Genomic DNA, 57,671 nt, shown 5'->3' on the forward strand with positions numbered 1-57,671 from the left:
GATTCTCTGCGTATTCAGTCTCTCGTTATTGAAAAGATGTTGGTGAAGTACAAAGACATGAGCATGGGGTCTGGCTATCAGTTTGAGCCGGAAGGATTGGATGAGACGAATGCCGCACTCTATCCATATGAAGAGTCGAGTCATACACATGACGAAGCGTAAGCCATAATAAGACGTGTTTCCCTTGGCAGGCCGATAGCGCCAGGGGAGATGGATACAAACTCATACTGCTCGCGTTGTAGTGTTTGTTTCTTCCTGAATTTGTCGATAGTAAGGGGGTTATATTCGTGCTAAAAACGCTTTTCCATGAATAACAAATCCCAGATCTCGCCATCAAAAGAACGCTCTCCTGATTCACGCGACGTCACTTCAAACCCAAGAGATTCATAACAATTCTTCGCGACAGTATTACGCTCAAAGACCGCCAACGACAAGACTTGAGCATGATACTGAGTTTGAGACAGTTCGATGAGTTGCGTGAGCATGACTTTCGAAAGACCTTTCCCTCGAAAATCATTGGAAACAAAAACACGACAAATTCGAAATTGGGATTGAGACTCTTTAAACAGCTCAACATAACCAGCCTGCTTCCCGTCACAAACGAGCATAAACGGCAAGACTTCAGGTTTCGCGCAATGGAGGCTAATCTGTTGGTGATCTAGAGGGAAATTGAAATTTGGCCCACCCCATTGATAGTTCAGTTGCTCTGAATCAATCCAACGGATGAGTGCCTCGTAATCTTCCTTTTCAAATGCTCTCAGTTCCATCTTCGTCTCTGCCATTGTTTATTATTTGATGAGCCCTAAGATCTCTTTAAACTCTGGTGCTCGGCAATCTTCTACCATTTCATACAAACACATTTCTACGCCTGTTAGGCCAACGCCATTCGCAGTCAGTTTTGCGAGCGCGAGCGCTTTGTTGGCTGGCGTTCGAGAAGAAACGCAATCCGTCACCAGTTCCACTTTGTAACCCATTTGACGCAGCGACACCGCGGTTTGATACACACAAATGTGCGCTTCGATACCACAAACCAACCAAGTATCGACTTTGGCGTTTTCTACCGCGAGTTTGAATGTCGGTTCTTTGCAACCATCAAAGGTATGCTTTGCAATCGCCAAGTGCTCTTTCGCTAACACTTCACGAATCGGTTCTACCGTCGGGCCTAATCGGTCTGGGTTTTGCTCAAGCCAAACAATAGGAAGCTTGAGAGCCTTTGCGCCCTTGACTAACTTAGTCGTACTTTCAATCAGCGCTTCGCTTTCGTGCATTAGCGTTGCCAGTTTACCCTGCACGTCGACAACAATTAGACCCGTGGTATTCTTCGATAACATTCTCATCTCCTATGAGCGACAAGAGCATCACTCTGCTCAAGCATTTGAATATAAAGAATGTACCAGAAGCCCAGCATAATCAGATGAGCAAATTCGCAAAATTATTGTCCGCTCACGCTATTTGAATCGTTCCCGAAACAGTTCGATTAACACTTTGACCTTGTTGGGTAAAAACAAATTAGATGGGTAAATCAACGTCAGATGTTGTTTAGGGTGCGTGAACTCTGGCAATACTTCGACTAACTGGCCGTCTTCTAAAGCTGGCTTAGAGTGCACTTGCGGGATAAAGGCGATGCCATTACCTGTAATCGCCATTAACCGCAGCAAGTTCAAATCGTCCGACCTAACCGCCACATGCAATTCTGGATCTAACAATCCGGCATTGTATCGGTTAGTCAGCAAACGATGATGCTTTAAATCGTCCATGCTTTTTAGAGGAGGATGGGCATCTAAATAAGCTTGGGAAGCGACAAAGTGACTGCGGTAAGGCAATAAGCTGAACTGAACATAGCTGTCGTCCGAGACTTTCGCTACGCTCGGTAAAAGCTGAAGATCAAACGCTTGTCGCTTAAGATCGACACTCTCTTGGTGGTTCTCAATCTCTACCGACATCTCAGGGTAACGGGTCGTATATTCGTTAATGATCGAATTAAACGCCGCCGAGCTCATCAATGCAGAAGGAATCGCAACACGCACTTTACCCGTCAACTCTTGTTGGTATTCATGCATCACATTCAAACCTTGTTGAATATGCTCTATGGGTTGCCCCACCAGCTCAAACAGACGCTTGCCGTGCTCGGTCAACTCAATGGTTCGCGTGGTTCGAATCAGCAATTGGCAGCCCAACGCTTTCTCTAATTCTTGCAAACGTCGGCTCACTTTAGAGCGTTGTAACTGGTTCGCCTCTGCCGCCGCACTGATACCACCGTGCACGACGGTTTGGCTAAACAGGTGAAGATCATCAAAACTAACGTTCATTGTCCTACTTTTAGGTCATTCATGCGCTTATTGTCATTCTACTGAATTGTGACCAAGTTCTCTATAATCGCCTGTCTAATTTGCTTGCGAGCACCATAAATTCAGGTATCTATTATGACGGCAGATCATAAATTCAAACACTGGATGCGAACACTTATTGTCCTGTTCATTGTACTATTTTTCTACATCATCATTGCGGATCGACACGCGCCAATTACGACCGAAGGGCGAGTCCAAGGTTACGTGGTGCAAGTTGCACCAGAAGTTTCAGGTAAAGTGACCGATGTGCTGATTGCCAACAACCAGTCTGTACACAAAGGCGATGTGCTGTTCACTATTGATGCTCGTAAATACAAAATCGCTTTAGAACAAGCGCAGCTTTCACTGCAATCCGCTTACGAAAAAGAAGCAACACTGTATTCGCAGCGGGAAGCTGCACTGGCAAACATTGCTCGTGCTCAAGCGACTTACAACAACGCGCACAGTGAGTATTCACGTTTACAAAAGTTGTCGAAGCAAAAAGTCATTTCTCAATCCAACTTAGACAGTGCCTACGCACAAAACCAAGTGTCACGAGCTGCGCTCAAAGCCGAGCAACAAAACTTGAAAGTGATTGAAGCACAACTTGGGGACAAAAAAGGCCAAAGCACCGCAGTACGCATTGCTCAAAATGGCATTGAGAAAGCTCAACTCGATCTAACTAATACCGCAGTCCTTGCTCCGAGTGACGGCGTAGTAACTAACCTGCAATTGGAAGTCGGCACCATGGCAAACACCAACATGCCATTGCTTACCTTTGTACCAACCGGATCAATGTGGGTTGCTGCTGATTTTCGTGAGAAATCGGTAGCGGGCGTCGACAACAGTTACCACGCCATGGTTGCGTTTGATGCTAACCCAGGTTCGGTTTATGACTTCGACCTATCTAGCCGAGATTACGGCGTTGCCGCTGCACAGCAAACCCCAAATGGCGCACTGACCAAAGTCGAAGTGAACAACCGTTGGGTACGTGATGCACAGCGCACTCGCGTGAACCTGACCAGCGAAGAAGCACTGCCTTCCTCTCTGTTCGTTGGTTCTCGTGCCACCATCGTGCTTTACCCAGACAACAGTCCGTTTTGGGCGTTGATGGCACAAGTTCAAATCTACCTTGCTAGCTGGTTCCACTTTATCTACTAGGCGGCTGCGATGAAAACCTTACGCATTTGGTTCGGCTGCTCAATGGGTTTGGCGTTGAGCATGGTCTTTGGTTGGTCTTACGGCTTCTTTGCCGTGATGCTGCCACTGTTTGTGCTCGGCCGTATGGACCACTTCAGTCTGCCATTGGTATTGATGGTACTGTTCTCGGCGGTTTGGACCACGGTTCAAGCCACCTTTATTCTCGAATACTTACAGTTCCATCCCACTCTGATGTTCGCGGCGGTGGGCATTATGATGCTGTTTAAATGCATCGCAATGATGAACCCAAAAACCTATCTGTTTGGCTACATGGGGTTATTGGTTGGCTCGATCGTGCTGAACTTCGCGAGTTACGATTTCATGGATATCGAGGAGTTCAACGTCAACCTTTGGGTGATTTCGTTCAGCAATATCTTTGTCTGTGCCCTCGCCTATTGGCTATTCCCAGAGCCAGAATCGAAGATCTTACAAACAGAAATGACTACGCCAGTAAAAAGCGACATAGACTACATCAGCCAAGTAGCAATGGGCTGGGTGGTAGCAATGGCGGCGTTTTTGGTGTTCCAAATAGGTGATTTGTACGACTCACTTTCGGCGCAGGCGTCGATCCTCATCATCCTAACGCCAATGACATTGGCAGGCTCAATGGCCATGGCGAAAATCCGCATCATCGGTACAGCGCTGGGTTGTATCGCGGGTATGGCGGTGCAGTTAATCTTGGGCAGTTGGTTTGGTCATGGACTGCTGTTCTGGCTGGCGTTTACCATCGCTATGGGGCCATTCTGTTTGTGGTTAACGAAAGGACAAGTCAAAGCCGCCATTGCATTCTCGGCGATGTCTGCCCTCTCCGTTCCACTGACCACGTCATTGGTGCCTGAGCAGAAAGACGCGTTCTTCTCTATCTTGTACCGATTCAGTTCGATATTCGTAGCGGTAATGCTGACCGCAATGGTGATGTGGGTGGTACACCACTGGATTCGCGTGATGTTGTTGAAGCATCCAGAGATGAAGAATGTGGAATTGAATTGACGGGAAACGAAGTATGCCGCTCACTTTACTGGGAGCGGCATTTTTATTTAGAACCGGTCACCCTGAACGACGAGTAACGAAGTGATTTAGGATCTACCCAAAGAGTGCTATTAAGTCCTGAGGTTATCGCCATTTTCCAAGCGAGTTGTTGGCAGATTCCTAGTCTCGTCTAGACTCGCTGGAATGACCCAACTTTGGATACAGACCAAATATAAAAATATCGCGAGCAACGTATCTACCAACGTCCGTCACCCTGAACGACGAGGAACGAGTGATTTAGGATCTACCCAAAGAGTGCTATTAAGTCCTGAGGTTATCGCCATTTCCCAGCGAGTTGTGAGCAGATTCCTAGTCTCGTCTAGACTCGCTGGAATGACCCAACTTTGGATACAGACCAATATAAGAACATCGCAAGCAACGTATCTCCCAACGTCTGTCATCCTGAACAACGAGGGACGAGGTGATTCAGGATCTACCCGCAAAGTGCTGTGAAGGTCTGCAAACTACTGTACTTTTCAATGCGTGCTTTTGCGCCTTACGATGTGTGATGAGATTACAACCCCTGTGAAACGATAACTCTATTAATTTCAACATTTTTACAAGCTCTTCGCATGATGACAGAAGCGTCCTTCTCCCTTATTTACTTGTCGCCTCAATCCGACTAAAAATCCATCCATTCACCACAAAACTCAAACTCTGGGCGTAACTATGCTAAAAAAGTTAACTGCAATTTTGGTTGTCGTCGCTGCCACGATTACTCTCTTCGCGAGCTCAGTTGATGATGAAAGACTTGTGCTCTGTGCTTTAGGTAGCAATATTGTCCTCTTCAATGACAGCGCCTGCTTAACCTATATCGAGACCTTCAACCTGAGTGAAAGCTATATTGATTCAATCAACTCTGAGCTTGGCATTATGACGATATTGAACTCAGATCATGAGAATAATTTCAAAGTCGCCAATGTGCTGTTACAACAAGGGGCAGATATCAACAGCATCAACACCCTAGACGGACTTTCTCTTCCACCTTTACACAGTGCCGTTTTATCTGACGATTATGAGTCGTTTCTATACCTCATTGATCATGGAGCAAGCGTTGAAACTCTGAGCTCGCAAACTAGCGAAAGCTTGTATGACTTCACGGACAGGCTGATTAAGCAAAATCCGACACCAGCGAGAGCCAACATGTTGGAATTTCTTAAAAGAATGATTTAGAAAAGCTTGTCATTAATACAGAAAAACCAAGAGCCGAGCTCTTGGTTTTGTTTATCTAGGGGTTGATAACTGAGTATCGAGTATTGCCAAAGACTCAACCCGCCAACTCTTTACGAATGATCTCTGCGCCTGCGCTGAGTGCATTGAGCTTCGCAGTTGAAACTTCACGAGAGAGAGGCGCCATGCCGCAGTTAGTGCATGGGTAAAGTTTGTCGGCATCGACGTATTTCAGCGCTTCGCGAAGAGTTTCTGCGACTTCTTCTGGTGTTTCAATCTCGTTGGTTGCCACATCAATTGCGCCAACCATCACCTTCTTGCCTCGGATAAGTTCTAATAGTTCGATAGGTACGCGTGAGTTATGGCACTCAAGCGAGATAATATCGATATTGGATTTTTGTAACTTCGGGAATACCTCTTCGTATTGTCGCCACTCAGTGCCCAGCGTCTTCTTCCAATCCGTATTGGCTTTAATACCGTAGCCATAGCAGATATGCACTGCGGTTTCGCATTTTAGCCCTTCAATGGCGCGCTCTAAACAAGCAATGCCCCACTCGTTCACATCATCAAAGAACACGTTAAATGCGGGCTCATCAAATTGGATAATGTCGACGCCTGCCGCTTCAAGCTCTTTGGCTTCTTGGTTAAGGATCTTTGCGAATTCCCAAGCCAGTTTTTCACGGCTACCGTAGTGATCATCATACAATGTGTCGATCATCGTCATTGGCCCCGGTAGCGCCCATTTTATCGGTTGTTTGGTTTGCTGACGCAAGAACTTCGCATCTTCGACAAACACAGGTTTGGTTCGGCTAACTGGGCCCACTACCGTCGGTACACTCGCGTCATAGCGATTACGAATGGTCACGGTTTTGCGGTTCTCAAAGTCCACGCCACTGAGGTGTTCGATAAACGTAGTCACAAAGTGTTGGCGTGTTTGTTCACCGTCACTGACAATATCGACCCCTGCCAGTTCTTGCTCTTGTAAAGAGACTCGCAGCGCATCGCGTTTACCATCAATTAGCTCGTCGCCTTGCAGTTTCCAAGGTGACCAAAGCGTCTCTGGTTGAGCCAGCCAAGAAGGCTTAGGTAAGCTGCCCGCCGTTGAAGTCGGTAATAGTGTTTTCATCGTCATTCCCTTCTAGATTCTCGTTTTCGATTACGCGTAATTTGCAGACCATTGCTCAAGGATGGCTTGATAAGGTTTGATGAAGTGCTCCTCAGCAAACTTCCCTTGCTCTTTTGCAAGCTGGCTGCGCTCTTCGCGGTCATAAACGATTTGGGTTAACGAGTGATCGAGATTCTTCAAGTTCGGTTGGTAACATTGACCTGCTACCGCGTTCGCGTTGTAAATCTCCGGGCGATAAATCTTTTGGAACGTCTCCATAGTACTGATGGTGCTGATCAACTCTAGATTCGAGTAGTCATTCAACAAGTCACCGAAGAAGTAAAACGCTAACGGAGCGACACTGTTTGGCGGCATAAAGTAGCGCACCTGTAAGCCCATCTTTTTGAAGTACTGCTCGGTCAATGACGATTCGTTTGGCTGGTATTCAAAACCCAACACCGGATGCTGGTTGTCAGTACGGCGGTAAACCTTGTTGTCCGACACACTCAAACAGATCACTGGCGGCTTTTGGAAATGTTGTTGGTACGATTCCGACTTCACGAACGCTTTAAACAGCTTGCCGTGCAACTCACCAAAATCAGCAGGGATGCTAAATTGAGGCTGGTCTTTGTTGTGGTCTAATAGCAGAACGCTAAAGTCGTAATCGCGCACATAAGAAGAGAAGTTGTTACCGACAATGCCTTCGATACGTTCGTTGGTTTTGCGGTCAACAATGTTGGTTTTAAGCACTTCGATAGAAGGGAACACTTCACCACTGCCTTGAATATCCATATCCACAGAGATGATTTCCAACTCGACACTGTAACGATCGCCATTTGGGTTATCCCAATGTGCCAAAGCATTAAAACGATTGTCGATCATGCGCAGTGCATTGCGAAGGTTATTTTGGCGACTATCACCACGAGCTAGGTTGGCAAAGTTGGTCGTGATGCGCGTGCTGTCTGATGGTTGGTAGTTCTCATCAAAACGGATGCTCTTAATAGCAAAGTTGAAATCGTTATTCATGGTGAGTTGGTATCCTATTTCCTTAGATAAACGCTGACTGATTCCTAACTCTGTTCTTGGGGATAGTTGTGTTTTTTGATTTTCCCAATCGTCAGTGTGTACAGCGTTTACTTCGAAAATTCAGTTCAAAAACAGCTGTCACAGTGCCTAACACCAGAGCAGTCTGTTTTTTATACTTGCTTCGTTACTTGAATAACATTGGTAATACTTCACGTTGAACATGAAGGAATTTCATGATTTGTCTTTTTGGTGTGCATTTATCGCGTTGAAAAAACTGCTTCAATCGCAATTCCAGAAGTATGGCGAAGCGATCAATATTACTTTAGCGGCGACGCTACTTTACTGTGCAGTGCAGTTGTTTGTTTGTTTGTTTGTTTGTTTGTTTGTTTGAGGTTGTAGCTAGATATTTCACTTATGTCGAAGAAAGATCAATAACCCCACCATCCTTTTCTATGCCACATCGAGAACATATCCACTAACCAGCAAATCCCTTAAACGTAACAATGATGAATAATCGCCCTCTCCACTAGAATGCGATCATTATTAAAGCAAGCATCTAAAGATAACATTAAGAACAATATCTATAACAGGTTATTTACAACTAACTCTGTGATATTTAGCTGTGCTAGAGCAAACGGCGAAAAGGCTGAGCGCTCAAAATAAGAAAGACAAAACCGGAGCTGACGAAGTGAATGAAGTGTGAGATAATTATCACGTTTTTATGTTTGAATCTATAGGTCTGGAATGTCAAAAAGTGAGTTTATGCCAAACAACATGAATTCTGATAGGTACGAAATTACTGATGCTATCGAAAATTATGATTCTTCCTATACACTGTCTCCTGATACTACGATACGTATTGCTAGGGAGCAGTACAGTATTTTTGAGATTACTAGACATATCAATAAGCAAAGAATTGACCTCGCTCCAGACTTTCAACGCTTTCATGCGTGGAATAATGTACAACGTTCAGAGTTGATAGAATCGATACTTTTGGGAATCCCTATCCCTATGCTTTATTTATTTGAGAATGGTTTTGGGCAAAGACAAGTGGTTGATGGAAAGCAACGCTTATCTACACTAAACGATTTTTTAGCTAATCAGTTTGCTTTAAGCAATCTAAAGATGCTATCTCAATTTAATAACTTCTACTTTCACAATCTCCCTCCTATACTACAAGCAAAGATCGAGGATTGTCAGATTCAAACATATATTATTCAACCACCAACACCGGAGGTTGTTAAGTTTCAAATTTTTGAAAGAATAAACAGATCTGGGACTCAATTAAATCCACAAGAAATGCGTCATGCATTGCATCAAGGCAACTCAACCGAGTTGCTAATTGACATTACAAATGATTACTCATTTTTGTTTCTCGGCATAAGAAATACACAAGAAAATAGAATGCATGCTGAGTATATGGCATTAAGACATTTAACATTTTGTTTGTGTGCTGATGGTTATATTTTAATTCCAAACGATATTAAAAATTTAAATGAACTTCATTCATTTGCAATGAAATATATAAATAATCACGATGAAAGTTTTGCAACACTGCTTTTAAATAAAGCACTCATTTCTTTTAGGGAAATATATAAAACATTACATGAAAATGCATTCACACATCCAGATAATCAGAAAAAGATAATCATATCAATTTTTGAAATTCTTTCTTATGTGTTAACAAATGGTGAAGTAATAAATAAAACAAAGAAACAGAGAGAAATTGTGAATGCAATTTTAAATAAGTATAAAAAAATAATTGTAGCTCATGACAACGTTTATAGTGAATACAAAACCATTAATGCATTGTGGCAAAGAGTTAGTTTAGCAAAAATAATAATAGAGGAAATAAAAAATGCTTAACAGCGTTGATATTAAAGGTTTTAAAAGCCTTCACAATGAGTCAATAAAAATTAGTCCTTATACAATAATTACTGGCTTAAACTCGTCAGGTAAGTCTACTGTTATACAAGCAATCCTGCTAGCAGTTAAATACTCGAAAGAACAAAATATATACAAAATGGAGCCGTTCACTCAGTATTTAGATGAATTCTCTGCCATTAGGAATAAAAACATTAACGCTAAAGCAGTAGAAATATCTCTGTCGGGAAAAGAAGGAACATGTAACGTTATAGTTACTAGTGAAGGTCTTTCCCACGAAGGAGACGTAAACTTAGGCGTAGACTTAACAAGTAAACAAGAAAAACCTGAATTATTTTACCTAAACGCAAACAGACAAGGGCCAGAAGAGTTAGCTCTAGTTAGCTCATCAGTCAAGGTTGGCACTTCTGGACAGTATTTATTTGGTCATTTCAATAATATTAAAGATAACCCGATGCCAGAAGATCTGTGTTATTATAAAGAATCAAAAACGATCGGCTATCAAGTAAGTAAGTGGTTAAGTTTTATCACCGAGACTAATATTGAGTTAAGGACCGAGGTACAATCATCCTCTCAAGTTAAAGTACTTTTCAACGACTCAAAACTGGGGCAAGTATCACCTTTAAACTTGGGGGCCGGAATGAGTTATGTTGCCAAGGTAGTAATATTAGGTTTAATGGCAAAAAAAGGGGATGTGATAATAATTGAAAACCCAGAAATTCATCTACACCCGAAGGCGCAATCTTTACTCAGTGTCTTTTTCTCTTTTATATCAAATAATGGTATTCAAGTTATTATCGAAACACACTGTGAGCATTTAATAAACAAGGCTCGCCATCTAGTATATACAAATAATATTGATAGTGGGAGTTTGGCAATTCATTACAAATCAGATATAAACTCTCCCTTTATTAGCCTAAATTTAGATAAAAATGGGCATTATATCGATTCTGAAGAAAAGAAGACTACGTTTCCTAAGGGCTTCTTCGATGGTACTCTTGATGAACTTATAGAGATAGGGGGCTAAGATGGGTAAGGTGGCTCTTGATGACGCTCTGTTCGTAGAATACTTCCGTTTTAAAAACGGTAAGAGTAGTGATCATTCTCTTGTAGGAAATTTACTTTCCAATTTAAAAATGCCGTTTGTTCAATCGCCTTGCCAAGCATTTAGATGCCATCAAGGATTAACTCAACAGGATAAGGATGGATTTGAAGTTATTTCTGCGCCTTTGCTGAGAGCTTTTTTAAGTAGTGGGTACCCTAGTATTACTATAGAAGAACTCGCAAAAAAATCTCAATATCACTTAGTTTTAACAGCTGATGCCACAAAAACAAAATATCCCTACTTGAACATTAATAATAAAAACATTGAGCTTAATTACTCCAAAACATGTTTAAAGGGGGAGTCAAGAGATGAAATGGTAGAGCACTTAACGTCATTGTGTGCTGATGCGATTAAAGTGACCATCTGTGACAATTATTTCTTTGCGACCCCATGGAGTAGCTCTTTACCAACAACAGAAAAGCTATTTGATCACATACTACCAAAAAAAAACCTTACTATTCAGTTTGTTAGCAACAGCAAGTCTGTTAAAGCTCATGAAACTTTAATCAAAACCAAACACTCAGGTTGGAGTGTTTCAAAATATAACGGTACGTGTTATTCACCACAAAATCATGATCGATATCTAATAATCGATAAACCTGAAAAGTCAGTTGAAGTAATGTTATCTAGTGGTTTTATTTACTTATGGAAAACAGAAAAAGAAATAACCTGTGTTTTTAGAGAAAAGTGATTTTTCCTTGAGCGCTTCGTATAGAGGCGCTTATTCCTAGTTTTAGATCTTCTGAATACAGCCTCCTTCCCTTTTCCCACACTTTCAACGATACTCTTGCGCCTTATTGTTCAGTTGGAAAACTTCATGCCTCAAGCTAACTCCGTTGTCGTACTCGACTTTGAAACCACAGGTCTGTCTCCGAATATGGGTGATCGCGCGATTGAAATCGGTGCGGTTAAGATCGTTGATGGTGAGGTGGTCGATAGTTTTCAGCAACTTATGAATCCTGGCTTTCGTGTGAGCTCATTTATTGAGGGCTACACAGGCATTACCAATAACATGCTGCGTACCGCACCAAGCTGCGATGAAGTGATGGCATCGTTCAGTGAGTTTATTGCGGGTGAGAATCTTATCGCGCACAACGCGTCGTTCGATAAACGCTTTCTGGATGCGGAACTGGAGCGAATCGACTGCGGTTACTCTGGTGAGTTCGCGTGTTCTTTATTGGTGGCAAGACGCCTTATTCAAGATGCGCCGTCACACAAGTTAGGTGAGTTGGTTCGTTACAAGAACATTGAAAACGACGGTGTATTCCACCGCGCGTTAGCCGATGCACAGGTAACAGCAAAACTGTGGTTGCTGATGGTGGAAGAGCTTGAGCAATCGGGCATTGCCACGCCAAGCTTTAAGTTTATGCAGACGGTAAGTAAAACAGCGAAAGGAAAAGTGGATCAGCTACTGGCTAAAAGCCGCGCTTAAACCACAAACAAGTAACGCCCAATCATGCGGGCGTTACTTAGCCCTGTAAATTTAGATTCTAGGGGTTACACCGAGATCATATGAGGTCGGATATTGGTTGGCTCTGCGCTTGCTGGCGTTGGCTCTACTCCAGAAATCGCCGCCTGCTTTTCAATAAGATCTTGAATAAAGCACTCTGTCCACGCCTCTAACGCTGCCACATTTAGCATCGCCATCGGTTGTTGCGACCATAGAACAGCGCTGTTTTCTTGATGCGACACTATGTGTGCAGGCCAGTATTCACCAAAGATATTGCTCTTCGCCAGCTGTTCCGATATCGGGTTTGCCTCACCAAGTTCTGCATACAGTACCATCCACTCTTCATTCTGATGCGTGAAATGAAGTTGATACTTTTGGTCAATCAACAGGCTGTAGATACCATCTTGCGCGGTTGGGTTCTCTAGGCCGTTCTTTTCGAAAAAGTGTTTAACTATGTGATCGAATGTGGTTGTCATTAGTGGTTAGCCTCCAAGTTGACGATGGTGAATTCTCCCGATAAGCCGAATTTCGGTAAGTCGTAGCCTGATTTGTGCCAGAAGTCCTGAACAAACCAGCTGGTGAAATCTTCCTTACTTGAGAAAGAAAACTCACCGAAGTTCGGGTCAAAGAAGGTTACTTTTTCCCCATCAACCGCGGCGGCAACGGCGTGCGCATTACTTGGACCTTCGAGGCCAATCTTCTTCAATAGTGATGTTTTAGGGCCGTTATCAACGATTTTCGCCGCAAGTTCTGCTGCACCATTTCGGCCACGACTTGTTTGCCCATGCACACGTGATAAAGCACCAAGCTCTCGGTAAGGCGATTCAATGTTGTTGCTTCTTAGCCAACCTTCTGTGATCGCTTCTTGGTCATAACCCACCATGCCATCGGTTTGCAGTTGCGCGACAGACTGCATTGTCTCTTTGTTCAGCTTACCTTTGTCGCTTGCCGTTCCTGATTGAAATAGCTGTTCGCCAAGGTTAGAGCCTTCTGCTCGTGCCTTCATCCAGTGAGCGCTCAGTGCCTCACAACATCCGCCTGAGGTGTTGGTGTCTTTTAGAATGGCGTTTTTGATGCTGCCCGTTACCTGAGAGACTTGCATGCTTACTTCGCCGTTGTGTTTCGTTGCCGAGTTACGCAATGAAGCGGTTTTAGTGCTGACCAGCGCGTGCAAAATACGATCGCCCAGCGTTTGTACCGCTGTTTTGAAGTTTTGTAACTTTGAGCGAGACTCTGCGCTTTGTTCTGGTGTGGCGCTTTGCAGAGAAAACGAACTGATTGGTGCTGGGTTTGCAGTAGCACCGCTACTCATCTGTTGCAGCATCAAGTTGCGAATGGCATCTGACGTCATTTGCGTGCTTGCACTCAAGCCACCAAGTTGGCCTTGGTTTTGGGGTTGGCTGACTGGTGCAGAGATGATTGGTCCACTGATAGGAGAGATATTAGTAATACCTTGCATAACTACCTGCTTTCTTTGTTTGTTTTTGTATGCAGCAAGGTTAACCAAAGCAATGAAGGTGGGCTGTTAGCCATGGTCGTTGTTTTGTTGATTTGATCAGAGAGCTTGTTTGAAGAGATTTGGGACGGGTGTATTTTTGAGGCAAAGAAATCGTTGTAGTGGTTCTGTTTGAGTAGAGGGCAATGATGATTTTCGCAACCATCATTGCCCTCTAAGCGTTATTTCCCTATGTATTGAGTTTCAGCAAACATTGAGACGGTTACTGCGGTACTCTATCCGAAATCACCTTGCCGTCTTTGATAGTGATGATGCGCTTGGTGCGCTCTGCAAGGGCGTTATCGTGCGTCACAATGATCAAGGTTCTGCCTTCAGCGTGGAGTTGATTGAACAAGGCTTCAATCTCTGCGCCAGATTTCGAATCCAACGCACCAGTAGGCTCATCGGCTAGGATGATTTGCGGATCGTTGACCAAGGCTCTTGCAATCGCGACCCTCTGTTTTTGACCGCCAGAAAGCTGGTTTGGTTTGTGGTCGAGACGATCCCCTAGCCCGACTTGCTCTAGCAATTTAGCGGCACGCTGGCGACGTTCTTTGGCTTTAATGCCAGAGTAAACTAACGGCAGTGCCACGTTATCCAACGCTGTCGCGTATTCCAGCAAGTTAAAGCTTTGGAAGACAAAACCTATCTTTTGGTTACGAATACCGGCTAGCTCGTTCGGGCTTAAACTTGCGACGTTTTGACCACCCAATTGGTATTGGCCATCGGTTGGTTTATCTAAACAGCCAAGCATGTTCATCAAAGTCGATTTACCCGAACCAGAAGGGCCAAGAATGGAAAGAAACTCCCCTTGGTTTATGGTTAAGTCGACGCCATCTAGCGCGCGCACTTCGGCCTCTCCGCTTGCGTAGTATTTGCAAATGTTCGTCAGCTCAACCAATGGGGCGTTTGACATTTTCTCTCCAGAATTCTTTTTATTATTCACTTTGCAGCGCCTCCAGCGGGCTCACTTTTGCTGCTCGGTTAGCGGGTAACCAAGCAGATGCGACGCCAATAAACACCAAGGTGGTAATTACAATTGCAACGACTATCCAAGAGAGCTCAGGGACGGGTCTGCCAAGGCGTTCATAAAACATGTTGCCTTCTAAATTGATCGCACTAATTGCGCTAACAAGCGCGTAAGTCACTCCTAATCCCAATGCGCCACCTAACATCATGGTCATCAGCGATTGCACCAAATAGTGCAGACGAATGGCGGTTGGTGTAGCACCGACTGCCATTCGCACGCCGATGTCTCGGGTTGAACGCTTCACGGTTGCGTACATCACATTCGCAATCCCGACGCCCGCCACGGCAAGCGTGACAAAGCCAATGATGCCAAGAAAACTTTGTAGCCCAACTAAGAACTGTTGCATGCTTTTCTGTTTAAGGAACATGTCTTCCACTTGGACGACTTGCTCGTCACTCACACTGGCACCATGTTTACGAGCAATCACCTGACGAATGGTCTCTGCGAGTTTTTCACGATCTGCATTAGCATTCGGCTCTACGTTGATACCACCAATATCGCCATTAGTGTGAAAGCGTTGCCACGTGGCTAACGGCACAAAACTGGCGTAGTTAATTTGATCACCCTGTTCGATTTCAGCACTGTTTTTCTTCAACACGCCAATCACAGTAAACTCTTCACTGCCAATCTTGACCTTTTTACCCACAGGATCGGCTTGTAACGTCACAGGAGCAAACCAGCTGAAGTCTTCATTAGGATTAAACAGATCCGCGGCGAGTGAATAACCCAAGACAACCACCTTACGCATCTGCTTTTGGTCGAGCGGATTGAGCCAACGACCGCCATCCATTGGGATCAGATTGGTCATGGACGCAAAATCCGTCGTGACCGCTAAGGGTTCTTGCCATGAACCTCTATAGTCCACGGTGATACGCTCATCCCATACTGCGGTTGGCGCAACGCTTTTCACCTCTGGTAGGGCTTTAACGACATCGGTATCGTCGGCTTTTAAGGTTAGAAACTTACCTTGGTGGAACACACCATAATCGACAGTCGCCATGCCTCCGGTTAAGTAAATCAGATTACCGTTGCCATTTTGCGCGGTTCTCAATACGCCCTGACGAATGCCCTCGCCCACGGCAAGCATTGCAGCGATACACAAGGTCGCCCATGCCACAGCAAGAATGGTTAAACCCAAACGCAGCTTTTCTGCTGCCATTTCCTGAAAGATTTGTCTCATCGGTAGCAACATGATTACGCCCTCGCACTTAATGCAATTACGGGGGTGAGACGCGATGCTCGCCTCGCCGGAAAGTAAGACGCCAGCAATGCCAGAACCAACGTAACTAACAGTGACCAAGCGATAGAGTCTGGCGTGATAACCGGAAAACCTAACCACTCCGGTAAGGTAATGGAGCCAAGCAATGCGACCACTAAATAAGCAACCATTAAGCCGAGAGCTGTACCGACCGCCACCAAAATGAGTCCTTCAAGGATGAACTGGTTGAGTATGGATTTTTGCGTTGCACCAATCGCCAAGCGCACGCCGATTTCTCGCGTTCGTTCTGTCACAGAGAGGAACATAATATTCGCGACACCAAGAGCGCCAACGGCCATGGTCATCGCACCGCTTGCCCCAAGGAAGATTTGAATGCCACGAAAAATACCCGTGATCACCGCTGCGCCCTCGCTGAAGTCTGGCAAGTTAATCGCTTCTTTGTCGGTTGGGTCGAAGTGCAATTGCTTGGCATAAAAGTTAACAATGGCTTGTCGGAATGCGTTGCCATCCATACCGTCGACAGGCTTGAGTAGCAGCATCCACGGTTTGGCATCCCACAAATCAAGGTAGGTAGTTTGAGGGATGAAGACTTTACGGCTATCACCAAATGAAATGCCCGCATCTTCGTCTTTCATAATGCCGATCACCAAAAATGGCACGCCGTTAACTTTGGCCATTTGACCGATACTGATTTCACCCATTTTGGCAATTTGGTCGCCCAAAATCGCTACGCGAGTGTGATTGGCAATATCACTAGGCGACAGATTACGCGAACCTGACTCCAACTTGCGTTGAATCAATGAGAAATAGTACGGGTCTATGCCGCTAACAAAACTCGTGAGTTTTTGGCCTTTTTCATTGGTGATGTTTGCATCCCACTTGGCATACACACTGGATGCAGATTTCACAAAGCCAGATTGTTTGATCATATCGACTTTATCCTGCGGGATCTGAATCTGACGTCGTAAAGGTAATCCGTGCCAAGGTTTGCTGGTGCTCGATGGAAACGCGACTTGCACATTATTGACCATAAACGACAACTGCTGAGTTTGATGGCGATAAAAGCCCTCTCCCAGCGCAATCAAAACCACCACAGATATTACGCCCCACGCAATGGCAATGATGGCGAGCATACTTTTCATGCGGTGTGCCATCAGCGTTTGCCATGTTTGCTGCAATAAGGTTTGCTGCAATAAACTGGTCATGAATTAAACGCTCGAGAGATCAGTGCCATGGTGTCGTCATCTAACTTGCCTGCAGTTTGCAACAAGCCGATACGCTGACGCCAATAGTTGTACAAGTTGGTTTGTAGGCTGTTTTTCGCCTCAAACAAGCTGTTGTGTGCACTAATCACTTCTGATACTTCGAGCAAACCCGCATCATAAAGCTTCTCTTTGCTGCGCAGCACTTTCTCACGAGATGTAACCAATTCGTCCGCCATCAAAACTTGGTTCCAGTTGATGTCGACTTGAGTGAACTGCTGGATCACGCGCTTTTGAATATCGATTTCCACTCGACGTAGATCTTGCTTTGCACTTAGGGTATTGAGTGACGCCTCATCGACTCTGGCTCGTGTTGCGCCGTTCAAATCAATGGGCACACTGAGTGTAATGCCTGCATTGAACTCGCCGTCTTTACGTCGGTCATCATCGTTGTAGCCAACGTTCCCTTTTAACGTCGGGTAATACCCACCTTGTGCAGAATCTTTTGCAAACTCACTGGCTTTCACGTTTTGCGCGGCCACTAAAAGTTCTGGACTGCTGTCCTTCGCGAGCTTTAACCATTGCTCTTGAGAGTCCACCAGCAAGGGCGGTTGAACAAGGGAATCAGTACGAATTTGATCGACGTTTTGCGGGATTTGATTGATCAACGCAGCCAGTTCGGCTCGCTTCACTTCTAAGTCAGAACGCGCATTCAAGATACCGGCTCTGTCCGCAACTTGTGTTGCTCGAATCTCTTCGACATCCACCGATTTCACTTTACCCGCGAGGTAACGTTTCTCGATGATCTTCAGCAGTTTGTTGCCTTCTTCCAACTTGGATTGCGCCAACTGCAAATCACCTTGTGCACTCGCGACATCCAAATACGATGAAAGCAATCTTTGTGCTAATTCATTATGTGATTGAGCCAGTTCAAGCTGAGCTTTGATGTAGTTGGCATTCGCTTGGTCTAGATCCGACCACAAGCTGCTGTCCCAAATGGTTTGAGAAAGCGATGCCCCATAACTATTAGTATTGTCGGCAGATTCGCTCCAATTCGCTGATGCTGTCGCACTCAAACCGGGTAAGAGTGAACTACGGCTTGCATCGATACCCACTTCACCAAGTTGAACACCAATTTTGGCTTTCTCGTAATTTGGATCACTTTGCTTTGCCTGTTGCCACGCTTGTTCAATCGAAATTGCATAGCTTGGTAAGCTGAGTGTTGCCGCTAAGATCGCAACACCAATTTTAGATAAGTGCAGCTTAGCCATGTGCGGCTCCCATCATCATGCTGTTATCGATGATCTCTTCATCTAGCTCAACACCATCTAACACTTCTACATTGATGCCGTCCGACAAGCCTAGCTTCACTTCCTGTTTGTGGAAACCTTGCTCTGAACTATCAGGGATCAATACGTTTGGCGTGTCGCCATCAAATTGCAGCGCTCGTTCTGGCAAGGTCAATACGTTCTCAGATTTCTTCAGTGTGATTTGCGCAGTTGATGAAAAGCCCGAACGCAGCAATACTTCTTTCGGGATCTTCAGCTCACCCACTTCGACCTCAAATCCGTTATCGAAGCTTTTTGCAGAGGCATTGCCTTCAGGCGAATTTAGGTTTTCTGATTGAATCGCCACTTTGGTTAGCACACCAGAGATTTCCACATCAGGATACGGCGCCACGGTTAGTAGAACTGGCATACCCGGAGAAAGCTGCGCGGCATCATGCTCGCTCACGCTGCCTTTGAAGATCAGACTGTTCATGTCCGCCAGAGACATCATTTCTGTCGCGGCTTGGCTAGATTCAGTTGATATGATTGGCTCACCGACTTCGACTTTACGGTTTAATACTGTGCCATCAATTGGTGCATAAATGGTTGAGGTTAAACGAGCGTCACCAATAGAAGCTTCACCGCTGCGAATTAATTCGAGGTTCTGGCGTTTTTGCAGTACGTTCGCTTGAGCCGATTTCACGGTTGAACGCGCACTAACGTATTCATCGTAATTCTTTGGAATGATGTCTTGCTTCACCAAGCTTTCTAGGTTGGCGAGCTTTTGTTTGGCTGATTCGAGGTCCGCTTCACTGCGCATTAAGTCTGTTGAAGCATCAGTAAGCGCTTGAGGCGTCGGGTTCGGACGAACCTTAATCAATGGTTGGCCTTGCTTGACCTTTTCACCGACCTGAACGTACATCTCGCCCACTATGCCATCGATTTGTGACTTAATAGATACTGAGTGTGCAGGGACAATATTGCCGACTGCCACCGCTTGTTTCTCGATGGTTCCCTTTTCCACTGCCAACGTCGGAAACGCCTCTGGTTGAGCCGAAGATTGCAGATAGAAATACGCGCCGCCGCCAAGTAATGCAACGCTCACAGCAGCGACAAGCCAAGTTTTTGCCATTATTGATTCCAATTATTGTTTTGTAGTCTTGTGACCATCTGATGAACATAAAGTTCTAAGGATACCGTGGTTTGAAGCCGCTAAAACTGTCATATTTGGTAAGGTTTTGTCAGGGCGCTTTGACAATAGGCAAGATGAATAGCTGAGATTGGAATTTGGCTCGCTCACAATCATAAACGTTAACAGGGGCGATGATTAAACCCCAACACAACGACCCGTTGGCAAATGCTCCAGACGATCACCAAGTACTTCTTTCAGTAAATGATACGCCTTCATGCCCGTGCAATGGCCCGTGTAAAACTTCTCAACAGGGTATCTAGATAGCGCTATCCCTAATGCTTTGATGTCGTCTTTAGTGCCGCCAATGCTATTAAATACGGGTAAGCCGACAAGATGAAAACCACCCACTACCGCTTTGATCCTGTCGTTTGGAAACAACTCAACGGCCGTTTCAATCATGTTCAATACTCCGCTGTGCGCACATCCAGTAAAGATAACTAAGCCATCCTCCTCCTTAATCACCAAAAGTAGTTCGTGCTCAAAGGTGTCTTTTTCATAACGGCCGTCTTTTGATCGGGTATAGAGGTACTGATTTCCTTTGGGTTGTGGGTACTTGTTGCTGATCTTGGTAATAACATGAACATTCGGAGAAACTTGTGTCGTTTCAGTGACCAGCACGATACGGTCACTTGTTCTCTCCAACAACGCTTTGTCGATGCCCACATCTCTTTTAAAACCAAAAGCTCGAAAGCAGTAGTCCTTGTCTCCACACGACTTTAAGTAGACTTTGGCTACATCGTTTTGCTCTAGAAAATGAGATGTGCCGTTGCAATGGTCATGATGCCGATGAGAAATAACGGCGAGGTCCACTTCTTGAATATCAATATTTAGTAAAGGCGCGTTGTCGCAAAACGTTCGCCCACTGCCCATATCGAACAACAATTTGGTTCCTTCAGTGTCGATATGCAGCGATAAACCGCGCTCGACACAGAGATCGGTTCTGTGCTCAAGACGAGAATTATCAACGAGAGTGGTAACGATCATTGTGCCTCCTAATGGCGTTGAACCGCTTTAGTGGATGAGACAATAACGAGGTTTGATGCTTGTAGAAAAAAGTAATGGTAATTGTGTGATTAGACAGAGGTTTACAGTATCCGTTTTCTATCATGCTTGATTTTCACTTCGCTGCTAACACATCAATCAAGCGGTTTTGATCCTATTAATACTTGACGGAGGATCAAGAAACGCACTATCATTTGCAAAACTGACCAGTTGGTCAGTCAGTATATAGAGTGAGCACGATGGACAAACGACAACAGATCATTGAAGTTGCAACGCAGTTATTTGCGGAACATGGCTTTGAGAAAACGCCAGTCTCCACCATTTGTGAGAAGGCTGAGATTTCAAAAGGTTTGGTGTTTCATCACTTCAAAAATAAAAACGAGCTGTTGAGAGAAGTTTTTGTTCATATCACACAGATCATTGAAGAAACGGATAAAAATGATGAGCATTTATCCAACGAAGAAGGTGGCATTGAAGCGATGATCCACTCGATCTTCGATGGCATGACAGTTCCTGAACATCGCAAGATTTACCAGTTCAACTTTAGTGTGATGGTTCACCCGACAACCAGAGCGATTGTTGTCGACCTGATAGACGAACGCTACCAAGGTTTGCAGGCATCCACTGAAGAAGTCTTCCGCTCGCTAGGGCACACGAACCCGGCAGTGGTGACAAAAATGTTCATCGCAGAGATCGACGGCATTGCCATGAACTACTTACTGAATGAGGACTTCCCTATCGAAGAAATCAGACAAGAGTTCATCAAAAAGTACTGTTAGAAATACCAAAAATCATGCACATATCGATGCGTGATTTTTTTGATTAAACTCACTGACTGAACAGTCAGTCAGCACACCTATGAAATAATAGAAAACAAAGGAGAAACCAATGAACACACCTTATCAAATTCAATACGAAGCGTTCGCAAAAGCAGGTGGACTATATGACGAGAGACACGCCAAACTCTATGCAGAATTTGCCGACAATCTTATTGCGGATGGTAGCTTTTCAATCGTCTACGAAGGCGTGGCACACGCATGCTATACCCCTATCGTAATTGACGCAGCACCACACCTAAAATGCTATGTACTTGCGCCACTAGCCGTACTACCTGAATACCAAGGTAAAGGCTACGCGACAAGATTGATGGAAGAAGCAGAAAAGCAGTTAGATGCTGACGTTATCTTTGTCATGGGTGAGCCGTTCCACTATGGAAACCGTTACAACACGCCGCACAATGTGTTGCCACCAGTAAGAACGCAAGCACCTTTGGAATGTTGGTTTGCACGTGAATTAACACCAGGCGCATTAGATGGTATCGGCGAATCAACCTCATCAGTCAAAGGCCCTTACGCAGAACCATTGATGTGGGGTCATCCAGACGAACAGGTTCAATAACGCCTAAATAACAAAAGCCCAAAACACTTGTTTTGGGCTTAGTTGAATAAGATTCTACTGGTCACAATGTGCAAAGACTCTTTGCTTGTCAGATAGTTTTTTAGCGGCTTCTTTCGCTAACAAAATTTGTTCTTGGGTAGCTTTGAATTCAGAGCCTGTTCCCGGCCAGTAGTACCCTTGCTCATCATGACAAAGAGTGATGATGATTGGGTCATTTCCAATTTTAGGGGAGTCTCCAATCTCTGTGTACATATCGAAAGTGATGTTGGTAGTAATGTGGCCTCGAACTCCATCCAACACCTTAGCTTGAACCTTATAGTAGTTATCTCCACCGTCTTTCTCTGGCCCTTCAAAACCAGTTAGCACCACAACAGCCGAGTATGGAGTCTCACCTATTGCTTCAATCAGGGCCTCACTTGTAGGCGCGTTATCTTGAGAGGCACAAACAAACAAACTGACTAGACCTAATAAACTGATTAATTTATACATACTTAACTTTCTGCACCTGCTTTCACCGCCCCTTTTGTATAGATAGGTAGCGTGCCTTTTGTATCATCATAACTATTAGGAACAACAAATTTATCCCATGCTGTAAGGGGATACTTAGCAATGTTTACTTGATTATTTTGGTTTCCACCCAACATGTAAAGGTACTTTCCATCGGGGCTCTTACCTACGACAAACGCAACATGACCACCACCCCTCCTCGTTTTAATTCCTAATGCACCATGAATTGGACTAGTGACACTTTTACCAAAAGCTTCCCATTCCTTTGCTCTGTATGCCTCTTTCACTGGTTTTATGCCATGTTGTTTGAAGACCCACGCAACAAATGAACCGCACCAAGCATTTTGACCTCCAGAATCATCGGTTCCCCAAAATTTTGATGCAGAAAAATACTCCAAGATCCTTGGGTTTGCTTTTGTCCCAGAAACTTCCGTTTGCCCTAATTCACCAAAAGCGGTTTTCATCCAAGTAACTTTGGTTGTTAAACTTTCCACCTGAGGTTTAGAGCTCTTTCTAGGCGAAGTTGACGCGACGCTATTGAGCTTTCTATGTGTTTTCCCATTCACGTCAATACGCCCATCTGGCCTTACCATAAATATCAATCTACGTTGGCAAGCTTTGATCGCAGCTACTGTTTTGGACGACATTGGATTGCGTCCGAGTGAGCCATCAACAACCAGCTTTGGTCTAAACCCAATCGCGTTTTGATGATGGTTCAAAACTTGTTGAACAGCTATGATATCGCTCTTTGCATTAATACCACCGACCCCTACAGAACTACGAATTTTCAGTTGCAACTTTTTCTCTCCCTCAAGCTTGGATTGAGAGAGTAGTTAAGTTTATGGACTAGTTGAACAAATACAACACTGGTACACGATAGACTGCTAAAACGAAATAAGCTGTTGGAAATATTAATTACACACGCTTGCGGCAGACATCACTAAATACATAGACAAGCAGTCTTGTGGATTGGGGCTGAGTGCAGGAAACACCGCATACTCTTTCAACACACCTTGTTTCTTAAATCCACATTTTTCGAGCACGCGAATACTGGCTTGATGGTCGATATGAGGCGCTGTATGAATCTGCTTGACTCCGACACTTTTCAGATACTCAATCCCGAGCTTACACGCCTGAGTCGCATACCCTTTACCTTGATAATTTCTAGAGATCCCAAAGTGAATTTCGCTATGACTGTTTTCAGGGATTGAGACTAAGCAACCAATGGGAACTTGAGTTGCGCTTTCTTCAATTGCGAGTACCAAAATACTAGGGACATCCAGCTCATATTGGGTTCGCCATCTATTGATAGCTTGTAACGTTTGACTTGAACTTTGATGCGCTTGTCGGTTTAGGTACAAACACGCTTGTTCATCACCAAGGTAGTTTTCAAACAAAGGAGCGGCATCTGTTTCTTCAAGGTACCTAATTGCCACATCTTGCGCTTCAACCCTCATTCACTTCCCTCTCGAACAAGTTTCTTTGGGTGTTAAAGGTTGGCCACTAAAAGTCGAACGCAAATCCGGCTCCATACGCACTTTCGTCGAAGTTGTAATTAGAGATTGTTAGGCCGTAACCTGTTTCTGCTTTCATGTAACCTCTTAGCCCTTGATAAACGGGGAAGTTCCAAGATGCGCGATAGAAACCCTTTTCCCAATCTTTTGTAAACACGTTGGATACCGTGAACTTTAGTTTGTGATCATTTTCAGAAATCCAAGCTGCTTCTAGCTCGCCATACCCAAGAAAGTCAACGATATCCGGGTTGTAATGGTGACTACCAACATCAAGCCACGTCTTAAAACGGACAAAGCCAGAGTCAAAGCGCCACTTGTTATCTAGGTATACGCGATTCCAACTGACTTCATCATTGCCACCCGCACCATTGGATTGATGCTCAAAACCAAGCGAAATGCGCCAAGGGTTTAAGTTCCAACGATAGAAGACGGCAGGATTATATTGGTCATCCCTAAAGTAAGCAGAATCATCGTATGCCTCCCAGTTAGAGCGCTGGGTATAAGAGACAAAAAGCCCATCATCACCAAAAACCAGTAACTTATATTTCATGCTGATTTGGAACTGAACCATGACATCTTTCGCATCATGACCGTTAGGATTAAGCGGAGCGAAGCGCTCTTGATTTACCTTTGATTCCTTATAGAAAGGCAATAAATAGTTGTCTTCATGAGCAGAGAAACGTCTCTCCTCTGCATAGACCTCTGTTACAAATATCGATGTAAAAGCAGCAAGTACGCATACTTCTTTACGGTTAAGCATCATCGTCCTTTTTATCTGTAAATCCATGAATTCAATATAGAAGATAATTAGCAACTTATCTGTTGAATCAACCTATCTTGTCTTGATAAACATCAGGTTGCCATATCTGCATAAAGTTCTCGACAGGCTCAATAGGCTTAAAGCCGCACTGTTCATAAAGGCCGTGTGCATCGCGCGTCGCAAGAATCATTCTGCGTAGACCTTGAAGATCTGGGTAGGACACAATTTCAGAAACCAACCACTTACTAATACCACTGCCGCGGTAATCAGGGAGCACGAAAACATCGGCGAGATAAGCAAAGGTGGCTTTGTCAGTAATAAGGCGAGCAAACGCGACTTGTTGATTCGAATCAGTAAACACGCCGAAACAAAGAGAGTTTCGTATGGCTTTATCTAACGTTTCTCTCGGCACACCTTTCGCCCAATAGCTTTGCGAGATGAATTGATGGATACAATCAAGATCCATATCTTCAAAGGCGGTACTGATGCGATACCCTTGCATGTTGCTCTCCATGACAGTTAATTAACTTTGCTTTTTTAGCTCCAAGAGCAGGTAACGACATACATAGCCAGCACCTGATGTGTAACCAACGAGGTTTTCTAGTGATACGACTTCAAGCCCTGCGTTTTGGCTGAATTCACGGACTTCGCTCTCGGTGTAAGCGGTATGTACAACCGCGCCACTGTAGGTATTTCTTGGCAGGTCTTTTCCATCTGGGTCGTGACATTGGAAACTGATAAAACAGCGCCCGTCAGCATTGAGCTTGTTAGCAATGCATTGAAGTAACGGCTGGGGTTTGGCAAGAAACTCCGTGAAACCAAGCGCGGTTATGATGTCGAAGGTTTGATTGAAAATTGGAGAGAAAGGTTGGTCGAGGTTATGAACACTGACGCTTTGATAGAGGTTTGTTTCGCGTGCTTTATCGACCATTTTGGATGAGATATCCAAGCCATGCAGAGTAACTTCTGGGTAATGAGTTTTGATGACTTCCCCGATGCTGCCTGTGGCACAAGCCAAATCAAGAGCAGAAACTTGTTGGAGATTAAGCGTTTTTAGCTTCCCATCTATCCAACGCGGACCGACATATTGGCTGTCTTCGATTAATTTCTGATACCGCTCAGATACTTCATCATACATTGTGGCAACGTCCATGATTCCTCCTTGATCGTTGAACGCTGCCAATGTAGCACGCCATACTCACCTACACACTTATGTCATTGTAAAAGCGTGAAAAAGGTCGACGTGCTACACATTAGTTTATGCCATCCAGATCCTTGCCAGAATGCCCATTGGCGTTGTGACTCCTGTGGTGATTGAGCTCACCTCTCCATCTTTTAATACATAGATAGTGGGCGTCACACTGATGCTCCATTCTTGCATAATGCTGCTTTTCGGATCGTTGATGTTGTTGAACTGGTAACCTTTCGCCTGCATGAATTGGTCTACCCGTTCTTGCGGACCTGACGCACCTGACACAGTGACGACTTCATAGTAATCACTCAGCCAACTCACGCTTGGGCTAACAAACTTACATGCCGGACACCAGGTTGCCCAAAAGTAGACCACAACGGGCTCTTCATGGCTTTTGGCGATCACGTCCATATATTCACCATCAGCCATGACTACGCTTAGCGGCGGCGCTTGCTCTTTAGGAATGTCTTTGGTGCGATACCAATCCATGGCGACCGAAATCACGGTCACCATAAGCACCATTTGCAACGCTTGACTAAGCCAGTATTTCAGCGATTTGCGCTTTTTTACTGTGTTCACTTAATCGTGCCTCCACTTGCTTGTTCGATTGCTTTCACCACAACATCGTCAGTCAGAATCACAGGCAAAGGAATACCCTCTGGCGCTGCTGGTCCATATACGATGTTAAATGGCACACCAAAGCGACCGTGTGCACGTAGGAAGTCGGTCACTGAGCCGTTCGGATGTGTCCAATCGCCTTTCAGTGTCGCCACGTTCGGACTTTGCAACAGTGAATAAACCGGATCTTGCCAGATCACACCAATCTTGTTGGCTTTACAGGTCACACACCAATCTGCCGTCACATCGACGAACACCACACGACCATTTTTCACGTGCTCAGTGATGGCTTCGTTAGAGAGTTTTTCCCAAGCCAAATCTTCTGGCAATGGCGTAGCCCAATGATTTGCAGTCACACTGCCTAGTACCAAACCACCAGCAATCAGAATCAACGAAACCGTGCCAGAAATCGCCAACGCTTTATTGCCATAAATACGCTTCACACGTGCCATGACCGCGATAAATGCTACCAAGCCAATCAAGATAACCCAGAAGATTGGTAAGTGGTTTGCCATCAATGACAACAACCAAACGCTAGTTGCCAGCATCATGATGCCAAAGACGATTTTTACGACATTCATCCACTGACCCGGTTTTGGCAGTTTTAAGGCAATACCTGGGAAGATCGCCACTAAAATCCATGGCAGCGCCATACCAATCGCAAGTGCGGTAAAGACTGCGAATAACGTGATGACATCAGCACCCAATGCGAAAGCCACCGCTGTGCCAAGGAAAGGTGCAGAACAAGGCGTTGCTAACAGAGTCGCGAACATACCTTGAACGTAATGCCCAAGCAGTGAGTTATCCCCTTTTGAAGCTAACCAAGTGTTCGTACCCGAAGACAAGCGAATTTCAAACAAGCCAAGCATGTTGGCACCAAACAGTCCGGTCACCAACAGCATTAGACCCAAGAACCAAGGGCTTTGGAATTGAACGCCCCAGCCGATGGCGCTGCCTGTAAGCTTAAGCACCAAGATAAAGCCAGCTAAGATCCAGAACGAAGTCAAAATACCTAATGAAGACGCGATGAATTGCGTGCGAATTTGGCGGCGTTCTACCCCCTGCGCGGCAACAATACTACTTAGCTTCATGCCCAGAACCGGTAACACACAAGGCATGATGTTGAGAATCAAGCCACCGAGCAACGCAAATAGGAAGATGCTCACCAGTGATGTACTTGGCAACGTCTCTGTGATCAATCCTGTTTTAACAGGTGCCACTTCTTCTGCTAGCAAGTTGCTATCTTTAATTGAAACGAAAACCGATTGGTTATCCAGTTCCACATCACCCAGCCACGTGTTTACTTTGTAGTTTGCTATCAGGGTATTGCCTTCTTGGTGCAGCCCAAGCAGTTTGAAACTGTAATCGCTGGTGTTTTCATCAACACCATCAACCAGCACCTCTGGTTTTTGCCAACCTTGTGAATTGGTCAGTTTGATTTGTAGTTTAGATTGGTTTGCATCCCAGTTTGCTTCTGTCACATCAATAAATGGCGAAGCTTGAGGCACACTGCTCACCGCTTGCGCATAGCTGAACATCACACCTTCATCGACTTGTAAGTCAGAAGGCATGAAGGACAATTGAATATGGTAATCCGTCAGGACACAAATCGTTGTGCACGAAGAAAGCGTCAATGTCGCATCAATCGTCACAGGTTTAGTCATATCTTCAACGTGCAAGGTCATCGGGAAAAGCGTGTCGCCTTTGTAACCCAGCGTTTCAATACCAAGCAGTTCATATTTCTGCGGATATGGCCACTGCCAATCCACCTTAGTTAGGTTTTGTGATTTTTCCCAATCAATGGATGGCGCAACACCGCCCTCGCCCGGCGAACGCCAGTAGGTTTTCCAGTCGCCGCTCAATTTGACATCGAGATATCCCGTCAGCGTTTTTGCTTTAGGATCGTGTTGGCCAGTAAGGACAAAGCGTGTTTGCACAGGTGGATGCTGAGGGTTGGTCAACCATCCCGTGTCTGTCGTTTGTGCTTGGGTAATTAGCGAGAATAAGCTCAGTGCCAGCGTCATGATAAGCATCAACGCGGCTTGAGTCGTTTTTTTCATGTGGTTCATAGTTATTCCTAGTTAAAAACAAGTGTAGAGAAAAACTGACGATACGAAACTCGTCAGAAATCACTTGTCATTCGCGGAATACACACAGGGTGAGATGGACTCGATACTTTTGGACTATCGGTTCGGTCCATTGTCTTTTGCTGGCGAACGCACAACAGCGCCACACGACAAGCGCGAAAATGCCAACAAATAATACAACGACCAAGGTTTCCAGTTGTTGCTGAGCAAATTGAATCAGCTTTTCAGACAATTCACATTTACTCGTGTCATGCCCTTTTTCTGCTTTTACGATTTTAACTTCATCGCCAATGAGCACAGAGGTAGAGCTAGAGTCATATTGCATAGCACAACTGAACATCAAGCCAGAATTTTTCATCAAGCACACAACAATCACCCAGCCGATTAGTGCTAGGAACCATTTTCCCTGTTGTCGGGACGCAGCAGATTGTAGAGTGGATGAGTGCATTCTAACTTCGATAAATGTGGAAACGCGGGAAATCATACGCAAGTTAATATAAACCTCAAGTAGTATGATTTTTTGAACAGCGCGTTTTCGTAACTAACTGTGATAGTCTTATGACTACCGTTTCTGTAAATAATTCAACATGCTCAATAAAGTTAATCTTGCTGATATTCGCTCCTTCGTTTTGATCGCTCAACTGGGTAACTTCACCAAAGCGGCAGAAGCGCTTTCCGTCTCTCGGTCTCATGTGTCTCGCCAAATCAGTGGACTTGAAGCACAAATGGGTGTGACCTTACTGACTCGCACCACGAGAACATTACGCCTCACTCACGCTGGCGAGCATTTCTATCAAGAGTGCGAAAAAGCGCTGCACGACATCGACCAAGCGTTAATCGCTGCTGTTGACGATACTCAAGAAGTGCGCGGCTTGATTAGAGTGAACTGTGTGGGTGGCTACATCGGTGAAGACATCATTGCTAAATACGTCAATGAGTTCATGTTGGAATATCCGAACATCACCGTAGATTTGGATTTCTCTTCACCACGTATTGATTTGATTGAAGACCAATTCGATGTCGCGATTCGCATGGGCGAGTTGGAAGACGCAGGATTCGTCGCACGCAAATTGATGATGATCGATATGGTTACGCTTGCAAGTCCGAACTATCTCAAAACGTACGGCGAACCTGTCACGCCAAAAGAACTGGCGAAGCATCGTACTCTGACAGGCTCAGTCACTCGCTGGAGTTACCGTAACGTGGCTAACCCACAAGAGCACAGCGATGTCATCGTGAAAGGTAATCTACGCTGTAAAAACGGACGAGCACTGGTAATGGGCGCGCTATTCGATAACGGCATCATCCGTGTCCCTCTCAGTTATTGTGATGACGAGGTCGAACAAGGCAAACTGGTTAAAGTAATGCCAGAATGGGAAATTCCGTCGGTGCCACTATCAGCGATTTACCACCGTGATCGCTACCAACCTAAGCGCCTGCGCACCTTCATCGATTTCGTCAAAACCAAATTTTCACAAGACTTTGATGTTTAAGTTTGGCGCATAAAAAAGTGCGTAAGAACCGAAGCTCTTACGCACATTTTTCAAGCTGAATGAAGGCTAAGATAACTTTTCTAAATAGCTCTCTATATCGACATCATCGATAAGCTCATCCGGTAAATAGCGCTTGGCGTAACTTAGGTAAGTGCCACTGGTTAACAGCAGCTTAAATACGTCTTTATCAATGTGACCACCGAGTGCCATTTTCGACATAATGCTGACTGCCTCACTCAATGATTTGGCCTTCTTGTAAGGTCGGTCGGCCGCGGTTAACGCTTCAAAGATGTCAGCAACCGCAAGAATACGCTCCGGAATCGACAGGTCTTCGCCCATCAATCCACGCGGATAACCAAACCCTTCCATCGCCTCGTGGTGAGTCGTAGCATAACGAGGTACACGTTCTAACTCTGGCGGGAATGGGATGCTCTCTAGCATCTTAATGCCGCTGATCATGTGCTCATTAATCTTAAAGCGCTCTTCTGCTGATAACGTACCGCGCTGCACCGCCAAGTTATAAAGTTCACCATGGTTGTAAAGCTTCTCTGGCACCGTCATATTAATGCCAAACTCAGGGTCAAGATCAAACGGCTGCTCACGCTCAATCACATGCTCAGGACGGTCAGAAAGCAGCTTCTCCGTTGCTGGCGTTGGTTGTGGTTGATAACGCGTTTCTTCTAATGGCGATAAACCAAGTCCACAATCGAAGTAACGCGTCCACTCTTTCTCAGCCAACTTGTGTAAACGTTCGATGCCTTGATCCGACATAAACTCCGCCCCCACGTTCGCACTGGCGACAAATTCGAACTCTTCTTTCAGCGCAGCAAATTCTTGTTCAAGTGCTTGATCAGGTTGTTCATCGACGCCCATAGCTTTTAGTTTTTTGAGTAGATATTGAATCTGCGCATCTCGCCACAGCACCTCAAAGCGCATGCGAACTTCGTGAATTCGATTGTAGTTAGTTTCTAGCTTACTGCCTTTATCGACCACGTATTCCGGCGTGGCGATCTTACCGCAATCATGAAGCCAAGCGGCAATACGGAATTCACGGCGCTCCTCGTCATTGGCAAACTCAAAAGCTCCAAACACGCCTTGGTCAGATTTCTCTGCTTCTTCCGCAAGCATCAACGCAATCTCCGGCACACGGTTACAGTGACCTGCCGTATAATGTGATTTTTCATCGATGGCGCGTGCGATAAGTTGAATCACGGAATCAAAAAACTCATTTTGCCTTTGTTCAAACTGCTTAAGCGAGTTGCTGCCTCGCATCAACGAAAGACTAAGTTGATGAATTTCTTCAATGCGAGAATGAACACGCTGCACTTTGTCGTATTCGCGATCACGTACAAACCTGACTTGCTTTCTCAATGCATTGATGGGGTCTGAGATCGGTTTTGCCATTTCCCACGCGACTGGAATGAGTAATGCAAGAACAAACAACGATGCGCCCACAGCATATAGCGTCACTTCATTTACGCCTGACATGACGTAAGACTGTGGAATCACGACAGCAAAGTAACGCTCTTCCTTATGAGTGAGTTTGGAGACAAAAACATACTTGTCTTTCCCATTGAGCGTCACTAGTTGAACGGAATTGATGAACTTAGGTTCTTTGGCAAATTTGACCAGCTCTTCGTATGGCGTAAAGGTATAGGTCGACACTGCTGCCTTACCCTCAAACCATTTTTCACGCAGCTCTTTTCTTTGCTCTGGCGTAATCGCGTCAATAGCGCGGTTAATGATCTCAACTAAAGGTCTTTGTTCCTCATTCGCCAAGTAGTAAAACGCGTTGGAGAGGTTTGAATCCTTAACCAAAGTGATGGCTAAGTTCTGACGAAATGTTTCGCGTATTTTGTTGGCCAATATTTGACGGATGTCGAGCACAGCGACGATGTCACCATTCAATACCCCGTCGATCGCATCGTGCAAAGAAGCGTAATTGACGATGGTCATTTGTGGGTAAGCTTCTAACAAGTCATCTTGAATGCTCCACCCTTTCAGCAAGCCAATTCTTTCGTTCTTCACTTGCTCTAAGGTATTGATGTGCTTGTTCTCTTCTGTGGTGAGCAACGCAAACTTTGCGTGATAAAGAGGTTCACCGACGACACCGATGCTCGAGAGGTCATCTTGGTCGGCAATCGATTGAAGAATGTCGATATTGCCATTTTTAAAGTCGTTGACGAGCTCATTCCAACTTCGACCGTTCACAAACTTAAACTTTAAGCCGGTCATTTCCGAAATCATCTTAAACAGATCAATCGAGAAGCCATTTGGGCGACCGCCAACGGTGTAATCAACCGGAGCCCAGTTATTTTGGTTCGACACTTTCAATTCTGGCGTTTGGGCGACCAGTGCTCGTTGCTCATCAGTTAAGTTCACCGGAGAGACCAAAGGTAAGCGATCTTCGATGTCGACCATCTTGTTAGTTGCAATCAATCGGCCATTGGCTTGATAGATAAACGCCTCCGCTTCTGGCGCTTTCTTGTTTTCGACAAAACGGTTGGTGAGTTGCGCCTCTAACGAGGAGAGAAGAATGTCCACACCCACCACAGTGTCGGATTCTGGCACCTTAATCGAGAAGGTTTCCCCCGACACTTTTAGCGTGTTAAACAGATACGGAGAGGTGTTGTAAGTATCATCGTAATCGGCATTTTCAAACCAGCTGCGTTGCGTCGGAATAAAGTTACTGAACTCATCTGAAGCATGGCGTGATACAAAGTTTTCATCATAGTAAATACTTACCTTACGACGATCTCGCTTCACTCCGCTATGCGCGATCAACAACCACTTGTCCCCTGATTGAGCATCTACACGTGAGCGAATTTCCTCTGAGGAAAGGTTGATCAACTGGAAGAAGTCGTTGTTCGCTTTGGCAACAAAAATACTATGAATGCCGGGCTCTCTTACCAACAATTTAGACAAAGGGATAATGATGCTCTCTTCGGGCGTATCTACCCCGATGAGCGACACTAACTGCGCGCCGCTTCGTGCCACGTTCTCAGCTAAATTTTGTAGGTTAGATAAATGACTAGATACACCTGTCGCGATTGTTTGATATCGGGTGAGGGTGTGTTGCAGCTCAGTTTTCCTTGCAAAATGGTATTGCAAAGTAATCGCCACACCTGCTGTCACTAGGGTACAGAAGACAAACATCAACCCTAGCACTGTCCTTAACGAAATCCGTTTACGTTTCTTCATCGTTTCAGCTTGGAGTAATCCAAGCGCCTTAATCCTTTAACCAACTGAAATTATTGTCTAAAAATTGAATTTAAGCCAATCACGAAATTTTATCGAAGCAAACAAAAACGCCTCCATCGGGAGGCGCTTTATCTTAGTGACTAAATTGAGTTGGGGTACTTAAGTGAAAACGTAACGATTATGCTTGTGCTGGAACGCTTTCAACTTGAGTTTGTTGCTCAGCTTCTTCTTTGTTGAAGCCTTCGTGTAGATGGTAGTAACGTTGGTAAATCACGCCACTGATGGTCATCATGATGGCAGGTAGACCAATCATCATAAATTCTAAGCCCATAATGGTGCTTGCTGATTGCTCTACGTTTGGTACGTAACCCACAACAGACAGACCAACACCCACAATGAAGCCACCTGCTGCGCCTGCGAACTTCACAAGCATGGTTTGTACTGAGAAGATAACGCTCTCGCTACGACGACCTGTTTTGTGCTCACCGTAGTCCACAACGTCAGCCAGCATTACAGTTTGCAGCGCGTTCGCAATACCCACGCCAAACTTAATTGCTGCACCCGCCATACCAATCATTAGCGCGTTAGCTGGAGCGATAAAGCCCATCAACAGTAGAAGTACACAAGACAGAATTGGGAAGCCACACGCGATAGGCCATAGAAGCTTGCGTGGAAGGAATGCTGCAAGACGTGGGAATAAGAACACACCCGCGACTTCTGCCGCACCTGCGACCGCCATGTAAACTGGGAATAGCTCTGCGTTACCCAGTGCGTAAGAGAAGTAGTAAATCGCAAAGCCACCAACCAATAGGTTCGCAATTTGGAAAGACAGAACCGTGCCGATTAGCGCTTTAAGCTGGTCGTTTTTACCGATGATAGTCAAAACGTCTTTGAAGCTGAATTTCTCTGCTGGTTTTGCGTTAGCTGGTGCCGCTTTCTCTTTTACGTTACGAGCAATTAAGAATGCGCTCATCACAAACAGAACCGCAATCAGCATCGCAACATTGAAGAAACCGTCGCCTTGGTTGCCGTTACCTAACTCGCCCACAATGTGCAGACCGTAAGTACCAGTAATGAACCATGCAAGGCTCGCGAACAAACGTGGCCATACCACAAGCTTTTCACGTTCTTGGCGAGAGCTTGATAGCGCAGGAATCATTGACCAGTATGGGATATCCATAATGGTGTACGTTAGGCCCCAAAGGATGTATGCCGCCGCTGCGTAGATGTAAAGCGTAGTACCTTCAAACATGTGAGTACTGAAAAGGCCGACCAGCACTACTGCGTTTAAAAGCGTACCAATCATAATCCAAGGACGGAATTTACCGAATTTTGAGCGCGTGTTGTCAACAATCACTCCCATCATTGGGTCAGTGATGGCATCGATAACACGAGCGGCTAAGAAGATAGTACCAACGAAAGCAGCAGACAAGCCGGCTACGTCAGTGAAGTAGAACATTAAGAAGATGTAGATAGGTGCACAGGCAAAGTCTTTACCGAGTGCGCCAAGGCCGTAGGACAGCTTGGTTTGTAGCGTAATTTTATCAGACATAATAGTTCCTTAGTGTCGTACTGCTATTCATTCCCCTAACTAGAATTCATAACGTCGACGTCTTTTATTTATATTTCGATGCTAATGCTACTCACACACAGAATGCCTTACTGTGATCAAAAACCGCTTTATGGAAACGTTTACAGGCAAGTTTTCAAAATGAGACATCGAACAATATTTAGACCTATTAATGCGAGGAGATCGTGTTATTTATGTCATTTTATCAACACTTTACGCTCATTAAGCATGAGAACGATTTCAAAACGGCCAATTAAAACCAACGCAAAAAGCCGTACAAACCTGATGTCTGTACGGCGATAGAAAACCAATGAGAAACGATGAAATCGTCTAAATAGCTATGATTCTAAATAGGCAAGGTTCTAAATCGGTAAGGCTTAGTGAATACGTTCGAACTTCACCAACATGGCACTTTCTGCATCGAGGATTGGCATGGTTAAGCCAACCTCTTCACACCATGCGCCAGATAACTCACAACCAGATTCAGTCCAAGGCGGTTGGTAATTCACGATGTCATCGTAGTTAGACGGTTTATCCAATACCGTCACTCGATATGTCGCTTGTGGATCCAAGCCCGGTACACGCAAATGCCCACTTAAAGAGTTCGTTGGCATCGCGAGCTGAGCAATCATCACCACGGCTTCCGATTGATCGTTTGAGACAACCGCATGAATTTGATGTGCTTTATCGTCCGTTGGGATTCGCCAAGTTCTTCCGCTGTGTAGCAATGGGCGCAGCATCTTGTGCAGCTTGATGTAGCGCTCAAAGCCTTCTTTTTCCGCTTGTTCTTCTTTCACTGGGTCAAGCTCAATCCCCATATGACCGAACAGCGCTGTAAGCCCGCGGAACTCAATACTATGGCGGCGGCGCGTACTATGACAGTGGCTAGCACCAATATGGCTGCCCATCACTTCTGGCGGGAAGAAGTAGCTCATACCGCGTTGAATGGTTTGACGCTCAAGTGCGTCGTTATTGTCTGAAGTCCAGAAACGATGCGTGCGTTTCAGAACCTCAAAATCAATACGACCACCACCAGCTGCACAAGATTCAATCTCGACTTTCGGGTGCTTTTCACGAACTTTATCGACTAACTGATAGTAACGTTGGGTTTGATTGTGCGCCGCAGCCTGACCTAAATGCGCAGGCTGAACGACTTCGCGGTTCATATCCCACTTGATGTAAGCAATGTTGTAAGTCGAGAGGAAGTGATCCAATCGCTCAAACAAGAAGTTAAACGCATCATCGTTTTGCAGGTTAATCACGTATTGGTTGCGACCGGTTGGCTGATCGTAACCGTTTACAGCCAGTAACCAATCAGGATGAGTACGGAACAATTCGGAATCTTTGTTGATCATCTCTGGCTCAAACCACAAGCCAAATTCCATGCCCAATTTATTTACGTTTTCCACAATCGGGTGTAGGCCATTTGGGTACTTAGCTTCACACAGAAACCAATCCCCTAACCCTGCTTTATCACCGTTGCGTCCTTTGAACCAGCCATCATCAATGATAAAGCGTTCTACACCCATCTCTGCGGACTGAGTTGCCATCGACATGATGTATTCAGGATCGTGGTCAAAGTAAATGCCTTCCCACGTATTGAGGTGGATCGGGCGAGGTTTGTCCGTGAAATCACTCGGCAAAATCATTTCGCGTACATGAGAGTGGAAGTGATGGCTCATACCATTCAAACCACAATTACTGTGGCTCGCGTAAAGCCAAGGCGTCGTAATGCTCTCACCTTCTTTTAGCGCAACTTCACCAGGCAGGTAAATAACTTCAGCCTGCATGTAACGACGGCCATCAGCTTTCACATCTACACGTAATCTGTGGTTGCCACTCCATGCGAAATGGAAGCCCCACACATCGCCATTCATTTCATCAAAGTGAGTCGTACCAGCAACAAGCGCAGGATAGTGCTCATGAGAAGTACGTCCACGACGGTTTTCTTGTTGGTAGCCGCCTTGCAGCAATGGCTGGCGCACCGTTTGGAACTCATGAACCCAACGGCCGTAATAAGTCATCAATTCATTCGCACGAGCTGGCAAAGGCAACGTATTGGCAAGACGGTTCACATGATAAATACCCGCTTTTTTGTTGGTGAGCCTATGACGCGTTTTCACCACATCGTTGCTATCAAGCTTAAGCTCGGTTTGTAAACGAAGACCTGCGATCGCATCTTCGCTCTCAATCACAATACTGTCTTGCTGTTGTTCAATATGGGAGATGACAAACACTGGAGCCCAATCTTGACCATCGCGATGCCCTTCCACACCAGGGCTGCTGAAAACGCCACGACCAAGCTCTGGATGTAGAGTCATGGATACGTCGCTGTCCAAACGACCGTATGGCACGGGACGATGTAAAGCCATGCGGAAACCACTAAGGTCACCACTTACTTTTTGTCCCCAATGCAGAATCTCTGCATATTCGCCCAACTCTACAATCAATTGAGTTTGCTGACCGGTTAGCTCAATCAGTGTTTTGTCCGTCATCTTGTCTTACCTTGAAACTGGAAATTACGCTGCATCATAATGAAAAAAACAAAAGAATCTGTGAGCCACACCAAAATCATGGAAACGTTTACAGTTAATTTTTCAAACTTGTGCCATCGCCCGCTACACCTTATTCCTTCTTATATTACGCAGCGATCAGCTCCAAAAAACTCAGATTCTTTGGTTACTGAGTTCTTTAAAGCACTGCACGTAAATTCGAATACCAAACTGATTTATAAAGAATTTTTCGTTATTTAATTCATCACCTTACAACGACAAAATCATAAATAAGGTTACAGACCGCTCAGTTGAACTCATCACCTCTTGAAGTGGTTAACCGACAACCGTATTCTTGAGGCTTCGAGATTCTTTATGAAGTGTCTCTCTTGGGTCCTAACTCAAAATCCCAGTTTGACGATACCGCAAATGCTCGTGTGCAGTGCGCCCGCGAACCACTTGTTGTATATGCTTCCTTGTCTCACATGCCCAGTTGATTTCAATTGGGCTCTCTTTCCTCTTCTTCCTAACAGCTCCCTCTCCTTAGATAAAAACCAATTTAAATCAGCATCTTAAATAAAATAAACTTCCATCTTCCAACTCAAACACCATCCAGCCCAAGTAAACGATTCCAATTCACACGGTCATAAATCAATCTAAAATCGCACTTAAAACCTCAATTTAAGAGATCGCAATCACACAAAATAGTAATAAAGCCCTCATTACGACAAAAATGCCAACCCCATCATGAAAACGTTTCCAGAGTTTATTTACACTGCGCAGCGAGTTAGGACTCAAACCAATAAAAAATAAATCCATAAAATAGAATGGAGACACTTCATGAAACAAAAGACGCTTGTAAGAGCGCTTGGGTTAACCCTCGCCCTAGCACCGCTTGCTGGTATGGCTGCAGTGGAGAACATCACTTACTTTGGCTACGCCAAGTGGGGCAACATTTACACCGATAACGATGAACACAATGGTGGCAAAGGCGAACGCAACGATGTGATTCGTGCTGGTCAAGGTTACGGTAACTACCGTTTGGGTAACGAACTGAACTGGTGGGAAGCGGGCCTCAAAGCCGACGTTTGGCAACAAGGCGACGCGTACTTTGATACCACACTTTACCTTGGTAGCGGCGAAAGCTGGGGAGACGTTAGCTTGATCCAAATGTGGTCAGCAGGTCATGGGCTGTTTGAAGGCCAAGCGGATGCCACCGTTTGGGCGGGCGAACGTTTTTACCGCCGTCATGAAGTGCACATGATCGACATTAAATACTGGGACACATCAAGCACAGGTATCGGTATTGAAAACTGGGATCTTGGTTTTGCTAAAGGTCACATCGCATGGATGGCGCCAAACTCTAGCGCAGATGGCCGCAGCTTACACAACATCGACGCACGTTTAAGCGGCATTGAACTGAGCGACAGTGCAGATCTTACGGTCGGTTTGAACTATGTGTTCACGCAAAACTCTAGTTATGACGAAAGTGACATCACCACTTCTGGCGCTATGCTTTCTGCACTTTACCGTCAAGCTTGGAACTATGGTTCAAACACATTCGCTTTCCAATACGGAACAGATGCCCTTGCGGGCGGTTTGATGAGTGCTGAAGGTGGCTCAAACCGTAAATACAACACTGGTGTTGAGCACGATGGTTACAGCTGGCGTATTTTCAACTCTGGCGATCTTAACGTGAATGAAGATTTCCAAGTGATGTACTCCATCGCTTACCAAGACAAAAACCTGGATAACAACGAAGGTGAGAAATGGTTCAGCGTAGGCGCTCGTCCTCAGTACAGCTGGACAGAATACATGGCAACTGCACTTGAAGTTGGCTACGAATCAGTAGAAGCACAAAACGGCGCTGGCACCAACGATATGTACAAAGTAACGGTGGCGCAAATGTTCCAAGCAGGCAAAGGCGTTTGGGCTCGTCCATCACTACGCTTGTTCGCGACCTACTCAGATAAAACCGATGAGTGGAACCGTGGCGGTGAAGTCTACGGCCATGCTCGCAGTACTGGTGGACAAAACATCGACGAAATCACCTTCGGCTTTAACGTCGAAACATGGTGGTAATCCAAACCCGCTACTATTTATGAACCCAACGGGGTGAGTAATACGCTCACCCCACAAAGGACAACGCAGATGAAACTAAAACCGCTAGCAACTCTATTCATGGCTCTGTCTCTTGGCGCGTGCAGTGGATTACCAGAGCAAACCTTCAATACCGATTTGAGCCAACCACAATGTTGCTCAACGTTAGATGCTTTGCCTCTGACTGCCCTATCGATTCCTTTCCACCAGCAGGTGGTTATGGATGCAAATCTGCCGAGCTTGAGCAGTGCGGTTTTACTTTCCTCAGATTCTGCTTCATCCAAACTGCTCCCGGTGATGAGCTATCAAATCACTTCTGACACGCCATTCTCGCTACTTGTTCGCTCTTATGTTGATAACAATGCGTTATTTGCTGCGAACGTTCTTATTTATGACGCGAAGTGGCAGCTTCTAACCGATTATTCGACGAAAGACTTTAACTACCACACAACGGGCATGCGCGGCTTAGAACGTGTTGAACAATTGATCACGGTGAACCCACAACTTAATGGCGCGAAATACGTGGTCATCGCTTCAGATTCGACACTGCTTGGCACCGAATTGACTCGTAAGCATCCAGAAGAAGTTTATGCAGAAACACAAAACGTCATTGGCAGTAAACAGCTTCCGCTCACTGCTCAGTTCCAACCTTTTGGCGTTATTGATGTTACGGCGAGTGCCTCTGATAACAACGCGGTATTAACGCTTTTGGCGGAATTGGGCACACAAACCAACGACACCGCAAAAGCAGAGTTAACCCCTGCCGCATCGCCTGAAGCACAAGATGAATGGACGTTGTACCAATCTCAAATTGATGCAGCGCTCAAAGACAATGATGTAAAACAAGCTGCGGCGATTGCCAACCAAGCAGCTGAGCAAGGCTTTACCCAAGCAAAAGATTATCTCGTGAAGCAATTAGCAAAATAACGCTTCACAACAAGACCAAAGACACTCTCGCTACGGGCTCAAACTCCGTAGCGAAACAAGATTAGAAACAAAAAGTTAAGTAGGAAAACCATGAAGGCATTTTCAGAAATTCTCCAAAGACGCGACTGGGAAAACCCGCAATCAGTGAACATTCACTGTCTTAAGGCTCACAGCCCTCTTTCCAGTTTCCGCGATATTGACCATGCCCGCGACGGTATTCAAGCCCAGCGTCAATCGCTGAACGGACAATGGAAATTCAAACTGTTTGATGCGCCAGAGCAAGTTGACGGCGAGTTCATCGAGTCACAATTCAATGACAAAGACTGGGATGAGATTACAGTCCCTTCAAACTGGCAAATGCAAGGTTACGACAAGCCTATCTACGCCAACGTGAAATACCCATTCGAAGTAAACCCGCCGTTTGTACCAAGTGATAACCCAACGGGTTGCTACCGCACTACCGTGTCACTTTCAGCAGAAGATTTAGCCAATACGCAGCGCATTATCTTTGATGGCGTGAACTCGGCTTTCCACCTTTGGTGTAACGGCACTTGGGTTGGCTACAGTCAAGATAGCCGCCTACCTTCTGAATTCGACCTAACACCTTACCTTGTGGCAGGTGACAACAGCCTAGCCGTCATGGTGATTCGTTGGAGTGATGGCAGCTACCTAGAAGACCAAGATATGTGGTGGCTAAGTGGTATCTTCCGCGACGTAACTTTGCTGTCTAAACCACAACACTGCATTGAAGATGTGTTCATCACACCGGATTTAGACGCGTGTTACCGCGATGGTTCACTGTCGGTTGTGACTTCGATTTCTGCGCCGGACACCTACCAAGTTCAAGTGCAGCTGTTTGATGGCGAACAAGCCGTGACAGAGCCAAGCATCGACCGTCCGCACAACCGTCGCATTGACGAACGTGGCACATGGGATGACGTGGTATTCCAAACATTGCACGTACGCGAGCCAAAGAAATGGACGGCGGAAACACCGAATCTTTACCGCTTAGTCGTTTCACTGTTGGATGAAAACGGCGCGCACTTAGAAAGCGAAGCGTACCCAGTGGGCTTCCGTAAAGTCGAAATCACCGATGGCCAATTGAAGCTAAACGGTAAGCCTTTGTTGATCCGCGGCGTGAACCGTCACGAACATCACCCAGAGCTTGGTCATGTGATGACGGAAGAAGACATGATCCGCGATATCTGCTTGATGAAACAATACAACTTCAACGCGGTACGCACGGCGCACTACCCGAACCACCCTCGTTGGTACGAACTGTGTGACCAATACGGCTTATACGTGTGCGATGAAGCGAACATCGAAACTCATGGCATGCAGCCAATGAACCGCCTATCGAGCGATCCACAATGGGCGCACGCTTACATGAGCCGCTACACCCAAATGGTGATGCGCGATAAGAACCACCCTTCGATCATCATCTGGTCTTTAGGTAACGAATCCGGTCACGGCAGCAACCACAATGCCATGTACGCTTGGTCTAAAAACTACGACCCGTCTCGCCCAGTACAGTACGAAGGCGGCGGTTCAAACACCACAGCAACCGACATCATTGCGCCAATGTACGCGCGCGTGAACACGGTCATTGAAGATGAAGCCGTGCCTAAATGGGCAATCAAGAAATGGGTGTCGTTACCAAACGAAACTCGTCCTTTGATTTTGTGTGAATACGCACACGCGATGGGCAACAGTCTGGGTAGCTTTAATGATTACTGGGATGCGTTCCGTGATTACCCTCGCCTACAAGGCGGCTTTATTTGGGATTGGGTGGATCAAGGCTTGAGCCAATGGGATGAAAACGGCCAACACTTCTGGGCTTACGGCGGCGACTTTGGTGATGAAATCAATGACCGTCAGTTCTGCATCAATGGTTTGATCTTCCCAGATCGCACGGTTCATCCAACGTTGGAAGAAGCAAAATACTGCCAACGCATGATCACTGTGTCACTGCAAGAACAAACCAAGGACGCTTGTACATTATTGGTAACGAACGAGAACTTGTTCCGCGCGACCGATAATGAGCAATTGAACTGGTCTCTGTTGGAAGATGGCAAAGTCATCCAAACGGGTTCGCTCACGCTTAATGTAGAAGCCGACAGCCAAGCAAGTATTGAGATTGCCCTTAACTTCACGCCAAAAGCGGAAGCGCAATATCACTTAAATACCGACATTACACTGATTGCTGCAACGCCTTGGGCTGACGCAGAACACCTAGTCGCTTCTGAGCAAATGGTGCTACGCAATACAGCAGGCCTTGCTCTACCTACATTGGAAACGCAACCAGCGCCAATGCTAACGCAGCAAGACAACGCCATTTTGGTGTCTAGCTTGGATGAAAAACATCAATGGCGTTGGGATAGCCAAACTGGCTTGATGACCGACTGGCGTGTCGATGGTGAAGCACAAATGCTCGCGGCACCACAAGATAACTTCTTCCGTGCGCCACTGGATAACGACATCGGTGTGAGCGAAATCGACAACGTCGATCCAAACGCTTGGATGTGTCGTTGGGACATGGCGGGTATTGGCCAGTGGGAGCGCCAATGTGTCGCTTGCCACGGTGAAACTCTGGCGCATGCGGTGAAGGTGACTTCGACGTTCGCTTACCACTTTAATGGTGAAGTACAAGCGATCACGACTTGGACGCACACCCTGAGCAATAACGGTGAGATGGCATTATCTGTCGACGTGAAATTGGCTGATGATTTACCACCAATGCCACGCATCGGTTTGGAATTTGAACTGCCGTTGAATGAGCAAAATGCTCCGATCACATGGCAAGGCTTAGGTCCGTTTGAAAACTACCCTGACCGTTTGGCAGCGGCGCGCTTCGGCCAGCACACACAAACACTTGAGCAAATGCACACGCCATACATTTTCCCAACCGACAGCGGTCTGCGCTGTGGTACGCAATGGCTGAAGGTGAATGAGCTAGAGATCTCGGGTGACTTCCAGTTCAGTGTGAGTCAGTACGCTCAGCAACACTTAGCAGCCGCGAAACACACCAACGATTTGGTCGCAGAAGAGAAGATTTACGTGCGCCTAGATCATAAACACATGGGCGTTGGCGGTGATGACTCTTGGAGCCCAAGTGTGCACAAGGAATTCCAGTTAACGGACAATCAATACACTTACAAAGTGACGTTTAAACCTGCTCAGTAATCGATTGAGACCCTAAACACAAAACACGTCAGTGTGGCTTAATCCCCAAGTTTCGGCTTGGGGATTTTTTATTTGAGCATAAGTTTTATGCCTGTTTTATTGCGCAAGTTTGCCGTAGATGTAAGCCAGCTCTGCCACGGTTTTCGCCGAGAACTTTTTCAACAGACTTGCGCGATGCACTTCCACTGTTCGCATCGCAATGCACAACTCATCGGCAATGCGAATATTGCGCTTACCCGCTATGATCAAACGCAGAATGTCTTTCTCTCTTGGCGTCAGTGATTCATACGCAGCTTTCGCGCCCGCAATATCCAAATTCGCCGCAGATTGAACTTGGCCTTTCAAAATCGCTTGTGCCAGTTCATCCCCTTTTACTGGCTTTTGGAAGAAATTCACCGCACCAGCTTGCAGCGCATCCACCGCCATTGGCACATCGCCATGTCCGGTTAAGTAAATCACCGCCAGTGGACTTTTAGCTTCATTGAGGATTTGATGCACTTGCTGGCCACGTAGATTCGGCATTCGGCTATCCAGAATCACGCAGCCTGCTTGATGGATATCCACGCCATCGAGAAACGCCTGCCCATCGGCAAACGTCGTCACAGAGAAATCATGTTCTTCGAGCATAAACGCCAACGAATCTCGCACCGACTCATCATCGTCGACCACAAATACGGGCAGTTGCTTGTCACTCATTCACTTCTCCTGTGTTTCTTTTTGTTTGCTCTTCTTCGTTGCGTTTTGTATTGGCGGTTTTCATGGTTTGATACGGCAAGGTCAATACCACCAAACAACCGTGTGGCTGAGTAGATTGGATAACGAATTCACCACCGTGCATCTCCATCACATCACGACAGATCGCTAGGCCCAGCCCTAACCCTTCCTGTTTTGTACTCACAAAGGCGGCGGTTGGGTTCTCATGCTCCAAACCCGTACCGTTATCCAACACTCGAATCGACATACTTTGGGCTTGATAATCCGTGTGAAGCGCAATTTTGCCTTGGTAATTGTTAGGATGATTTTCTGCGTACATCACACAAGCATCTATCGAGTTGTTCATCACGTTCACCAACACTTGCTGCAGACCTACGGCATCAGCTTCGACCCATTGGGATTGTCCTTCGGTGCTGCGAGCTACTTCAATGCCTTGCTTCTGCAAGCGGAAATTCAGCAACTCAACCGTATCAGAAATCAACTGTTCCACATCGCACGCCGCCATGTCGACGCTGCGCTTTTTAATTAAGGTTCGCAGGCGACAAACGATCGCATCGGCGCGTTCTACTTGGGTCTGGATCTTTTCTAATACCGGCACGATATCCTCATGAGGACGCTTCTTAGCTAACCGCAACAAGCCACCTTCACTGTAGTTTCGGATCGCCGCTAAAGGTTGGTTTATCTCGTGCGCAAGACTGCTGCCTAATTCGCCCACAATAGCCACTCGTTGCGAGTGCTCTAGCATTTCGCTCTTCTCTTTTAAACGCAGTAAGGTTTTCTCTAGCGCTTGTTTACTCTTGCTGAAACGATATTCCAGCCAAAAGTGGTAAATGTTCAACACAATCACAAACAGAAACAACACCCACGCCCATTCTTGATGGAAACGCAACCAGCGTAGCGCCTCTTTCCACCAAGGTTGCTGCAGTGGATGCAAGTCCATCGCTTGGTAGAGTTTATCTATCGACAACAAGCTGACTGGTGATGTCCAACCGGATGCTTTAGCAGCAATCGCAGCGGGATTATCGGCAGGCATCGCAAGTAACGCTCGACTGATCTTCTTGGCTAATTGAGACGATCCACGCTCCGTTTTCGCAAAGGACCAATTTGGATATAGGGGCGTCGACACTGCACACTCGGTTTGAGGAAGTTTAAGCGGACTTAAAACCCGCAGTTGCCCGTCTTCCAATAGCCCTTCACCTTCCATTTGCTCAACCAAACAAGCTGGAACCACCGCAGCTTCCACATTGTGGTCACGCAGTTGGTAGAGGTTGGCATCAATTGGGAAACCTAAAAAGCGCACGTCCGAGAAGAAGTCATTCGGATCTAACCCTTTCTCTATCACTTGATAACGCAGTGTGAGGTAACCACCAAAGGCTTTCTCTGACACCGCTGCAATCGGCAAACCGGACACATCATTGAGTGTGGAATAAGGCGAATCAGAACGCACCACCAGCGCCGATCCAATGCCGTAATTTGAGTTTTCTGGCGCTTGGCTAGTCAACGTCGCTATCCAAGACAACGCGTACTGACGCCCCAAACGCACTGCTTGTCCGGGGTTAGTGAGAATGAAATCCATGCTTTGGTTTTCGACTGCTTTGGTCATGCCATCGAGATCTAGCGGATGGAGAACAAATCGGACTTCAGGGATCTGTTGATTGAGCCAGTAAATCGTCGGTTGCCAACGCTGCTCCGCATATAAATGGCCACGTATGGCTAGCACACCTACATCGACTTGCGGTTTAGAGAAAGCGCTGGAATCTAATGTTTGTGTTGATGCTGCATGTACAAAAGAAACCGTGAAGCAGCCGGATATAAGACTGATGAAAACAATCCATAAGCGAATGAAGTTTAGCGATTTTTTCAGCATGAATTGTTTCTTAATCCTCGGTATTGGGAGCATCAGAATAACAGCAACATAGCGGAATCCACATTTGTTTTAGATCAACTTTGCTCTCGGTATGTGGAAATCCACTATATCGGCAAAGGGCTGCAATTCTGACAATGAAAACAAGCTCTAATCAATCTTAGCAGGTGAGTTATGGATTCCACCAAACGCCGTTTTCTCAGTGCCGTTACCGCAGGCGCTGCGCTGATTCCGATCGCCGGAATTGGCACAGCCACAGCAGGCACGGTGATCAGAAACAACAATGAACCCGACCGAAAAGGCCAAGTCGGTAAACGCTACGCCATGGTTGTCGATTTGCGTAAATGCGTTGGCTGTCAGGCTTGTACTGTCGGTTGTAGCATCGAGAACCAAGCCCCTATTGGCCAGTTTCGAACCACAGTAAAACAGTATGAAGTCACCCTTGATGATGGCTCAACTGCAACGGAAGAAGTGAAATCTTTCATGCTGCCGCGCTTGTGTAACCACTGTGATAACCCACCGTGTGTGGCTGTTTGTCCGGTGCAAGCCACCTTCCAACGAGAAGACGGCATCGTGATGGTCGATAACAGTCGCTGCGTGGCGTGTGCTTACTGCGTTCAAGCCTGCCCTTACGATGCGCGCTTCATCAACGAAGAGACGCTAACTGCGGACAAATGTACTTTCTGCGCACATCGCCTTGAAGAAGGTTTGCTGCCAGCTTGTGTGGAAACGTGCGTCGGTGGTGCTCGCGTGATTGGTGACATCAACGATCCGAACAGCGAAGTTCGCCGCTTGATGACAGAGCACCAAGACGACATCAAAGTGCTTAAACCAAACGAGGGCACCAAACCGCACGTGTTCTACATCGGCATGAATGAACGCTTCACTCAACACATTGAAGGTCAGCCTGCGATTTACGATCCACAAGGAGAAAAAGCATGAACATAACCGAAGTGCTGGTACAGCCTCAGGCCATCGCTTGGCTTCCGTGGGCAGTGCAATATTTCTTCTACATCGGCTCAGCTTATGCGGCGGCTATCTTATTCTTAATCGCGCTGTTGTTTGAATCTCACACTAGTCATCGTCTGCGCGCAGCCTTGGTGCTGACTTTGGCGATTGGCGCGATCGTTGGTCCGCTCGCGTTAACAGGCGATCTCCACCAGCCGGGACGTGCTTGGCATTTCTACGCACATCTCACCCCTTGGTCTTGGATGTCATTAGGTTCGTTGTTCTTACCTCTGTTCTCTGGCTTGGCTGTGGCAACGGCATGGTTATATCTGCGTAATGATTTGATCAACCTAGAGAACCAACCGGGTAAGGTATTTCCGCTACTTGCGAAGCTCTCGCTAGGCCGTTGGAAAACTAGCCGCAAGCTGATGATGGCAGCGTCGATTGTGACCGTCCTATCTGGCCTCACCATTGCGCTTTACACTGGCGCTGAAATCGCCATCGTGAAATCTCGTTCGTTGTGGCATCAACCTGCATCGCCTGTGCTTTGGTTTGTCACGGCATTTATCGGCGCGGTCGGCTTTACCCTACTTATTTGGCTTTTGATTCCATCGAAGTCGGATCGCCTGACCTTCGGAGATACTCGTTTACTGCGCCAGACGACGGCAATTAGTGGTGCATTATCGCTGTTGTTGATTCCTATCTGGGCTTCTAACAATGCCAGTTCATCCCTTTACGCTTCTCCATTATGGGTACAGCACATCGCATTACTAACGTCTTTGCTGCTGGGTAGCGTGCTGCTTGCACTGTTTACGCTGCGCGATACCAACCGTCACTTCATTCGAGTGTTATTCATGTCTGGGATGGCACTGACCACAGCGTGGACTGTTCGTTGGATCACCATGATGGAAGTACAAACCATCGCTAAGTTTGATGTTGGCCCATATCCATACGACTTACCAATTGGCAATAATGGTCTGCTCGGCATCATCGGCATGTTTGGCCTGTGGATTGCGCTGGCATTACTTGGTTCCGAACTGATTCAACCGAAGCGTGAATCGGCTCCTTCAACCCTAACTCAACACTGATCTAAGAGGATTTCATTATGGATAACAAACGCCGTCAGTTTTTGAAATCTGGCCTTACAGTGGGCGGGCTTGGAGCCTTTGCTGCGGGCTACGCAACCACCACAAAACACATGGTAGAAGGTGCTATTCACGGCACTGCGGGTGAGAAAACCCGTGATATTCACCACGGCAACTCACTGGAGCCCGAATACAAGGTGAACGACAAGGGCAACTTAATCCCGAATCCAAATCAGCGCGTTGCGCCATCAATGTGTTTTGGTTGTTGGAGCCTATGTGGTTTGCGCGTTCGTATCGACAATCGTAACGACGAGATCCTGCGCATTTCGGGCAACCCATACCACCCGTTATCACATCAGCAGCACATACCATTTGAGACGCCTGTAAAAGACGCGTACTTGAGCTTGGCGGGGGAAAACGGTTTAGAAGGCCGCTCCACAGCATGTGCTCGCGGTAACGGCATGATGGAAATTCGTAATAGCCCTTATCGCATTACCCAACCACTGAAGCGTGTGGGCAAACGTGGTGAAGGCAAATGGGAACCGATCAGCTACGAGCAATTGGTGGACGAAGTCGTCAACGGTGGCGATCTGTTTGGCGAAGGTCATGTTGAAGGTTTGAAAGACATTCGTGACCTCACGGCGCCTGTTGATTCGCAAAACCCAGAATATGGCCCGAAGGCCAACCAACTGTTGATGACCAACGCCGGTAACGAAGGCCGTGACGACATCTTCAAACGTTTTGCTTTTAATAGCTTTGGCACACGTAACTTCGGCCATCATGGTTCTTACTGTGGCTACGCTTTCCGCGCAGGCAGCGGCGCTTTCATGAACGATTTGGATAAGAATGCTCACTTAAAGCCAGACTTCGATAATGCCGAATACGTTATTTTTATTGGCATGTCACCAGCACAAGCGGGTAACCCGTTCAAACGTCAGGCTCGTCAGCTAGCCAAAGCGCGCACCGAAGGCAAACTGGAATACACCATCATCACGCCGAGCTTGCCAGCAGGTTCATCAAGCCTTGCCGCAGGTGACAACAACCATTGGATGCCAATTAAACCGGGCACCGATTCTGCCTTGGTTCTTGGCATGATTCAGTGGATCATCGCCAACGAACGCTACAACAAAACCTTCCTTGCGCAGCCAGGAGCAACGGCGATGCAAAGAGCGGGCACGGCACATTGGTGTAATGCCACTCACCTTGTGATCAGCGATGAATCTCACCCACGTCACGGGCACTTCTTACGTGCATCTGAAATGGGCATGCCGTTTGAAGGGGAAGCACTTTCAGAAACAGATCCATACGTGATTGTCGATGCGCAAAGCGGCGAGTTGAGCGTACACAAGCAGGCGGGTGAAGCATCGTTGTTTGTCGACCAAGATGTAGAGCTGGCTTCTGGTGTCGTTCGCGTTAAGTCATCATTGCAACGTTTGAAAGAAGAAGCGTTTAAATACGATCTGGACTTCTACAGCGAGCAATGTGAGATCCCTGTGGATCAAATCATCGCGCTAGCAAAACGCTTTACCAGTCATGGCACTAAAGCGGTGGTTGATACTCACGGCGGCAACATGCACACCAACGGTTTCTACAACGCCTTCACCATCATGATGCTTAATGCTCTGATTGGTAACATCAACATGAAAGGCGGCGCAATGGCGAAAGCAGGCGGTTATCCGACATCTGCCGCGGGCCCTCGCTACGACTTCACTAAGTTTGAAGGCAAAGTGGGACCAAAAGGCGTGTTCCTCTCACGCAGCAAATTCCCTTATCAGAAAACCAGCGAATACAAACGTCGCGTGGAGGCAGGCGAATCCCCTTACCCAACTCGTGCACCTTGGTATCCGTTTGCAGCGCCTTTGCTTACCGAGCATCTATCGGCAGCGATCGATGGTTATCCATACCGAGTAAAAGCGTGGCTCAACCATATGGCGAACCCAATTTATGGGGTACCGGGTTTAAAAACGCTGCTTGAAGACAAGCTAAAAGATCCAAAGCAACTTGGTTTGATTGTTTCTGTCGATGCCTTCATCAACGAGACCACTGCACTATCGGACTACATAGTGCCTGATACCGTCACTTACGAAAGCTGGGGCATGGCATCACCTTGGCATGATGTTCCAGTAAAAGCAGTAACGGCTCGCTGGCCAATCGTGGAAGCGCGCACAGAAAAAACCGCCGATGGTCGCAGTATTTGTCTGGAGAACTTCCTGATTGATATCGCCAAAAAGATGCAGCTAGGCGGCTTTGGTGACAACGCCATCAAAGACACGCAAGGTCGTTTGCACGGTATTCACTCTGCTGAAGACTTCTATCTTCGCTCAGCAGCCAACCTTGCCTACGTGAAAGGTGGCGTTCCGGAAGTGAGTGCAGAAGACATTGCTTGGTCTGGTCTTGAGCGCCTACTGCCAAGCATGCGAAAAGCACTAACACCAGATGAGATGAAGCGCGTCGCGTACATTTTTGCTCGTGGTGGCCGTTTTGAAAATGCCACAGAAGCCTACAAAGGTGAGCAAATGAAGTACAAGTGGACGCGCCCTGTCGCGATTTGGAACGAGCGTGTTGGCAGCGCAAGAAACACCATGACAGGCGAGTTCTACAGTGGCTGTCCGACTTGGCATCCACAAAAGCTCGCAGATGGCACACCACTTGAGACTCAGTACCCGAAAGCCGAGTGGCCATTCAGCCTGACCAACTTTAAATCGAACATTCACAGCGCGGTATCCAATTTGTCACCACGCTTGAACTCGATTAAAGGCGTTAACCCTGTTTACATCCATCCAGTGGATGCCGCTGCGGCTGGCATTCAAACTGGCGATCATTTCGTGATTGAAACTCCAGGAGCCAGCACCACAGCGCTTGCAATGGTCATGTCTGGTATTCGCCAAGGTACGCTCGGTTTTGAACATGGCTTTGGCCACACAGAGCTAGGTCAGCGTGCTCACTGGATTGGTGATAAACAACAACCAGTGAAAACCAGCGGCAATGATGGCGTCAACATCAACGACGTCGGTTTGATTGACCCTACTCGTGAAGGTAAAGGCGTGATGCTGGATTGGGTAGTTGGTGCGGCGGCACGTCAATCTCTGCCAGCGAAGATTCGCAAAGCGTAAGCGGATTCAGCCACCATTTGTTAGGCTTCTTCCCTTTTAGGGAGGAAGCCTTTTTTATTTCTGCAGCAAGCCGCAATGCCTCTCCACAGGATTTATGTGGATTTCCACAATAGCCACAACTAATAACAATACTCACAATAATGCGCTCAAATAATAATCAAATGTGAGTCAGCATGTTTCGTAACTTATCTTTGGCTGCGCTTTGCTTGAGTGCCGCCTCTTTCGCAGCCTATTCTGCACCACTCCCCGAACACGGTGAGATCTGTACCGGATGCCATGGTGTCGACGGTAAAGGCCAAGCAGGTATCGCATCTATGCTTGCCGGACTGAATGCCGGCTATATGGAAAGCCAGCTCGAACTCTTCTCAAGCGATAAACGCCACAATGTCATCATGAAAGGCATGGCCGATGAGCTTAGCGACCCAACACTTCGTGCAGAAGTTCTGCAATATTTTGCTCAATTGCCGACTTGGGAATTTACCGACCTTGAGCAGCGCGGAGACCAAGCCGATATCAGCAACCCCTATCGCAAACTGGTTTATCAAGGAGACTGGGATAGAAACATTCCCGCTTGTTCAACTTGCCACGGCGCAAGTGGTATGGGCGTAGACAAATTCCCGCGCCTTGCGAGCCAACAAGCCGATTACTTACAAAACCAACTTCATGCTTGGAAGAACGGCACACGTAGCGGTGACCCGCTCAATATGATGGGTGGTATTGCGAAAAAGCTCACCGATAAAGAAATCAAAAACTTGTCTTACTACTTCGCTTCTTTGCGTTATGAGGAGTCGAAATGAAACTGATTTATTCCCTACTGCTTGCAAGCATCTCTACCCTTGCACACGCCAGTGATGCAGCAAACCATGAACTGCCAGATCGCCAAACCGAATTACCAGCGGTACAAAAGCACGCTGACACGCAGTACCTTAAACCTCGCGATTTAAGCACCATCGAAAACGACGAATTTGGTGAGAAAGTAAAATACGGCTACTCACTGTTTGTGAACTCGCAGCAAATGCGTGGACGTTATGTGGGTAACGAACAAAACTGTGTGAATTGTCACATGGAAGCCGGACGTAAAGCCAACGCCGCGCCTCTGTGGGCGGCTTATATGGCCTACCCTGCTTATCGCAAAAAGAACGACAAAGTAAACAGTTACGCCGACCGCATTCAAGGCTGTTTCACCTATTCGATGAATGGTAAGCCACCAGCAAAAGACTCAAAAGAACTAGAGGCGCTCAGCGCTTATGCTTACTGGTTAGCAATGGGAGGCTTATTGGACCAATACGGTATGCAAGATGAGCCAGTTCCTGCCATCAGCACTGAACAATTATTGACGGGCGGTAAGGCAGAAGACTTTCCGTTGCCAGAAAAAATCGCTAACGCTTTGCCTACAGATAAACGTGGCAACCTAGCAGGCCGTGGCTACCCAAAAATTGACAATCCAGAGCTTGATCCTTCACCAGAGCGTGGCGCGCAAGTTTACGTTGATAACTGCGCGGCCTGTCATGGAGAAAGTGGTCAAGGTATTCACGATGAAAACGGCCGCTCTTACATTCCACCTTTGTGGGGCGAATACGCTTACAACTGGGGTGCAGGCATGCACCGAATCAACACTGCGGCTTATTTCATCTACGAGAACATGCCTTTGGGCAAAAGCGTTCAATTGAGTAAACAAGAGGCATGGGATGTCGCGGCTTATGTCAACAGCCATGAACGACCACAAGACCCTCGCTACAAAGGTGATTTGCAAGCAAATGCAGCGAAGTACCACAACCACCAAGGGTACTACGGCAAAGAGGTGAATGGTCATATTTTAGGCAGCAAAGCCTTCCCGCCAACTACGGTAGATTAAAGCGTAACTTCAATTCGACTAAAAGCGTGTTCACCTGAGCTCGCTTTTTTTGTTTTAAAACCTTGATACACCGCCACTATTCTCAATTGGGTGTTTGAGTTCATCCGCTGTGCATTGTTAAATGAAGCAAATTTCAGATCCTGAGTTCCCTATGGCTACCATCAAAGACGTCGCAAAAGAAGCTGGCGTATCCATTGCAACCGCATCTCGCGTCATCAATGACGCCCCACACACCAGTGAATCCGCGATTGTCGCCGTCAAAGAAGCAATGAAGAAACTAGGCTATCGCCCGAACGCCAATGCGCGCGCACTGGTCAGTAAATCGTCCAACGCGATTGGGGTATTGGTGAACGACGTTTCTGCGCCCTTTTTTGGCACCATGGTCAAAGCCATCGACACCATTGCCAGTGAGCAAGAGAAACAGCTTCTGATTGGCAGTGGCTATCATGATGCCGTGAAAGAGCGCAACGCGATCAACTTGCTGATCAACAGCCGCTGTGAATCTTTGGTCGTGCATAGCAAAGGCATGACAGATGACGAGTTAGCCACGCTCGCCAATGAAATTCCGGGCATGGTGTTGATCAACCGTATCGTGCCAGACATCGCTTCACGCTGTATTGCGTTGGATAACCGAAAAGGCTCTTACATTGCCACTGAGCATTTGATTCGCAATGGACACGAACACATCGGCTATATCTGCTCAGGTCATGATATTGAAGATGCACGCGATCGCCGCGACGGCTATCTTGATGCTCTGCGAGATAACGGCATCAAGATTCGTGAAGAATACATCGAATACGGCGAGCCAGACGAAACCGGCGGTGAGCAAGGCATGGTAAACCTGATGGCGAAGAACACGCCCATCACTGCTGTTGCTACCTACAATGACTATATGGCCGCAGGTTGCATGACGTTACTGCAAGAAAATGGCATCCGTATTCCTGAGGACATGTCGGTGATTGGATTCGATGATGGCCATATCGCACGCTACATTTACCCTCGCCTAACGACCATTCGTTACCCAATTCAAGTCATGGCAAATGAAGCGGTCAAACTATCACTTCAGTTAGTAAATAACGAAGAAGCCGAACGCACAGAACACAAATTGTTCATGCCAATTCTGGTCAGACGTGCTTCTGTTGGCAATATCAAATAACCTCAAACCAGCCTCACCGGCTGGTTTTTTCTATTAAACAGGTAAGAAGCTTGTAAAACATCCCCGCAAAAACAAGCGCATATCTTGAAAAAGGGTTATTCTTAGTGATTAAAAGTACGAAATAATAACTGAATGAGCATTCAACCCAATTCACGTCAATTAGTCTCCTGTGAGGAGTGCGGCTTGGTCGTTCGTATCCCAGATATCGAGCAAGGTCAAAAAGCGCAGTGTCCTCGTTGCGAACATTCGCTTACCAAAGTGAACGCGAAACCGTATCAAAGCGTCATTGCTGTATCGGTGGCTTGCTTGATCACCTTAGTTTTAAGTGTCTCATTCCCGTTTATGTCATTCAGTGTTCAAGGCTTATCTCAAGAGATTACCTTGATGCATGCCGCTAAGATGCTAGCCGAGTTTCATAACGCATTACTCGGGGCTTTGCTTCTGGCGACCGTCGTGGTGCTGCCCGCAATCTACGTCGGATTAATTCTGTTTTTACACCTTGAAGCCTTGAAGTCACTCAAGCATCCATTAGGTAAGAAGCAGATTCGCATGGCGAAAACCCTATGCCGGATCTTATTCCGTGTTGAACCATGGTTGATGGTCGATGTATTCCTGATCGGTGTCTTAGTGAGCTTAATTAAAATCGCCTCACTGGCTGAGATTGGCATGGGTAGTTCGTTTTGGGCATTCTGTGTTTACACCGTGCTGGTCGTGAAATGTATTTCAATGGTCGATAAGAGCTGGCTGTGGGGACACTTCATTCCTGCGATTGAACTGCCAAATGTGAAAGAAGGTGATACGCACCACAATGAAAACCACATTGGTTGTCACACCTGTCATCAACTCAACCCTATTGAAGACAAAAAACATCAAAAGTGTCTTCGTTGTGATAGCCCAATACACAAATACAACCCTACAGACAGCATGCAGAAAGCATGGGCCTTACTTTTTGCGGCAATCATTTTCTACATTCCAGCGAACCTTTATCCAATGATGTACACAGTGAGCCTCGGTCATTCCGAAGGCTCGACCATCATGGAAGGTGTGGTTCTTCTGTGGCAACTGGGCTCCTACCCTATTGCAGCGGTTATCTTCTTCGCCAGTGTGTTTATCCCAATGGCAAAAATGTTGGCACTCGCTTGGCTGTATTTCAACGCTCAAAAAGCACAATACTTGCCTCCTGAAGAAAGTATTTCACGCTTGAAAATCTACCGAATTACAGAATTTATCGGTCGTTGGTCGATGATTGATATTTTTGTTGTCGCTATTCTGGTTGCGCTCGTGCAGTTGCAAAACCTAATGGCGATTTACCCTGGTCCAGCAGCGCTTTCATTTGCTGCTGTGGTCATACTCACCATGCTCTCTGCAATGATTTTTGACTCGCGTTTGTTGTGGCAATTACCACAAAACGAAGCGCAGGAGCCAATGACTAATAACTTAAATGAGAAAGCCAAATATGAGTGATGAGAACAAGGCAACCGCTCAAATAAAACCGCAAAAGCAGGTCTCTGCGATTTGGATCATTCCGATCCTTGCGTTAGCGATGGGAGCGTGGATGCTGTTCCAATACATCAACAGCACAGGGCCAGAGATCACACTGAAATTACCAACAGCAGAAGGTATTGAAGTCGGTAAAACAGAGATCAAAGCACTGAACGTAAAAGTGGGCGTGGTTACTGACGTTAAACTCAGCGAAGACTATGACCACATCATCGCTACAGCACAAATGAACAAAGACGCGAAACGCATGCTGCGTGAAGACTCCATGTTCTGGGTCGTTAAGCCTCGTATTGGTCGTGAGGGCGTGTCAGGTTTAGAAACCCTGTTATCTGGTGCCTACATTCAACTTCAACCAGGCAATTCTCAGGTCGAAAAAGAGCATTTTGATGTTCTCGATGTGCCACCTGTCGCTTCCCCTGACGCAGAAGGTCTACGCATTGTATTGACACACCGCGAAGCCGGAAAACTTGGCGTTGGTGACCCAGTGATCTACAAAGGCTTTACCGTGGGTCGAGTTGAAACGACGAGTTTCGATGTCGACACTCGTCGCGCTTTGTACCAACTGTTTATCTTCAAGCCATATGACAGTCTTGTGCGTACCAAAACTCATTTTTGGTTGAGCTCAGGTGTCGATTTACAGCTTAATGCAGAAGGCTTTGAGGTGAAGTTCGGTTCACTAGAAAGCATGATTACGGGCGGCGTAACCTTCGATACCCTGCCAGGAATGGGCGCAGGAGATGAGCTCAAAGAAGACATGACACACTTCCGTTTGTTCGATGATGTTAAACAAGTGCGCGAAGGCATGTACGATGAATACATTCAGTTTGTGATGATGTTTGAAGAGTCTGTTCGTGGTCTGAAAGCTAAAGCACCGGTTGAATACCGTGGTTTACGCATTGGTACCGTTATCAAAGTGCCTATGCGAATGCCAACGCCAGAAGAAGACTTCTCCGCGAAGAAAATCCCAGTGCTTGTACGTATTGAGCTTGGCCGAGTTTATGAAAATTTACCATCAAGCCAACTGCCAAGGTTCAAAGAGAAGCTAAAAGAAGAGTTTGCCAAAGGTCTTCGCGGTACGCTGAAAACGGGTAACTTGTTAACGGGTGCGCTGTATATCGATGCGGATTTCTATCCTGATGATGAACCTTACGTGCCGAGCCAATTTGAAGATTTAGATGTCTTCCCAACCAAACAAGGTGGCTTTGCTCAGGTTCAACGCCAAGTGAATGACTTCCTAACCAAGCTAAACAGCTTACCAATGGAAGACACGTTGAACTCACTGAACAAGACATTGAAGAACTCGGAAAAAACGCTTGCTTCAGCAGAGCGTGTTGCGAGCAGTGTGGATCGTCTTCTCAACCAAGAAGACACCAAAGCGATTCCAGCCGACATTCGTAAGAGCCTAGAACAGCTGCAAAGAACATTAGATGGCTACGGTCCGAACTCCACCATGTACAGTGAAATGGAGTCGACGCTGAAAGAGCTAGAACAAGTAATGACTGAGTTCAAACCAGTCCTTAAGCAGTTGAACGAAAAACCAAATTCATTGGTATTTGGCGAAGATGAAGTCAACGACCCAATCCCAGTTAGAGGACAAAAATAATGAAACGCGGACTTTTATTGATTTCTGCCCTTCTGGCAGGTTGCAGTAGCGCTCCTGAAGACACAGGCGCTTTGTATGTCTTACCGG

Annotated in this window: 50 protein-coding genes (2 of these 50 cut by a window edge); 23 read left to right on the forward strand and 27 right to left on the reverse strand. The window is 46.3% G+C overall.

The features are described from left to right. On the forward strand, window positions 1-162 hold the end of the coding sequence (locus VJL_RS19300; RefSeq protein WP_038880576.1) for a hypothetical protein. 1,281 nt of this gene lie to the left of the window's left edge; only the last 162 of its 1,443 coding nucleotides appear in the window; the start codon falls outside the window, past its left edge; it ends in the stop codon at window positions 160-162. Window positions 163-290: 128 nt separating this feature from the next. Here VJL_RS19300 and VJL_RS19305 read toward each other — a convergent pair whose 3' ends face one another. The 3 genes from VJL_RS19305 to VJL_RS19315 form a co-directional block, all read right to left on the reverse strand. Next, the gene (locus VJL_RS19305) at window positions 291-767 is read right to left on the reverse strand and encodes a GNAT family N-acetyltransferase (RefSeq protein WP_038880675.1); all 477 of its coding nucleotides are present in this window, start codon (window positions 765-767) and stop codon (window positions 291-293) included. A 21-nt stretch (window positions 768-788) separates the two neighbouring features. Continuing rightward, entirely contained in the window at window positions 789-1,331 is a 543-nt protein-coding gene (locus VJL_RS19310; protein WP_038880579.1) for a hydrolase, read from the reverse strand. Between the two features lie 117 nt (window positions 1,332-1,448). Further along, window positions 1,449-2,309 (reverse strand): LysR family transcriptional regulator, encoded by an 861-nt coding sequence (locus tag VJL_RS19315; protein WP_038880582.1) that lies wholly within the window; start codon window positions 2,307-2,309, stop codon window positions 1,449-1,451. A 114-nt stretch (window positions 2,310-2,423) separates the two neighbouring features. On the opposite strand from VJL_RS19315, the gene VJL_RS19320 reads away from it, so the two are divergent. The 3 genes from VJL_RS19320 to VJL_RS19330 all read left to right on the forward strand — a co-directional run bounded on the left by VJL_RS19320 (window position 2,424) and on the right by VJL_RS19330 (window position 5,729). Then, window positions 2,424-3,488 (forward strand): HlyD family secretion protein, encoded by a 1,065-nt coding sequence (locus VJL_RS19320; RefSeq protein ID WP_038871932.1) that lies wholly within the window; start codon window positions 2,424-2,426, stop codon window positions 3,486-3,488. Between the two features lie 9 nt (window positions 3,489-3,497). Continuing rightward, on the forward strand, window positions 3,498-4,517 hold the full coding sequence (locus VJL_RS19325; RefSeq protein WP_038880584.1) for a DUF2955 domain-containing protein: 1,020 nt from the start codon (window positions 3,498-3,500) through the stop codon (window positions 4,515-4,517). Between the two features lie 708 nt (window positions 4,518-5,225). Further along, a complete protein-coding gene (locus VJL_RS19330; RefSeq protein WP_038880587.1) occupies window positions 5,226-5,729 on the forward strand; it encodes an ankyrin repeat domain-containing protein in 504 nt (167 codons plus the stop codon). Window positions 5,730-5,823: 94 nt separating this feature from the next. Here the strand turns inward: VJL_RS19330 and VJL_RS19335 are convergent, their stop codons facing one another. Together VJL_RS19335 and VJL_RS19340 are read right to left on the reverse strand one after the other, a co-directional pair. Further along, window positions 5,824-6,852 carry a methionine synthase gene (locus VJL_RS19335; RefSeq protein WP_038880590.1) on the reverse strand — a complete coding sequence of 343 codons (1,029 nt, stop codon included), beginning with the start codon at window positions 6,850-6,852 and terminating at the stop codon, window positions 5,824-5,826. Between the two features lie 30 nt (window positions 6,853-6,882). Next, window positions 6,883-7,857, reverse strand: a complete 975-nt coding sequence (locus VJL_RS19340) for a DUF1852 domain-containing protein (RefSeq protein ID WP_038880593.1) — start codon at window positions 7,855-7,857, stop codon at window positions 6,883-6,885. A gap of 762 nt (window positions 7,858-8,619) precedes the next feature. On the opposite strand from VJL_RS19340, the gene VJL_RS19345 reads away from it, so the two are divergent. From VJL_RS19345 to VJL_RS19360, 4 genes are all read left to right on the forward strand, one after another. Next, window positions 8,620-9,723 (forward strand): DUF262 domain-containing protein, encoded by a 1,104-nt coding sequence (locus VJL_RS19345; RefSeq protein WP_050568871.1) that lies wholly within the window; start codon window positions 8,620-8,622, stop codon window positions 9,721-9,723. Next, a complete protein-coding gene (locus VJL_RS19350; RefSeq protein ID WP_038880595.1) occupies window positions 9,716-10,768 on the forward strand; it encodes an AAA family ATPase in 1,053 nt (350 codons plus the stop codon). The genes VJL_RS19345 and VJL_RS19350 overlap by 8 nt, the downstream gene beginning before the upstream one ends. Before the next feature lies 1 nt (window position 10,769). Beyond that, window positions 10,770-11,537 (forward strand): hypothetical protein, encoded by a 768-nt coding sequence (locus VJL_RS19355; protein ID WP_038880597.1) that lies wholly within the window; start codon window positions 10,770-10,772, stop codon window positions 11,535-11,537. Window positions 11,538-11,663: 126 nt separating this feature from the next. Further along, the gene (locus VJL_RS19360) at window positions 11,664-12,278 is read left to right on the forward strand and encodes a 3'-5' exonuclease (RefSeq protein ID WP_038880599.1); all 615 of its coding nucleotides are present in this window, start codon (window positions 11,664-11,666) and stop codon (window positions 12,276-12,278) included. A 65-nt stretch (window positions 12,279-12,343) separates the two neighbouring features. Here VJL_RS19360 and VJL_RS19365 read toward each other — a convergent pair whose 3' ends face one another. The 8 genes from VJL_RS19365 to VJL_RS19400 all read right to left on the reverse strand — a co-directional run bounded on the left by VJL_RS19365 (window position 12,344) and on the right by VJL_RS19400 (window position 20,686). Continuing rightward, complete coding sequence (locus VJL_RS19365) at window positions 12,344-12,772, reverse strand: CesT family type III secretion system chaperone (RefSeq protein WP_038880601.1); 429 nt, start codon at window positions 12,770-12,772, stop codon at window positions 12,344-12,346. Further along, on the reverse strand, window positions 12,772-13,755 hold the full coding sequence (locus VJL_RS19370) for a YopT-type cysteine protease domain-containing protein (protein ID WP_038880603.1): 984 nt from the start codon (window positions 13,753-13,755) through the stop codon (window positions 12,772-12,774). The genes VJL_RS19365 and VJL_RS19370 overlap by 1 nt, the downstream gene beginning before the upstream one ends. Before the next feature lie 259 nt (window positions 13,756-14,014). Next, on the reverse strand, window positions 14,015-14,707 hold the full coding sequence (locus VJL_RS19375; RefSeq protein WP_038880606.1) for an ABC transporter ATP-binding protein: 693 nt from the start codon (window positions 14,705-14,707) through the stop codon (window positions 14,015-14,017). Between the two features lie 22 nt (window positions 14,708-14,729). Then, window positions 14,730-16,013 carry an ABC transporter permease gene (locus tag VJL_RS19380; RefSeq protein WP_038880608.1) on the reverse strand — a complete coding sequence of 428 codons (1,284 nt, stop codon included), beginning with the start codon at window positions 16,011-16,013 and terminating at the stop codon, window positions 14,730-14,732. Window positions 16,014-16,015: 2 nt separating this feature from the next. Continuing rightward, complete coding sequence (locus tag VJL_RS19385; RefSeq protein WP_038880611.1) at window positions 16,016-17,245, reverse strand: ABC transporter permease; 1,230 nt, start codon at window positions 17,243-17,245, stop codon at window positions 16,016-16,018. Further along, complete coding sequence (locus tag VJL_RS19390) at window positions 17,242-18,513, reverse strand: TolC family protein (protein WP_038880613.1); 1,272 nt, start codon at window positions 18,511-18,513, stop codon at window positions 17,242-17,244. Before VJL_RS19390 ends, VJL_RS19385 begins: the two co-directional genes overlap by 4 nt. Next, window positions 18,506-19,642: an efflux RND transporter periplasmic adaptor subunit gene (locus tag VJL_RS19395; protein ID WP_038870601.1), complete on the reverse strand. Its 1,137-nt coding sequence runs from the start codon at window positions 19,640-19,642 to the stop codon at window positions 18,506-18,508. Before VJL_RS19395 ends, VJL_RS19390 begins: the two co-directional genes overlap by 8 nt. Window positions 19,643-19,837: 195 nt before the next feature. Continuing rightward, on the reverse strand, window positions 19,838-20,686 hold the full coding sequence (locus tag VJL_RS19400) for an MBL fold metallo-hydrolase (protein WP_038880616.1): 849 nt from the start codon (window positions 20,684-20,686) through the stop codon (window positions 19,838-19,840). A 257-nt stretch (window positions 20,687-20,943) separates the two neighbouring features. Here VJL_RS19400 and VJL_RS19405 point away from each other — a divergent pair, with 257 nt between their 5' ends. Together VJL_RS19405 and VJL_RS19410 are read left to right on the forward strand one after the other, a co-directional pair. Next, a complete protein-coding gene (locus VJL_RS19405) occupies window positions 20,944-21,483 on the forward strand; it encodes a TetR/AcrR family transcriptional regulator (RefSeq protein ID WP_038870597.1) in 540 nt (179 codons plus the stop codon). A 109-nt stretch (window positions 21,484-21,592) separates the two neighbouring features. Next, window positions 21,593-22,102 carry a GNAT family N-acetyltransferase gene (locus tag VJL_RS19410; RefSeq protein WP_038870595.1) on the forward strand — a complete coding sequence of 170 codons (510 nt, stop codon included), beginning with the start codon at window positions 21,593-21,595 and terminating at the stop codon, window positions 22,100-22,102. 54 nt (window positions 22,103-22,156) lie between these two features. On the opposite strand, the gene VJL_RS19415 is transcribed toward VJL_RS19410, so the two are convergent. From VJL_RS19415 to VJL_RS19455, 9 genes are all read right to left on the reverse strand, one after another. Then, on the reverse strand, window positions 22,157-22,591 hold the full coding sequence (locus tag VJL_RS19415; protein ID WP_038880619.1) for a hypothetical protein: 435 nt from the start codon (window positions 22,589-22,591) through the stop codon (window positions 22,157-22,159). Between the two features lie 2 nt (window positions 22,592-22,593). Continuing rightward, on the reverse strand, window positions 22,594-23,406 hold the full coding sequence (locus VJL_RS19420) for a TIGR02594 family protein (protein WP_038880621.1): 813 nt from the start codon (window positions 23,404-23,406) through the stop codon (window positions 22,594-22,596). 114 nt (window positions 23,407-23,520) lie between these two features. Continuing rightward, window positions 23,521-24,066, reverse strand: coding sequence for a GNAT family N-acetyltransferase (locus tag VJL_RS19425; protein ID WP_038880624.1), 546 nt, complete (start codon window positions 24,064-24,066; stop codon window positions 23,521-23,523). A gap of 46 nt (window positions 24,067-24,112) precedes the next feature. Further along, window positions 24,113-24,883 carry a phospholipase A gene (locus tag VJL_RS19430; protein ID WP_038880626.1) on the reverse strand — a complete coding sequence of 257 codons (771 nt, stop codon included), beginning with the start codon at window positions 24,881-24,883 and terminating at the stop codon, window positions 24,113-24,115. A 67-nt stretch (window positions 24,884-24,950) separates the two neighbouring features. After that, window positions 24,951-25,385, reverse strand: coding sequence for a GNAT family N-acetyltransferase (locus tag VJL_RS19435; protein WP_038870588.1), 435 nt, complete (start codon window positions 25,383-25,385; stop codon window positions 24,951-24,953). 21 nt (window positions 25,386-25,406) lie between these two features. Further along, complete coding sequence (locus tag VJL_RS19440; RefSeq protein ID WP_038870586.1) at window positions 25,407-26,036, reverse strand: class I SAM-dependent DNA methyltransferase; 630 nt, start codon at window positions 26,034-26,036, stop codon at window positions 25,407-25,409. Between the two features lie 105 nt (window positions 26,037-26,141). Beyond that, window positions 26,142-26,654: a protein disulfide oxidoreductase gene (locus tag VJL_RS19445; RefSeq protein WP_038870584.1), complete on the reverse strand. Its 513-nt coding sequence runs from the start codon at window positions 26,652-26,654 to the stop codon at window positions 26,142-26,144. After that, window positions 26,651-28,762, reverse strand: coding sequence for a protein-disulfide reductase DsbD family protein (locus VJL_RS19450; RefSeq protein WP_038880628.1), 2,112 nt, complete (start codon window positions 28,760-28,762; stop codon window positions 26,651-26,653). Before VJL_RS19450 ends, VJL_RS19445 begins: the two co-directional genes overlap by 4 nt. 67 nt (window positions 28,763-28,829) lie before the next feature. Beyond that, window positions 28,830-29,228: a hypothetical protein gene (locus tag VJL_RS19455; RefSeq protein ID WP_038870581.1), complete on the reverse strand. Its 399-nt coding sequence runs from the start codon at window positions 29,226-29,228 to the stop codon at window positions 28,830-28,832. A gap of 139 nt (window positions 29,229-29,367) precedes the next feature. On the opposite strand from VJL_RS19455, the gene VJL_RS19460 reads away from it, so the two are divergent. Further along, window positions 29,368-30,273, forward strand: coding sequence for a LysR family transcriptional regulator (locus VJL_RS19460; RefSeq protein ID WP_038870579.1), 906 nt, complete (start codon window positions 29,368-29,370; stop codon window positions 30,271-30,273). A gap of 66 nt (window positions 30,274-30,339) precedes the next feature. On the opposite strand, the gene VJL_RS19465 is transcribed toward VJL_RS19460, so the two are convergent. The 3 genes from VJL_RS19465 to VJL_RS19475 all read right to left on the reverse strand — a co-directional run bounded on the left by VJL_RS19465 (window position 30,340) and on the right by VJL_RS19475 (window position 37,539). Next, the gene (locus VJL_RS19465; protein ID WP_038880630.1) at window positions 30,340-33,474 is read right to left on the reverse strand and encodes an HD domain-containing phosphohydrolase; all 3,135 of its coding nucleotides are present in this window, start codon (window positions 33,472-33,474) and stop codon (window positions 30,340-30,342) included. Between the two features lie 178 nt (window positions 33,475-33,652). After that, complete coding sequence (gene melB, locus VJL_RS19470) at window positions 33,653-35,026, reverse strand: melibiose:sodium transporter MelB (RefSeq protein ID WP_038880632.1); 1,374 nt, start codon at window positions 35,024-35,026, stop codon at window positions 33,653-33,655. Window positions 35,027-35,421: 395 nt separating this feature from the next. Next, the gene (locus tag VJL_RS19475; protein WP_038880634.1) at window positions 35,422-37,539 is read right to left on the reverse strand and encodes an alpha-galactosidase; all 2,118 of its coding nucleotides are present in this window, start codon (window positions 37,537-37,539) and stop codon (window positions 35,422-35,424) included. An 837-nt stretch (window positions 37,540-38,376) separates the two neighbouring features. Between VJL_RS19475 and VJL_RS19485 the strand changes: the two genes are divergently transcribed. From VJL_RS19485 to VJL_RS19495, 3 genes are all read left to right on the forward strand, one after another. Next, window positions 38,377-39,618: a carbohydrate porin gene (locus VJL_RS19485; protein WP_038880637.1), complete on the forward strand. Its 1,242-nt coding sequence runs from the start codon at window positions 38,377-38,379 to the stop codon at window positions 39,616-39,618. Between the two features lie 69 nt (window positions 39,619-39,687). Continuing rightward, the gene (locus tag VJL_RS19490) at window positions 39,688-40,563 is read left to right on the forward strand and encodes a MalM family protein (protein ID WP_038880640.1); all 876 of its coding nucleotides are present in this window, start codon (window positions 39,688-39,690) and stop codon (window positions 40,561-40,563) included. Window positions 40,564-40,653: 90 nt separating this feature from the next. Further along, on the forward strand, window positions 40,654-43,746 hold the full coding sequence (locus VJL_RS19495; RefSeq protein ID WP_038880642.1) for a beta-galactosidase: 3,093 nt from the start codon (window positions 40,654-40,656) through the stop codon (window positions 43,744-43,746). Between the two features lie 96 nt (window positions 43,747-43,842). Here VJL_RS19495 and VJL_RS19500 read toward each other — a convergent pair whose 3' ends face one another. After that, complete coding sequence (locus VJL_RS19500; RefSeq protein WP_005438923.1) at window positions 43,843-44,442, reverse strand: response regulator transcription factor; 600 nt, start codon at window positions 44,440-44,442, stop codon at window positions 43,843-43,845. Further along, complete coding sequence (locus VJL_RS19505; protein ID WP_038880644.1) at window positions 44,435-46,327, reverse strand: sensor histidine kinase; 1,893 nt, start codon at window positions 46,325-46,327, stop codon at window positions 44,435-44,437. The genes VJL_RS19500 and VJL_RS19505 overlap by 8 nt, the downstream gene beginning before the upstream one ends. A 171-nt stretch (window positions 46,328-46,498) precedes the next feature. On the opposite strand from VJL_RS19505, the gene dsrO reads away from it, so the two are divergent. The 9 genes from dsrO to VJL_RS19550 all read left to right on the forward strand — a co-directional run. After that, the gene (dsrO, locus tag VJL_RS19510; RefSeq protein ID WP_038880646.1) at window positions 46,499-47,266 is read left to right on the forward strand and encodes a sulfate reduction electron transfer complex DsrMKJOP subunit DsrO; all 768 of its coding nucleotides are present in this window, start codon (window positions 46,499-46,501) and stop codon (window positions 47,264-47,266) included. Further along, complete coding sequence (gene nrfD, locus VJL_RS19515) at window positions 47,263-48,360, forward strand: NrfD/PsrC family molybdoenzyme membrane anchor subunit (RefSeq protein WP_038880648.1); 1,098 nt, start codon at window positions 47,263-47,265, stop codon at window positions 48,358-48,360. Before dsrO ends, nrfD begins: the two co-directional genes overlap by 4 nt. Before the next feature lie 17 nt (window positions 48,361-48,377). Beyond that, window positions 48,378-51,470: a tetrathionate reductase subunit A gene (locus VJL_RS19520; RefSeq protein WP_038880650.1), complete on the forward strand. Its 3,093-nt coding sequence runs from the start codon at window positions 48,378-48,380 to the stop codon at window positions 51,468-51,470. Window positions 51,471-51,643: 173 nt separating this feature from the next. After that, the gene (locus VJL_RS19525) at window positions 51,644-52,267 is read left to right on the forward strand and encodes a c-type cytochrome (RefSeq protein WP_038880652.1); all 624 of its coding nucleotides are present in this window, start codon (window positions 51,644-51,646) and stop codon (window positions 52,265-52,267) included. After that, window positions 52,264-53,325 carry a c-type cytochrome gene (locus VJL_RS19530; protein WP_038880654.1) on the forward strand — a complete coding sequence of 354 codons (1,062 nt, stop codon included), beginning with the start codon at window positions 52,264-52,266 and terminating at the stop codon, window positions 53,323-53,325. The genes VJL_RS19525 and VJL_RS19530 overlap by 4 nt, the downstream gene beginning before the upstream one ends. 151 nt (window positions 53,326-53,476) lie before the next feature. Continuing rightward, on the forward strand, window positions 53,477-54,481 hold the full coding sequence (locus VJL_RS19535; RefSeq protein ID WP_038880679.1) for a substrate-binding domain-containing protein: 1,005 nt from the start codon (window positions 53,477-53,479) through the stop codon (window positions 54,479-54,481). A gap of 132 nt (window positions 54,482-54,613) precedes the next feature. Beyond that, a complete protein-coding gene (locus tag VJL_RS19540) occupies window positions 54,614-55,945 on the forward strand; it encodes a paraquat-inducible protein A (protein WP_038880656.1) in 1,332 nt (443 codons plus the stop codon). Then, window positions 55,938-57,584: an intermembrane transport protein PqiB gene (gene pqiB / locus VJL_RS19545; protein ID WP_038870551.1), complete on the forward strand. Its 1,647-nt coding sequence runs from the start codon at window positions 55,938-55,940 to the stop codon at window positions 57,582-57,584. The genes VJL_RS19540 and pqiB overlap by 8 nt, the downstream gene beginning before the upstream one ends. After that, a protein-coding gene (locus VJL_RS19550) for a PqiC family protein (protein WP_038880658.1) crosses the window boundary here: on the forward strand, window positions 57,584-57,671 show its start. The gene runs 482 nt beyond the window's last position; only the first 88 of its 570 coding nucleotides appear in the window; its start codon is at window positions 57,584-57,586; its stop codon lies beyond the right edge, outside the window. The genes pqiB and VJL_RS19550 overlap by 1 nt, the downstream gene beginning before the upstream one ends.

The organism is Vibrio jasicida CAIM 1864 = LMG 25398 (assembly GCF_000400365.1).
In the GTDB taxonomy this organism is placed as follows: Bacteria; Pseudomonadota; Gammaproteobacteria; order Enterobacterales; family Vibrionaceae; genus Vibrio; species Vibrio jasicida.

Bases quoted from the DNA above. Each gene is read 5' to 3' on its own strand.
- VJL_RS19305 (WP_038880675.1), bottom strand. From the start codon at position 767: ATGGAACTGAGAGCATTTGAAAAGGAAGATTACGAGGCACTCATCCGT.
- VJL_RS19310 (WP_038880579.1), bottom strand. From the start codon at position 1,331: ATGTTATCGAAGAATACCACGGGTCTAATTGTTGTCGACGTGCAGGGT.
- VJL_RS19315 (WP_038880582.1), bottom strand. From the start codon at position 2,309: ATGAACGTTAGTTTTGATGATCTTCACCTGTTTAGCCAAACCGTCGTG.
- VJL_RS19320 (WP_038871932.1), top strand. From the start codon at position 2,424: ATGACGGCAGATCATAAATTCAAACACTGGATGCGAACACTTATTGTC.
- VJL_RS19325 (WP_038880584.1), top strand. From the start codon at position 3,498: ATGAAAACCTTACGCATTTGGTTCGGCTGCTCAATGGGTTTGGCGTTG.
- VJL_RS19330 (WP_038880587.1), top strand. From the start codon at position 5,226: ATGCTAAAAAAGTTAACTGCAATTTTGGTTGTCGTCGCTGCCACGATT.
- VJL_RS19335 (WP_038880590.1), bottom strand. From the start codon at position 6,852: ATGAAAACACTATTACCGACTTCAACGGCGGGCAGCTTACCTAAGCCT.
- VJL_RS19340 (WP_038880593.1), bottom strand. From the start codon at position 7,857: ATGAATAACGATTTCAACTTTGCTATTAAGAGCATCCGTTTTGATGAG.
- VJL_RS19345 (WP_050568871.1), top strand. From the start codon at position 8,620: ATGCCAAACAACATGAATTCTGATAGGTACGAAATTACTGATGCTATC.
- VJL_RS19350 (WP_038880595.1), top strand. From the start codon at position 9,716: ATGCTTAACAGCGTTGATATTAAAGGTTTTAAAAGCCTTCACAATGAG.
- VJL_RS19355 (WP_038880597.1), top strand. From the start codon at position 10,770: ATGGGTAAGGTGGCTCTTGATGACGCTCTGTTCGTAGAATACTTCCGT.
- VJL_RS19360 (WP_038880599.1), top strand. From the start codon at position 11,664: ATGCCTCAAGCTAACTCCGTTGTCGTACTCGACTTTGAAACCACAGGT.
- VJL_RS19365 (WP_038880601.1), bottom strand. From the start codon at position 12,772: ATGACAACCACATTCGATCACATAGTTAAACACTTTTTCGAAAAGAAC.
- VJL_RS19370 (WP_038880603.1), bottom strand. From the start codon at position 13,755: ATGCAAGGTATTACTAATATCTCTCCTATCAGTGGACCAATCATCTCT.
- VJL_RS19375 (WP_038880606.1), bottom strand. From the start codon at position 14,707: ATGTCAAACGCCCCATTGGTTGAGCTGACGAACATTTGCAAATACTAC.
- VJL_RS19380 (WP_038880608.1), bottom strand. From the start codon at position 16,013: ATGTTGCTACCGATGAGACAAATCTTTCAGGAAATGGCAGCAGAAAAG.
- VJL_RS19385 (WP_038880611.1), bottom strand. From the start codon at position 17,245: ATGACCAGTTTATTGCAGCAAACCTTATTGCAGCAAACATGGCAAACG.
- VJL_RS19390 (WP_038880613.1), bottom strand. From the start codon at position 18,513: ATGGCTAAGCTGCACTTATCTAAAATTGGTGTTGCGATCTTAGCGGCA.
- VJL_RS19395 (WP_038870601.1), bottom strand. From the start codon at position 19,642: ATGGCAAAAACTTGGCTTGTCGCTGCTGTGAGCGTTGCATTACTTGGC.
- VJL_RS19400 (WP_038880616.1), bottom strand. From the start codon at position 20,686: ATGATCGTTACCACTCTCGTTGATAATTCTCGTCTTGAGCACAGAACC.
- VJL_RS19405 (WP_038870597.1), top strand. From the start codon at position 20,944: ATGGACAAACGACAACAGATCATTGAAGTTGCAACGCAGTTATTTGCG.
- VJL_RS19410 (WP_038870595.1), top strand. From the start codon at position 21,593: ATGAACACACCTTATCAAATTCAATACGAAGCGTTCGCAAAAGCAGGT.
- VJL_RS19415 (WP_038880619.1), bottom strand. From the start codon at position 22,591: ATGTATAAATTAATCAGTTTATTAGGTCTAGTCAGTTTGTTTGTTTGT.
- VJL_RS19425 (WP_038880624.1), bottom strand. From the start codon at position 24,066: ATGAGGGTTGAAGCGCAAGATGTGGCAATTAGGTACCTTGAAGAAACA.
- VJL_RS19430 (WP_038880626.1), bottom strand. From the start codon at position 24,883: ATGCTTAACCGTAAAGAAGTATGCGTACTTGCTGCTTTTACATCGATA.
- VJL_RS19435 (WP_038870588.1), bottom strand. From the start codon at position 25,385: ATGCAAGGGTATCGCATCAGTACCGCCTTTGAAGATATGGATCTTGAT.
- VJL_RS19440 (WP_038870586.1), bottom strand. From the start codon at position 26,036: ATGGACGTTGCCACAATGTATGATGAAGTATCTGAGCGGTATCAGAAA.
- VJL_RS19450 (WP_038880628.1), bottom strand. From the start codon at position 28,762: ATGAACCACATGAAAAAAACGACTCAAGCCGCGTTGATGCTTATCATG.
- VJL_RS19455 (WP_038870581.1), bottom strand. From the start codon at position 29,228: ATGCACTCATCCACTCTACAATCTGCTGCGTCCCGACAACAGGGAAAA.
- VJL_RS19460 (WP_038870579.1), top strand. From the start codon at position 29,368: ATGCTCAATAAAGTTAATCTTGCTGATATTCGCTCCTTCGTTTTGATC.
- VJL_RS19465 (WP_038880630.1), bottom strand. From the start codon at position 33,474: ATGAAGAAACGTAAACGGATTTCGTTAAGGACAGTGCTAGGGTTGATG.
- melB (WP_038880632.1), bottom strand. From the start codon at position 35,026: ATGTCTGATAAAATTACGCTACAAACCAAGCTGTCCTACGGCCTTGGC.
- VJL_RS19475 (WP_038880634.1), bottom strand. From the start codon at position 37,539: ATGACGGACAAAACACTGATTGAGCTAACCGGTCAGCAAACTCAATTG.
- VJL_RS19485 (WP_038880637.1), top strand. From the start codon at position 38,377: ATGAAACAAAAGACGCTTGTAAGAGCGCTTGGGTTAACCCTCGCCCTA.
- VJL_RS19490 (WP_038880640.1), top strand. From the start codon at position 39,688: ATGAAACTAAAACCGCTAGCAACTCTATTCATGGCTCTGTCTCTTGGC.
- VJL_RS19495 (WP_038880642.1), top strand. From the start codon at position 40,654: ATGAAGGCATTTTCAGAAATTCTCCAAAGACGCGACTGGGAAAACCCG.
- VJL_RS19500 (WP_005438923.1), bottom strand. From the start codon at position 44,442: ATGAGTGACAAGCAACTGCCCGTATTTGTGGTCGACGATGATGAGTCG.
- VJL_RS19505 (WP_038880644.1), bottom strand. From the start codon at position 46,327: ATGCTGAAAAAATCGCTAAACTTCATTCGCTTATGGATTGTTTTCATC.
- dsrO (WP_038880646.1), top strand. From the start codon at position 46,499: ATGGATTCCACCAAACGCCGTTTTCTCAGTGCCGTTACCGCAGGCGCT.
- nrfD (WP_038880648.1), top strand. From the start codon at position 47,263: ATGAACATAACCGAAGTGCTGGTACAGCCTCAGGCCATCGCTTGGCTT.
- VJL_RS19520 (WP_038880650.1), top strand. From the start codon at position 48,378: ATGGATAACAAACGCCGTCAGTTTTTGAAATCTGGCCTTACAGTGGGC.
- VJL_RS19525 (WP_038880652.1), top strand. From the start codon at position 51,644: ATGTTTCGTAACTTATCTTTGGCTGCGCTTTGCTTGAGTGCCGCCTCT.
- VJL_RS19530 (WP_038880654.1), top strand. From the start codon at position 52,264: ATGAAACTGATTTATTCCCTACTGCTTGCAAGCATCTCTACCCTTGCA.
- VJL_RS19535 (WP_038880679.1), top strand. From the start codon at position 53,477: ATGGCTACCATCAAAGACGTCGCAAAAGAAGCTGGCGTATCCATTGCA.
- VJL_RS19540 (WP_038880656.1), top strand. From the start codon at position 54,614: ATGAGCATTCAACCCAATTCACGTCAATTAGTCTCCTGTGAGGAGTGC.
- pqiB (WP_038870551.1), top strand. From the start codon at position 55,938: ATGAGTGATGAGAACAAGGCAACCGCTCAAATAAAACCGCAAAAGCAG.